The organism is Mycobacterium sp. (assembly GCF_032159765.1).
Taxonomy (GTDB): Bacteria; Actinomycetota; Actinomycetes; order Mycobacteriales; family Mycobacteriaceae; genus Mycobacterium.
Genome location: NZ_JAVHWM010000142.1, coordinates 1 through 56,520, shown reverse-complemented (window position 1 = coordinate 56,520; position 56,520 = coordinate 1). Strand labels below are relative to the sequence as shown.

Sequence of the window (56,520 nt, the reverse complement as noted above, 5' to 3'; positions counted from 1 at the left end):
CCGAGCTGTGCCCGGACGACCCGACGGTGCGCGTCTTCGCCGATGTGGTGGCGTTCCTCGGCGACACCACTGATGCCGCGGCCTCGCGGCGCGCCCGCCTCGATGATCTAGCTGGCAGCGAATTTACGAGCGACGCACTGATTTTCACGGGCACGGCCGCGGAACTAGCCGATCTTGTCGCCGAATGGCAGGGCGCCGGCGTGGCGGGGATTCGGCTGCGTCCGGCCACCATTCCGCATGATCTGCACTACATCACCACGGGCCTGGTACCCGAGCTGCAACGGCGGGGGCTGTTCCGGACGGCGTATGAGGCCGCGACGTTGCGGGGCCTGCTCGGGCTTGGCCGGCCTGACAACCGCTACGTCACCACATCGAACCAACGGGGCAGCCGATGACCCAGCCCAGCAAGCAGATTCATCTCGCTGCGCACTTTCCTGGTGTGAACAACACCACGGTGTGGAGTGATCCTGCCGCAGGCAGCCACATCGAGTTCAGCTCGTTCGTCCGCTTCGCGCAGACCGCGGAGCGCGGAAAGTTCGACTTTCTTTTCCTCGCAGAGGGATTGCGGCTGCGCGAGCAGGGCGGCCAGATCTACGATCTCGACGTCGTCGGGCGGCCCGACACCTTCACCGTTCTGGCAGCGCTGGCCGCGGTGACCGAGAGACTCGGCCTCACCGGAACCATCAATTCCACTTTCAACGAGCCGTACGAGGTCGCCCGCCAGTTCGCCAGCCTCGACCACCTGTCTGATGGCCGCGCGGCCTGGAACGTAGTGACGTCGTGGGATGCCTTCACAGGAGAGAACTTTCGCCGGGGCGGCTTCCTACCCGAGGATCAACGGTACGCACGCGCCGAGAGCTTCCTGCGCGCCACCCACACGCTGTTCGACTCCTGGCGCGACGGCCAGATCGTCGCCGACAAGTCCAGCGGTATCTTCCTCTCCGACGCCGATGCCGGTGCATTCGCGATCCGCGACGACCAATTCGACATCGCCGGCCGATTCAACGTGCCCCGCAGCCCGCAGGGCAGGCCCGTCATCTTCCAGGCAGGCGACTCCGATCAGGGCCGCGAGTTCGCCGCTGCCGCAGCCGATGCGATCTTCTCCAGGCACGGCACGCTGGCGGACGGCCAGGCGTTCTACACCGACGTGAAGGGCAGGCTCGCCAAGTACGGCAGGCGCCACGAGGACCTTCTGGTGCTTCCAGCTGCGACCTTCGTGCTCGGCGATACCGATGCGGAGGCTGCCGAGATCGCCCGCGACGTACGGCTCATGCAGGTGTCGCCGCAGACCGCGATCAAATTCCTCGAGCAGCTCTGGAATCGCGATCTCTCCGACCATGATCCCGACGGACCACTGCCTGACGTCGACCCGATCGTCGGAGAGAACACCGTCGCGAGGGGTCGGGCCAGCGTGCGCATGCACCGTGACCCGATTGCCGTCGCCAACCAGTGGCGCGCCAAGGCGACCGCCGAGAACCTGACCACCCGGGAGCTGATCGTCGAGGTCACCGGCCGGCAAACGTTCGTCGGCTCTGCGCGCACCGTTGCCGACAGCATCAACGAACTGGTCCAGGCTGACGCGAGCGATGGCTTCATCCTCGTCCCCCACATCACTCCGGGTGGGTTGGACCGTTTCGTCGATGACGTAGTGCCCCTGCTGCAGGAGCGCGGTGTCTTCCGGTCCGAGTACCAGGGCACCACATTGCGCGAAAACCTCGGCCTGTCAACCGTGTCCGCGCAATGACGGCCTCGAACGTCCCGCTGTCGATCCTGGACCTCTCGCCGATCAGCGAGGGCAGCACCGGCGCGACCGCGTTACGCAACTCGGTCGACCTCGCCCAGCGCGCGGAGCGCTGGGGGTATCGGCGTTTCTGGCTCGCCGAACATCACTTCGTCGCAGCGGCCAGTTCCCGTCCCGCGATTGTCGCCACCGAAATCGCCGCTGCGACATCGACAATCCACGTCGGCACCGGGGCAGTCCAACTGGGGCAGACCACCGCGGTCGAGGTCGTCGAAACCTTCGCAATCCTGGCGTCGTTTCACCCAGGCCGCATCGATCTCGGCGTGGGACGGTCCAGCACCCGTCGGCGCGACACGGGCCGGCCGCCTCCGCCACAAACCGCGCCGAGCTGGCGCAAGATCGACGGCGTCGTGATACCTCCGCCGTTCGATCCGTCGGCGCTGATGGAGAGTGCACGGATCAAAACCCAAGGGGCAGCACTCATCCAGCCGAATGCCGAGCCCCAGGCATTCGCTGACCAGGTCGCCGACATCGAGGCGATGCTGACCGGGTCATATCGCCCTGACGGGCACGAGCTGCACGTCGCCGCTGCTGAAGACGCAGGCTTGACACCGTGGATCTTTGGCAGCAGCAAGGGAGAAAGTGCGCGCGTGGCCGGTGAACGCGGCCTGCCATTCGTTGCGAGCTACCACATCACTCCCGGCACTGCGCTGGACGCGGTCGCGGTCTACCGCGACCACTTCCGCCCGTCGCGCCACCTCGAGCGACCGTACGTCGTCGTCTCAGCCGATGTGGTCGTCGCGGAAGACAACGAAACGGCGCAGCACCTGGCGTCGAGCTACGGGCACTGGGTGTACTCGATCCGCAGTGGGGCGGGCGCCATCCCCTATCCCGACCCCGACCGGTGCGCACCCCTGACCGACGAACAGCGTGCCCTGGTGGAAGACCGCACCGCGACGCAATTGGTGGGCGATCCAGAGAACGTTGCACAACGGCTGCACGACCTTCAGCGGTTCACGGACGCAGACGAACTCGTCATCACGTCAGTGGCGTACGCGCACCAGGACCGACTGCGCTCACACGAGTTGCTCGCCCAGCGTTGGGGTCTGAGTCCCGGCGAATGCTCTCCCAAGACCATGACACGTTCCGGCTCCGTCAACTTTGGCTGACGCCCGCGGGAAGCACACCGACTACTGAGGTTCGTTGTTGTTGGGCTGACCGTTCAACGCGACGTCGACGACGACGGGCTCGTCCTCGGCGGTCTGCGCGGGCGAGGGTTCGGGAACTTCGACGGGCGACGGCTCGGGAACCTCGGCCGGCCCAGGTTCGGGGATGTGGCCAGGGGACGGTTCAGGAGTGGCATCGGGCGCCGGGTCCGGAGGCGGCGCGGGCTCCGTTGCCACCGGCCAGGCGGCGCGCCACTCTTCCTCACTGATCGAGCCGAGGACCGCACTGTCGAGTTCCTCGGGGACGTCGGTACCGCGTCGTGTGGCCGCGATGGTTCTCTCCGCTATCTGCACCATGTCCATAAATTCCAAAACCTCACTACGCAAAGAGTTTTCGGCATCAAGCTCGGCCGCTACCGTCACCGTCGTCATCGCCGCGGGAATCAAGTCCGCGGGCAGCCCCGCATCGGTGACCCGGCCGATGACCTTCTGCGCCAGCGCCAGCGCCGGCTGACCTGTGGGCACGCCGTCGAGACACGACCCCCGGGATTTCACCGCCCGCTCCTGGGCCTTGCGCTCGTCCCATTCGGCGATCTGTTGCTCCAGCGAAATCTGTTGGCCCGCAATCACTCCGGGCACGCGGTTGCCGAGCTTGCGCAGCAGCGCGTCGGCGACGTCGTCGATCGTGAACGGGTGCTGCGGTGCGTCCTCGGCGATCCGGGCATGGAACAGCACCTGCAGCAACACGTCCCCGAGCTCGTCGCGCAGATCGTCGGCGTTGCCCCCGCGCACCGCGTCGAACAGCTCGTAGGTCTCCTCGAGAAGATAGCGGCGAAGCGAGTCGTGCGTCTGCTCGCTTTCCCACGGGCCGTCGGAGCGCAGCTTGTCCATCAGCGCGACCGCGTCGATCAACCGCTCACCGCGCTGTGCGGACGGTGCGGCGATCACGTTCTCACCGGCGGCCACTCTCTCGATGACGGCGGGGTGCTCCGGATCCGACGACAGCAAGACCGGCACGTCGGAACCGTCGAACACCGGCCGGGCCGATGGCAGCGACCACGGCACCTTCGGCGGTATCTCCTCGGTGTAGACGAGCTCGCCCACGAGCAGCTCGATCGCCTCGACCGGCACCATGGACGGGCGGCGAGGGTCGACCAGGATCACTGTCATCGCGCTACACCCCCTCGTCGCTGGCGCCGTTTAGCCCGCTGACCTTGGTTATATCAGCACTTCGTCCGGGGTTTCCAACGAGCGCGGCCACCAGATCGGCGACCATTTGCACCAAGTCGAGATCACGGATCCGTTCAGCGGCCACCCCGGTACCGGCCCGGGGGATCGGCACCTGGACCGCAGACGCCGTCGCCCGGTAGCGCGCCGACGGGTACAGCCGCTTCAGGCGCAGTTGCTGGGAGTCCGCCAGCACCAACGGCGCCAGCCGCAGCGTCGTACCCGCCGTGGTCACCTCGGTGACGCCGAACTCACGGCACAGCAAACGCAGCCGGGCCATGGCCACCAACCGCAAGGCGGGCTCGGGCAGCGGCCCATAGCGATCGATCAGTTCCTCGATCACGCCACGGACCCCGTCCTCGTCCGCCGCGGCGGCCAGCCGCCTGTAGGCCTCCAGGCGCAGCCTGTCGCTGGCGATGTAATCCGGGGGCAGGTTGGCGTCGACCGGCAGATCGATCCGGACCTCTTTCGGCTCCTCGGGAGTACTGACAGTGAGGCCATCGGCGGCCGCGCGGTACGCCTCGACCGCTTCCCCGACCAACCGCACGTACAGGTCGAAGCCGACGCCGGCGACGTGTCCGGACTGCTCGACACCGAGCACATTGCCCGCGCCGCGGATCTCGAGGTCCTTCATCGCGACGGCCATCCCCGCGCCGAGCTCGTTGTTCTGGGCGATCGTCGCGAGCCGGTCATACGCCGTCTCGGTGAGCGGCACCTCGGGCGGATAGAGGAAGTAGGCGTAGCCGCGTTCGCGGCTGCGGCCCACGCGCCCGCGGAGCTGGTGCAGTTGCGAGAGGCCGAAAGTGTCGGAGCGCTCAACGATCAGCGTGTTGGCGTTGGAGATGTCCAGCCCGGTCTCGACGATCGTGGTGCAGACGAGGATGTCGAACTCGCGGTTCCAGAAGCCCTCGACCGTGCGCTCCAGGAGTTCCTCGGGCATCTGCCCGTGAGCAACGACGACCCTCGCCTCGGGCACCAGCGCCTGCACGCGTGCCGCCGCCTGGTCGATGGAGGCGACCCGGTTGTGGATGTAGAACGCCTGCCCGTCGCGAAGCAGCTCGCGGCGCAGCGCGGCGGCGATCTGCTTGTCGTCGTGCGGGCCGACGTACGTCAGCACCGGGTAGCGCTCCTCGGGCGGCGTCAAGATCGTCGACATCTCGCGGATGCCGGCCAGGCTCATCTCCAGCGTGCGCGGGATCGGGGTGGCGCTCATCGTCAGGACGTCGACATGGGTGCGCAGGCTTTTGATGTGCTCCTTGTGTTCGACGCCGAACCGCTGCTCCTCGTCGACCACGACCAGACCGAGGTCCTTCCACCGCACGGCGGTCTGCAGCAGCCGGTGCGTGCCGATCACGATGTCGACCGTGCCGACGGCCATCCCTTCGAGCACCGCTTTCGACTCCGTCGTGCCGGTGAACCGGGACAGCGCCTTCACCCGCACCGGGAACCCGGCCATCCGCTCGCTGAACGTCTGCAGATGCTGGTCGGCCAGCAGCGTCGTCGGCACCAGGACAGCGACCTGCTTGCCGTCCTGGACCGCCTTGAACGCCGCCCGGACCGAGATCTCCGTCTTGCCGTATCCCACGTCACCGCAGATCACCCGGTCCATGGGGATCGGCTTCTGCATATCGGATTTGACCTCGGTGATCGCGGTGAGCTGGTCGACGGTCTCGGTGAAGCCGAACGCGTCCTCCATCTCGGCCTGCCAGGGGGTATCGGGACCGAACGCGAAGCCGGGCGAGGCCTGCCGCTTGGCGTACAGCGCCACCAGCTCCCGCGCGATGTCGGCGACGGCCCTGCGCGCCTTGGTCTTGGTGTTGGCCCAGTCGCTGCCCCCGAGCCGCGACAGGGCGGGCGATTCACCCCCGACGTAGCGCGACAGCTGGTCGAGCGAGTCCATCGGGACGTACAACTTGTCGGTCTGCTTGTCCGCGCCGCGCCTGGTCGACGCGTACTCGAGCACCAGATATTCGCGCCGAGCGCCGCCGACCGTGCGTTCCACCATCTCCACGAAGCGCCCGATGCCGTGCTGATCGTGCACCACAAGATCGCCCGCAGTCAGCGCCAGCGGATCGACCACGTAGCGGCGCTTGGCCGCCAGCCGCTTGCCGTCAGTCACCGCCACGCGGCTGCCGGTCAGGTCGGTCTCGGTGATGATGACGAGGTTGGTCCCGGGCAGCACGATGCCGTCGTGCAACGGGCCCTTGAGGACGCCGACGACGCCAGGTCCGGGCGCCTGCCCGGATTCCAGACAGACGGCCGCGACGTCGGCGTCTTTCAGCTGCTCGACGAGCCGGTGCGCGGTCCCGGTGCCGGGTGCAACGACGGCCGCGGTCCCCCCGGTGGTGACGTGTGCGCGCAGCATCGCGAAGATCTCGTCGATGTTGTGCTGCTGGCCCCGCGCCGACGGCGCCGCGCGCATGTCGAGCAGGTCGGCGTCCGGGCTGGCGAGCTGGCTCAGCGTCCACCACGGATGCTCGGCCTCGACGGCCGCCGCGCGCACGTCGCCGAGGTCGAGGAATCCGGCCACCCCGAAGGCTTGAAGATCAATCGGCGCGTCGCTTCCGAGCGCAGCCGTCGACCACGACGCCTCAAGGAATTCCTGACCGGTCTTGATCAGGTCGGCGGCGCGGGAGCGGACCTTCTCCGGGTCGCAGACCAGGACCGGCATGCCGGGCGGGAGATGCTCCGTCAGCAACGTGAGGTCGCGCCCGCCCAGTACGGGCATCAGCGCTTCCATTCCGTCGACCGGAATTCCGTCGGCGAGCTTGGCCAGCATCTCGCCGACGCTGCCGATCGAGCTGACCGGCGTGGGGGCGCTTGCCGCCAGCTCGGCGGCCCGCGCGCGGACCTGGTCGGTGAGCAGGAATTCGCGGCATGCCAGCGCAATGACCGTGTCGACCTCGATTTCGGGAATCGACCGCTGGTCGGCGACGGCGAACATCCGCATCTCGCTGACCTCGTCGCCCCAGAATTCGACCCGGACCGGGTGCTCGGCCGTCGGCGGAAAGACGTCGATGATTCCGCCACGCACGGCGAACTCGCCGCGCTTGCCGACCATGTCAACGCGGGTGTAGGCCAGTTCGACCAGCCTCGCGACCACGTCATCGAAATCGAGCTCGGCGCCCAGGGCGAACGTGACGGGCTCGATCTGGGCGAGGTCGGCGGCCATCGGCTGCAACAGCGAACGCACCGTCGTCACCACCACCTGAAGCGGCGGCCCCAGGCGAGCATCGTCAGGGAAGGCGAGCCGCCGCAGCACGGCCAGGCGGGCGCCGACGGTGTCGACGCCAGGCGACAGCCGCTCGTGCGGCAGGGTCTCCCAGTTCGGGAACAGCACCGCGGCGTCGCCGAACACCCCGCGCAGCTCGGCGGCCAGGTCGTCGGCCTCGCGGCCCGTCGCGGCCACCACCAGAAGCGGGCCGGCCTGCGCGAGTGCGGACGCGACGAACGGGCGCGCCCCGGACGGTCCGACCAGCGCGCGCTCAGGCGAACTAGCGGCGGCGCGCCGGGCGAGGTCGCCCAGTGTAGGGTCGCGCAGCGCCAGGTTGACGAGCCCCGCGACGGGGGTGTCGATCATGATCATTCCATTCTAAGGGGCAGCCGAAACCCTTGCGGCCGTGACCAATACCGCGAAACTGAAACGTGCGCGACGACTCTCGGCGTGTCGCCACCGAGGACTCAGACTCGCGGGGCCGTCACTCGTCGTGCAGCACCGGATCGTCCTCGAGGTGCATCAGCCCGTTCCAGCACAGGTTGACCAGATGAGCGGCCACTACTTCTTTCTTCGGCTCACGCACGTCGAGCCACCACTGCGCGGTCATCGACACCGAGCCGACGAGCGCCTGCGCGTACAGCGGGGCCATTTCCGGGTCCAGCCCTCGCCGGGAGAAGTCGCCGGCCAGGATCGACGACACCTGGTTGACGGCCTCGTTCAGCAATGTCGAGTAGGTGCCCGTCGTGATGCCGACCGGGGAGTCACGGGTGAGAATCCGGAAGCCGTCGGTGCGTTCGTCGACGTAGGACAGCAGCGCCAGCGCCACCCGCTCGATGCGCAACCGGGACCGGTTGTTGGTGGTTCTGGTCAGCGACGAGGTGATGCCGTCCAGCAGAGCGGACATCTCACGGTCCACCACCACCGCGTAGAGGCCTTCTTTGCCGCCGAAATGCTCGTAGACGACGGGTTTGGAGACATTCGCGCGCTGGGCGATCTCCTCGATGGAGGTGCCCTCGTAGCCGCGCTCGGCGAACAGCTTCCTGGCCACTTCGATCAGCTGGTGGCGCCGTTCGGCCCCGGTCATGCGCGCCCGCGGGGTGCGCACTTCCTTGTCTGGGGCTGCCACGCGCTCAGGCTACGCTGTCACACGGTATTTTCTTCCGTCGTGGTGTAATCGGCAGCACCTCTGATTTTGGTTCAGATAGTTCAGGTTCGAGTCCTGGCGACGGAGCAGGACGTGGCGCGAGTGTGCATGTCTGCTGGCGACACGCCGAGAAGAGACCCGATTCCGCGCACGCTCGCGGACCGGTGGGCGGGAGGCCCAGTGACAGGACAATCCGATACTGCCGTCATCGTGCTGGCGGCGGGCACCGGCACGCGCATGCGGTCGGACACCCCGAAGGTGCTGCACACGCTGGCCGGACGCAGCCTGCTCGCGCACGCCCTGCACTCGGTGGTCAAGCTCGCGCCGCTGCACCTCGTCGTCGTGCTCGGCCACGACCGCGACACGATCGCCCCGGCACTGGCCGAACTCGCTGATGAGGTAGGCCGGCCCACCGAGATCGCGCTGCAAACCCAGCAGCTCGGCACCGGTCACGCCGCCGCATGCGGCCTGGACGCGCTTCCCGCCGATTTCGACGGGATCGTCGTCATCACGTCCGGCGACATCCCGCTACTGGACGCCGACACGCTCGCCGACCTCGTCGCCACCCACCGCGCGAAACGGGCGGCGGTCACACTGCTCACCACGACGCTGGACAACCCGACGGGATACGGCCGCATCCTGCGCACCCAGGACGGTGAGGTCATCGGGATCGTCGAACAGGCCGACGCCACCGCTTCTCAGCGGCAGATCAGCGAGGTGAACGCCGGCGTCTACGCGTTTGACTTGGCCGCGCTGCGCTCTGCGCTGAGCCGGCTGAGCGAGAACAACGCCCAGCGCGAGCGATATCTCACCGACGTCGTGTCGATCGTCCGCCAGGATGGCCTGACCGTGCACGCCAAGCATGTCTACGACAGCGTTCTGGTGGCCGGGATCAACGACCGTGTGCAGCTCTCGGCCCTGGCCGCCGAGCTGAACCGCCGCATCGTCGCCGCACACCAGCTCGCGGGCGTCACCGTCGTCGACCCTGCCACGACGTGGATCGACGTCGACGTGACGATCGGGCGCGACACAGTGATCCGGCCCGGCACGCAGCTTCTGGGTCGCACCAGCATCGGCGGCAACTGCGTGATCGGCCCTGACACCACTCTCACCGACGTCACGGTAGGCAACGCTGCGTCCGTCGTGCGCACGCACGCCACATCCGCGGCGATCGGCGACGGCGCCGACGTCGGCCCGTACACGTACCTGCGGCCCGGCACGGTTCTGGGTGCCGACGGGAAGCTCGGCGCCTTCGTCGAGACCAAGAACGCGACGATCGGCACGGGCACCAAGGTGCCGCACCTGACCTACGTCGGCGACGCCGACATCGGCGATCACAGCAACATCGGCGCGTCGAGTGTGTTCGTGAACTACGACGGCCAGACCAAGCAGCGCACGAAGGTCGGCTCGCATGTGCGCACCGGCTCGGACACGATGTTCGTCGCGCCGGTGACCGTCGGCGACGGTGCCTACACCGGCGCAGGCACCGTGATCCGCGAGGACGTGCCGCCGGGTTCGCTGGCGGTGTCGGCGGGGCCGCAGCGCAACATCGACGGCTGGGTGGAGCGCAAACGGCCGGGCTCAGCCGCCGCGGAGGCCGCCCAGGCGGCCCGGGCCGCGCAGTCCGACGACGACGATGAGCAGGGCTGAACGTTGCCAGTAATTTGCTTACCGGCAACCCGGCAGCCAACGACGTGGTTCGCTACGTACCATTAGGCCGACAATCCCCGATCCACACCGGCGAGGCATCGTGAGCACCGACTGGACCGATAACCGCAAGAATCTGATGCTCTTCTCGGGGCGCGCACACCCCGAGCTCGCCGAACAGGTCGCCAAGGAACTCGACGTCCAGGTGACCGCGCAAACCGCTCGCGACTTCGCCAACGGCGAGATCTTCGTCCGGTTCGACGAGTCGGTACGCGGCTGCGACGCGTTCGTGCTGCAATCCCATCCCGCGCCGCTGAACAAGTGGCTGATGGAGCAGCTGATCATGATTGACGCGCTCAAGCGGGGCAGCGCGAAACGGATCACCGCGATCCTGCCGTTCTACCCCTACGCGCGCCAGGACAAAAAGCACCGGGGCCGCGAGCCGATCTCGGCCCGGCTGGTCGCCGACCTGCTGAAGACGGCGGGCGCGGACCGGATCGTCACCGTCGATTTGCACACCGACCAGATCCAGGGCTTCTTCGACGGGCCCGTGGACCATATGCGCGCCCAGAACTTGCTCATCGGCTACATCAAGGACAACTACTCGACCGACGACATGACCGTCGTCTCCCCAGATTCCGGGCGCGTGCGCATCGCCGAGAAGTGGGCCGACGCGCTCGACGGTGTGCCGCTGGCCTTCATCCACAAGACCCGCGACCCACGGATCCCCAACCAGGTGGTATCCAACCGGGTGGTCGGCGACGTCCATGGGCGGACCTGCGTGCTGATCGACGACATGATCGACACCGGCGGCACTATCGCCGGAGCGGTGAAACTGCTGCGCGACGACGGCGCGCGTGACGTGATCATCGCCGCGAGCCACGGCGTGCTGTCAGACCCCGCGGCGGAGCGGTTGGCCGCCTGCGGCGCCAAAGAGGTGATCGTCACCAACACGCTGCCGATCGGCGAGGACAAGCAGTTCCCGCAGCTGACGGTGCTCTCGATTGCGCCGCTGCTGGCCAGCACCATTCGCGCGGTATTCGAAAATGGCTCTGTGACAGGTCTTTTCGACGGAGATGCCTGAGTGTCAAAGGGAAGCGCTCCTGAAGTTGTCGGTCGGAGCCAAAGCTCCTCCAGCGTTATCTACCACAATCCGCGTTGCTCGAAGTCCAGGGATGCGCTGCAGTTGTTGCGCGACAACGGATTCGAGCCTCAAGTCGTCGAGTACCTTAAGACTCCGCCGACGCGCGGGCAGCTGGCTGACATGATCAGCGACGCCGGTATCGAGGTGCGCGCGGCGGTCCGCAAGGGCGAGGCCCCTTACAAGGAGCTCGGTTTGGCCGACGCCGACGACGACAGGTTACTCGACGCCATGGCCGACAACCCGATCCTGATCGAACGGCCTTTTGTGGTCACTGCCAAGGGAACTCGGCTGGCTCGCCCGGTCGAAGTGCTGCACGAGATCTTGTGAGTTACCGGAGGTTGGCAATCGCGCTGGCCTGCGTAGTCCTCGCAGGCTGCGCCTCCAAACCCACTGACTACCGGGCGGTCTGGTCATCGTCGTCGAGCACACCGACCACCACGCAAGCCGCGTCGTCGATGATGCCGTACCTGCAATACCTACAAGAAAAAGGCGTCGACGGCGCGCCGATGACCCAGCAGACCCTCACCGACCTCTCGGTGTCGATACCCCAGCCCGGCGGTTGGGCAGTGGTGACCGATCCGGATCAACCGACGGCGTTCGAGATTCTCCGCAAGACCGCGGTCTCTGCGTTCCAGCCGGTCGCCGTGCTCTTCGTCTACAAACTCACCGGAGGGGATTTCGACGTCAACGAGGCGCTGAAGAGGGGCTACGGCATGCCCGGGGCGAAGGTCGGTCAGTTCAAGGGAATGCCGTCGTCAGTGATTGAGGCGACCTATCCCGACGCCTCCGGTCAGAAGATCCACCGCTACAACCAGATCGTGTTTGCCACCGCGAAACCCCCCGGCAACCAGCGGTATTTGGTCCAGTTCTCCATCACCACCGGCGCCGCTCCCGAGCAGGAACAGGACCCGGACGTGCTGACGATCATCAAGGGCTTCACGGTCGCGGTCCGCTGAGTCGCCGATACAGCAAACCCGTTATGGTGACCCTCATGAAGGACTGGACTGCCGCCGATCTTCCCTCCTTCGCCGGGCGGACGGTAATCGTGACGGGTGCCAACAGCGGCCTCGGCCTGGTCACTGCCCGCGAACTCGCTCGCGCCGGAGCGCACGTGGTGCTCGCGGTGCGCAATACCGCCAAGGGCGACGACGCGGCGGCGGGCATCGCGGGCAGCGTCGAGGTACGCGAACTCGACTTGCAAGATCTCGGCTCCGTGCAGGAGTTCGCCGACGGGGTGACCGACGTCGACATCCTGGTCAACAACGCCGGCATCATGGCAGTGCCGTACGCGGTGACCAAGGACGGATTCGAAAGCCAAATCGGCACAAATCATCTCGGCCACTTCGCGCTGACGAACCTGCTGTTGCCGAAGGTGTCCGACCGGGTGGTCACGGTGTCATCAACATTCCACCGGATGGGCCGCATCAACCTCGGGGACCTGAACTGGCAGCACCGCCGCTACTGGTCGTGGCTGGCGTATGGCCAATCGAAGCTGGCGAACCTGCTGTTCACGTCCGAACTGCAGCACCGCCTCGACAATGTGGGCTCCTCGACGAGAGCGCTGGCCGCACACCCCGGATACTCGAACACGAACCTGCAGGGCCACTCAGCCAGCAGGCTGAGCCAGACGTTCATGGCTCTTGGCGACCGCCTCGTCGCGACCGACGCTGACTTCGGCGCTCGCCAGACGCTTTTCGCGGTGGCGCAGGATCTGCGGGGCAACACGTACATCGGCCCCCGGTATGGAATGTGGGGCCGCACCCAGCCTGTCGGCCGTAGCGTCCTGGCCCGTCAATCAGGCACGGCCGCGGCGCTATGGGACCTGTCCGAGGAGCTCACGGGCACCAAATTTCCGCTTTGAGTGCTCTATCGGTTAACCTGGCTCGTCACGGCGAGGGTGGCTGACAGCCACCGTTATCGACGGAGTCCGCGCGCATTGTGCGCAGGTTGTCCTCCTCCTCCCCCCGCTGTGGCAACACGTAGAAGTGCCTACAACGTAGAAGTGCCAGCAGAGGAGCGAACCGCATGGCGAGCAAGAACACCAACAATCTCACCGCTGAGGTGCGTACGGAGACGGGCAAGGGCGCGTCGCGGCGTGCCCGTCGTGACGGCAAAATCCCCGCGGTGCTCTACGGCCACGGGGCCGACCCGCAGCACCTGCTGCTCTCGGCGCACGACTTCGCCGCAGTGCTGAGGCACTCGGGAACGAACGCGGTGCTCACCCTCGATGTCGCCGGCAAGGAGCAGTTCGCGCTCACCAAGGCGCTGGAGATCCATCCCATCCGTCGCAACATCCAGCATGCCGATCTGCTCGTCGTGCGCCGCGGGGAGAAGGTCACGGTCGACGTGAGCGTCATCCTCGAAGGCGAGGCGGCGCCGGGCGCGCTGGTCACCCAGGACGCGAGCACCATCGAGATCGAGGCCGAGGCGCTGTCGATTCCCGAGCAGTTCATCCTGTCGATCGAGGGAGCCGAGGAAGGCACCCAGTTCCTGGCCCGCGACGTGCCGCTGCCCAGCGGTGTCACGCTGATCTCCGATCCCGAGATGCTGGTGGTCAACATCGTCACGCCGGCGGTCGAGGAAGAGCCCGAAACCGAGGCGGCCGAGGGCGAGGAAGGTGCCGAAGGCGAAGAAGGCGAGGGCGAGAACGCCGACGAATCGGCCGATTCGTCCGGCGACGAGTAGTCGGCGCGGACACAAGGAGAAATTGGAGTGGCCGAGCCGATACTGGTTGTCGGCCTCGGCAATCCGGGCCCGGTCTACGCCAAGAACCGGCACAACATCGGATTCATGGTCGCCGATGTACTGGCTGCCCGCGCAGGCTCAAACTTCAAGGCGCACAAGAAGTCCGGCGCTGACGTCGCGACCGGCCAGTTGGCTGGGCGGCCCGTGATCCTCGGCAAGCCACGCAGCTACATGAACGAGTCGGGGCGCCAGGTGGCCGCACTGGTGAAGTTCTATTCCGTGAGCCCTGCCGATCTGATCGTCGTCCACGACGAGCTCGACATCGACTTCGGCCGGATCCGGCTGAAGTTCGGGGGCGGAGTCGCCGGGCACAACGGCCTGCGTTCGGTCGCGTCGTCGTTGAGTACCAACGACTTTCACCGCGTTCGCATCGGGATCGGGAGGCCGCCGGGGCGCAAGGAGCCTGCTGCGTTCGTGCTGGAGAATTTCACCGCCGCCGAGCGCCAGGACGTGCCGGTGATCTGTGAGCAAGCTGCCGACGCCACCGAGCTTCTCCTGCAGGTGGGCCTCGAGGCCGCGCAGAACCAGGTGCACGCTTGGTGAAACAGCCGGTGGGCGCGCCTTAATCGGTGCGTCGAGTCAAGCTGGGGAGGATCACCTCGTCAACGAGGGCTTCTACCGTGCGGCGAGTGGGTGGTCGGTCAGGGATGATCGTCCGGAAGATGAGGTAGCCGGGGAGAAGGTCCCAGAGTTCATCGTTGATGGCGGCCACGTCGATCTCGCCGCGGCCGACTGCCTCCCGAAGGACGAGATCGATCAACGCCTTCCGCTGGTCGAGGAACTGGTGTTGCAGGGCGTCTTTGAGCGCCGCGTCGCGCGATACCTCGACGAGCACCGCGCGGATCGTGCCTGCGTGGCATTGGGCCTGCTGGCATATCGTGTATCCGATCTGCACCAGATCGCCCCGCAGGGAGCCGGTGTCCGGCACCACCGCGACTTGCCGAACGCCCTCGATGAACGCGGCCAGCACCAACTCGGCCTTCGACGGCCACCGCCGATACACGGTCGCCTTGCTGGCACGCGCGGTCGCAGCGACCGCGTCCAACGTCAACCTCTCGTACCCGTGCTCCTGCAACAGCTGCAGTGTCACGTCGAGTAACTCAGCCTCACGGGGCGACCACGGGCCGGGGTCCGGGGCATGGCCGGCGATCTGACTGCCGGCGTGCGGGTTGCCGTCCATAGTCCCGTACCGTACCGTACCGAAGTAGCGCTAGACTCTGAAACTTCACACAGAAAAGACGCATTAACCAGCGACCGTCACGCCGGCTATCGAAAGGCTCGCGGGTGCACCGGATTTCATTGGCCAGCCTGGTCAGGCGTCGTTGGATGGTGTTGGTCACGGCTCGCCGACCAGATCGTGCCATTCAACCCCAAACGCGTGGTCCTCGAGGTGTTCGGGCCGGCACGGTCGCGACGATCAACTACGTCGACATCGACGCTCAACCGCAGCGCGTCGACGACGCGGTCCTGCCATGGTCGTATGACAAGACCACCACCGATCCCGCGGTCTTCGTCAATGTTGTGGCACAAGGCAATAGCGATACGATCGGGTGCCGAATCACGATCGACAATGTGGTCAAAGACGAGAGATCGGTCGCCACGTTGAACGGCTACACCTACTGCCTGGACAAGTCGGGATGAGCGACCATCAGACCCCGCCCCAGTCGCTGAATCACCGAATCGCGCGCGGCATCACGTTTCTCGCAGTGCCGATCGTGTTGTTCTGGCTGGCACTTGCGGCAGTGTCGAACATCTTCGTACCGCAGCTGGAGAAGGTCGGCGAACAGCACAACGTGGCGCTGAGCTCGCCGGCCGCGCCGTCGCTGCAAGCCATGAAACACATCGGCCAGGTGTTCCACGAGTTCGATACCGACAGCGTCGCAATGATTGTGCTTGAAGGGGACCAGCCCCTCGGCGCGCAAGCACACCAGTACTACGACACACTGATCCAGCGAATTGCGCAGGATCACAAGCATGTTCAGCACATTACGGACTTCTGGGGTGATCCTCTCACCGCTGCTGGATCGCAGAGCTCCGACGGCAAGGCTGCCTACGTGCAGGTGTACCTGCACGGTAACCAGGGCGAGGCCCAGAGCCTGGAATCCGTGAACGCTGTCCGCGACATCGTCAACCACACGCCGCCGCCGCAAGGGCTCAAGGCGTACGTCGCAGGCCCCGCCCCTCAGATCGCCGACCAATTCCAGGTCGGCAGCGAGAGCACCGCTTTCGTGACCGGCCTCACGGTTCTGGTGATCGCCGTGATGCTGCTCATTGTCTATCGCTCGATCCTCACCATGATCCTCGTGCTCGTCACTGTGCTCGTCGAGATGGCCGCCGCCCGTGGAGTCGTGTCCTTCCTGGCCAACTCCGGGATCATCGGGCTCTCGACGTACTCGACGAACATTCTCACGTTGCTGGTGATCGCGGCCGGCACGGACTACGCGATCTTCTTCCTTGGCCGCTATCACGAAACCAGAAGCAACGACGAGGATCGTGAAAGCGCTTACTACGACACCTATCACGGCACAGCACACGTGGTTCTTGGGTCAGGCCTCACCGTTGCAGGCGCGGTGTACTGCCTGAGCTTCACCCGGCTGCCGTATTTCCAGAGCCTGGGCATCCCGGCGGCCATCGGCATCCTGGTCGCACTGGCGGCAGCACTCACGCTGGCGCCAGCCGTGCTCTTCCTGGGCAGCCGCTTCGGTCTGCTCGACCCCAAGCGCAAGACACGGACTCGCGGTTGGCGACGGATCGGCACCGCCATCGTGCGTTGGCCCGGACCCATCCTCGTCGCCTCACTCGCGGTGGCTCTGATCGGCCTGCTGGCCCTGCCCGGATACAAGACCAGCTACAACGACCGTCCCTACATGCCGGCCCATGCGCCGGCCAACGTCGGCTATACCGCCGCCGAGCGGCATTTCCCTACTGCCCGACTGAATCCCGAGTTGCTGATGGTCGAGACTGACCACGACATGCGCAATCCGACCGACATGATTCTGTTGGAACGAGTCGCCAGGGCGGTGTTCCATACGCCCGGAGTCGCGCTGGTGCAGTCGATCACCAGACCGCTGGGCACGCCCCTGGAACACTCCTCGATTCCGTTCCAGATCAGCACGCAGAGCCTCGGCCAGATCCAGAACCTGCCCTACCAGCAGGACCGCGCCGCGGACTTGCTCAAGCAAGTCGCCGAGATCGACAAGACGATCGGAATACTGCGCCAGCAGTATTCCCTGCAACAACAAAGCGCCGATGCCACGCACGAGCAGGTTCAAGCGTTCCACGAGACCGTCGCGGTGACCCAGGACCTGCGGGACAAGATCGCCAACTTCGACGACTTCTTCCGGCCGCTGCGTAATTACTTCTATTGGGAGCCACACTGTTTCGATATCCCGGTCTGCTGGGCACTGCGATCGACCTTCGACGCGCTCGACGGCATCGACGCGTTGACAGAGCAGTTGGGCAACGTCACGGCCAGTCTTGACAAGTTGGATGCCCTGCAGCCGAAGCTGCTGGCGCTGTTGCCGCAGCAGATCAAGACCCAGCAGGCCAACCGCGACCTGACGATGACGAACTACGCCACCCAGTCGGGGATCTACAACCAGACCGAGGCGGCGCTGGAGAACGCGACCGCGTTGGGCCGGGCCTTCGACGCGTCCAAGACCGACGACACGTTCTATCTTCCGCCCGAGGCGTTCAGCAACTCTGAGTTCCTGCGCGGGCTGAAACTGTTCTTGTCGCCGGACGGCAAGGCGGCACGGATGATCATCACCCATGACGGTGATCCCGCTACGCCGGAGGGTATCTCGCATATCGAGGCGATCAAGCACGCAGCGGTAGAAGCAGTGAAGGGCACCCCGTTGGCGGGCTCGCACATCTACCTTGGCGGCACCGCGGCGACCTACAAAGACATCCAAGACGGCGCCAAGTACGACCTGATGATCGCCGGCATCGCGGCGCTGAGCCTGATCCTTCTGATCATGATGCTGATCACCCGCAGCATCGTCGCCGCACTGGTGATCGTCGGCACCGTCGCGCTGTCCTTGGGCGCGTCGTTCGGCCTGTCAGTTCTGGTGTGGCAGTACATGTTCGGCATCCAGCTGTACTGGGTGGTGTTGGCGCTGGCCGTCATCCTGTTACTGGCCGTGGGTTCGGACTACAACCTGCTGCTGATCTCTCGATTCAAAGAGGAGATCGACGCCGGCTTGAAGACGGGCATCGTGCGGGCGATGGCCGGCACCGGCGGCGTGGTCACTGCGGCGGGCCTGGTGTTCGCCGCCACCATGTCGGCGTTCATCTTCAGCGACTTGCGGATTCTCGGCCAGATCGGCACCACGATCGGTCTCGGACTGGTCTTCGACACGCTGATCGTGCGCTCATTCATGACACCGTCCATCGCCACCTTGCTGGGGCGCTGGTTCTGGTGGCCGCAAATCGTGCGTCCGCGGCCGGCCAGCCAGATGCTGCGGCCCTATGGCACACGATCATCGGTCCGTGAACTTCTGGACCAGCAGGTCGTGACCTCGACAATCAAGTCGTAACACCGTCCCATAGGACAGCGCGGTCAGTCGGCGGTCCGGCGCGAGTACGCGCGCAGCGCCACCGGCGCGAACACGGCCGTCAACACCAGCGACCAGATGACCGTCGAGAGCACCGGGTGATGCAGCGGCAGCTGCGCGCTCGGCGGCGCGGGCGGCCCGTTGCCCCAGAGTTCGCGCATGGCCTGAGCCAGCGACGACACCGGGTTCCATTCGGCGATCACCCGAAGCCAGTGCGTCATTGGCTCGGTCGGCGCAAACGTGTTGGCCAGGAACGTAATCGGGAACAGCACCGTGAACATCACGCCGTTGACCGCCTCGACGGAGCGCATCAGCGACCCGATCAGAATGCCGAACCAGATGATGCCGAATCCGAATACCAGCACCAACAGGAACGCCAACGCCGCCTCGGCGACGCTGCCGCGGATGCGCCACCCGATGGCCAGCCCGGTCAGTGCCATCACCACGATGCCGAGCGAGGAATGGATGAGGCTGGCCACGCTGCGACCGATCAGCACCGACGAGCGCGCGATCGGCAGCGACCGGAACCGGTCGATGATGCCCTTCTCGATGTCGTTGGTGATTCCAGCCGCGACGACGAACGCCGAGAAGACAATGGTCTGCGCCTGGATCCCGGGCAGCAGGAACTCCCGGTAGGACGGGCCCCCCGTGTTGGTGATCGAGGCTCCGAACACGAACGCGAACAGCAGCACGAACATGATGGGCTGCGTGGTCACGTCGCTCAGCATCTCGGGCATGCGTTTGGTGTGGATCATGTTGCGCTTGACCATGATCCATGTCTGCTGCGCGAGATTCGTGGGATGAGTAGGCGGCCGGTCCGGTCGGGTGGGCGGCCGCTGAGTGCCCGCACGCGAGGAGGAAGACATGCCAATCTCGGTGGTCATGCCGACTCCTCCTCTGCGGCCTCGGGTTCGGCCCGATGACCGGTGAGTGACAGAAAAACGTCATCGAGGCTGGGCCGCGACAGACCGATGTCGTCGACGTCGATGCCGCTGTCACGCAGCCACGCCGCGACGCGGGTCATGGTGTCCAGGCCATCGGCCGCCGCGGTCAGCTGGCGCCGTCCGGCGTCGACGAACACCTCCGACCCGGTTCTGCGCAGCAGCGCAGTCGCGACCGGGAGATCGTCGGCGCGCGACACCGTCACCACCAGGCTGGCACTGCCCGCCCGCTGTTTCAGTTGCAGCGGTGTGCCTTCGGCGATGATTTGCCCCTTGTCCATCACCACGATCGCGTCGGCGAGCTGATCGGCCTCCTCCAGGTACTGCGTGGTGAGCAGCAGCGTGGTGCCGTCAGCCACCAGCTCACGCAGCACGTCCCACAGGTCGGTGCGGCTACCGGGGTCCAGACCGGTGGTGGGCTCGTCGAGGAACAGCACCGGCGGGCTGGCGAGCAGACTGACCGCAAGGTCGAGGCGCCTGCGCATCCCCCCGGAATAGGTCTTGACCGGACGGTCTGCGGCGTCGGCAATCGAAAACTGGTGCAGCAGTTGGTCACTCAGCCCGGCAAGGTCACGCCGGCGGATTCCGTAGAGCCCGCCGATCATCCGAATGTTCTCCCGGCCGGTCAACAGCTCGTCGACTGTAGCGACCTGACCCGTCAGTCCCATGTTGCGGCGCACCATGTCCGGCTGCTCGCGGACGTCGTAGCCGGCGACCGTGGCCGTGCCGCTGGTGGGCTCGGTCAGCGTGGTCATCATCCGCACCGTGGTGGTCTTGCCCGCGCCGTTGGGCCCCAGCAGTCCGAGCACACTGCCTTGCGGCACGGCAAAACTCACGCCGTCGACCGCGACCTCGGCGCCGAATTTCTTGACCAGATCGATTGCTTCGATGGCCGGATGCGAACCGGGCATACGCACGACGGTATCGGAGCCGGCCGACACCCGGCCATCCGTTTTCGGGCGGGCAGTCCTGCGCGAGGCGGGGCTAGCTGACCAGCGGGACGGAGTTCGCGCGGCGCAGCTTGCCCGACGGTGTCTTCGGGATCGTTCCCGGACCGAGGACAACGACGTTGCGCGGCCGGAGGTCGACTTCCCTGACGACCTCGTGTGCGACCTCGTGTTCGATGCGGCGAACCTCGGCCGGATCCTCCCAGGCGTTGGACTCGACTGCCACCGCGAATGTCTCGCGGGAATGCCCGGCGTCCAGCCGTACCGCGACAGCGCACCCGGGACGCACGCCTTGGACGCGGCCGGCGGCCCGTTCGATGTCGGTGGGATAGATGTTGCGCCCGGCCATGATGATGACGTCCTTGACGCGCCCGCACACCACGATGTGCCCGTTCTCCATCATGTAGCCGAGGTCACCGGTGTCATACCAGCCGTGCTCATCCTGGGCCGGGATGAAGCCGCCCATCGTGAGGTAACCCGGCGTCAGCGACTCACCGCGCAGCTCGATGACACCCACTCCGCGCGCGGGCATGACGTCACCGTGCTCGTCGATGATGCGGGCCTCGAGATCCTTGAGCAGCGGTCCGAGAGTGGCCAGCCTGCGAGTGTTGCCCTTAGTAGCAGGCACGGCGCGGCGCAGTGCGGCCAGCAGATCGGCGTCGACCTCGTCGACCACAAGACCGGCGTCGCACTCGGAGAACGACACCGCGAGCGTCGTCTCGGCCATGCCATACGCCGGCAGGATCGCCGAAGGCCGCAGGCCGAACGGCTTGCCCGCGTCGAGCAGGTCCTCGACGTCGGCCGGGTCGACGGGCTCCGCACCCGACAGCGCGAAGCGCAGCGTCGACAGGTCGAACTCGCCAGGCTTGGCCTGCCTGCGCAGCCGCTTGGCCAGCAGCGCGTAGGCGAAGTTCGGCGCGGCGGTCATCGTGCCCTTGTATTTGTCGATGAGCTTGGCCCACAGCAGCGTGTCGCGCAGGAAGTCCATCGGGGTGACCTTGACCAGCTCAGCACCGAAGTACATCGGGATGGTCAGGAAGCCGACCATGCCCATGTCGTGGACGCACGGCAGCCAGCTGACCATCACGTCACGGTCGATCTCGTACTGCGCGCCGATGAACATGGCCTCGGCGTTGGAGTAGATGTTGCGGTGAGTGATCTGGACGGCTTTAGGGGACCCCGTCGAGCCCGACGTCAGCTGCATCAGCGCCAGGTCGTCCTCGCCCACCTCGACCGGGTCTATCGGGTCCGCGGTCAGCAGGTCGGTGACGGTGATGACGTGGATGCCCTTCTCCTCGAGCACCGGGATGGCCACCATGAACGGCTCCGACACGATCACGGCCTTGGCCTCGATCATGCTGATGACCGTCATCGTGTCCTCGGCCCATACGGCCAGGTCGGTACGCGGAGTGGGCTGATGCAGCATGGTCAGGCTCGCGCCGCGCATCCACAACCCCTGCGCGGTGGGCGCGATCTCCACCGGCTGTCCGGCCAGCACGCCGACCGCGTCCCCGGGCCCGACACCTGCAGCGGCAAGCCCGCCGGCTATCTGGCGTGCCTTTTCGTGAACCTCACCCCAGGTGTGTCGGACCGGGTCGTGCGGCTCGCCGGTTACCATGCCCTTGGTCGTGGTCAGGGCGCTGCGGTACATCTTCTCGGTGAATCTGCTCACGGCAACCTCCTGGGTTCGGGAGCGCAACGTAGCTCCTCAGCGTGACGCCGCCGGTGCTGCGGCGCCGTCGCAACGGCCCGGACATTCATGCTGCGCCTGGTAGATAACGGTTTGAAGGAGGCGCGCGCACACAATTGGGCAGCGGTTCGATGACGATTCGGGGCTTCTCCCCAGCGTGCGGCCGCGTCGTTGCAGCTAGTTCCCATGGGAAAACCCTGGCGGTACGACTGTCGCCCACCCTGAACCCAGGTGGGCGACGAAGTTGCTTCTCGATCGCTGACGTACACCGCCGATGATCTTAAACTCCTCTTAGAGTAGGCGCCAAACACGGTGCCTGTTTTTGAGGTCTTCGTCACATTCCGTTCGCCGCTGGGACAACTCGAGCACCCGGCACGGGGCCACTGGCAACGCGCACCGTGCGGCACACCCCCGCTCCTGCCAGCAGCGTTCCTACGTCAATCGCCGCGGCTGCCGTCTCGCATAGGAACGCGCACGTCGGGCCGGAACCCGACACGATGCCAGCAAGCGCGCCGGCATCGGAACCCGCCCGCAAGGTCCGGCGCAGCGCGGGGTCGAGGCTGATGGCTGCCGACTGCAAGTCGTTGCCCAGCACGGACGCCAGCTCGTGGGGATCGCCGGCGGCCAGCGCCGCGAGAAGTGGCTCGGCATCGTCCAGCCGCGGTGGGTTGCCGACATCGCGCAACCTGTCGATCTCCGCGAACACCGCCGGCGCTGACAGGCCGCCGGCCGAGAATGCGAGCACCCAGTGAAAGGTGTTGCGGGCCAATACCGTCGCGAGTTCTTCCCCACGGCCAGTGCCCAGCGCCGTTCCGCCGTGCAATGCGAACGGCACGTCGCTGCCAAGCTGGGCGGCCAGCGCGTGCAGGTCGCGGCGCGGAACCCCGATCTCCCACAGGTGGTTGATGCCCACCAGCACCGCGGCGGCGTCGGCGCTCCCGCCGGCCATGCCACCGGCGACGGGAATCGACTTCTCGATCGAGATCTCCACGTCGGGTGAGCGCCCGACATGCTCGGCGATCACTTCTGCGGCCTGCCAGGCGATGTTGCGTTCGTCGGCGGGCAGGGTGTCTGCACCCTCGCCGGTGACCTCGACGGACAGCGCGTCGGCGTTGCGCACGGTCACTTCGTCGAGCAGCGACACGGCGTGGAACACCGTGGTCAGCTCGTGGTATCCGTCGTCGCGCTGATCGCCGACAGCCAGGTACAGATTGACCTTGCCGGGGACCCGCACGGTGACAGAACCGCTCGCCACCCATTCGGGTGCGGTGCTGCCATCGGACATCGGACGAGACTAGCGCCCGCGGGCCGCATCGGGCCGACGAGAGTGGCGAGATGCACCCCTCGGCCATCCCGCCACCCTGGGTCGGCGTTTACCCATCGTGGCGAGGCTGAAACCGGCGCTCTTAGGCTGACACTGTGCTGGCGCCTGGGCACATGTTTGAGGGATACGTGGTCGACGACGTACTCGGCCATGGGGGTTCTGCGACGGTGTACCGGGCACGTGCCGACGGCGACGGCAGGCCCGTCGCTTTGAAGGTGCTGAATCCTGATCGGCGCGGCGCCGACGAATTGGCCCGGTTGGAAAGGGAATTCGTTCTGGCCGCGCGGGTGCGCCACCCGCATGTGGTGGAGGTGTACCGGCGCGGCCCGGGATGGCTGACGATGCAGGTGGTCAACGGAGGCACGGCGACGACGCTCGAGAATCTCGACGAACGCCTGACCGCGGTGGCACAGGTCGCCGGCGCGCTGGACCACGCTCACCAGTGCGGAGTGGTGCACTGCGATGTCAAACCAACCAATATGCTTGTACACACCCAGTTTTCGCAGGGCGGTGCGGTTCTCATCGACTTCGGTGTCGCATACGCCGTGAGCGAGGACAACCTCAAACCTCGCGGGACCCTGTTCGGATCGCTGCCTTATCTTGCCCCGGAGATGCTGCACGGACGCGCCCCGTCAGCGGCCAGCGACGAGTACGCTCTCGCCTGCGCTGCCGTCGAATTAATCACGGGCCAAACACCTTTCGTCGCCAGCACTGCCGCAGCACTCATCGACGCCCAGCTTCATGAGCCGCCGCCGTATCTGTCGCGAACCTTCCGATGGCTGCCGCGTGGATTTGACGGGGTGATCGGCAAGGCCATGGCCAAGGACCCGGAATTGCGCTACCCGACGTGCAGCGAGTTCGCGACCGCGATCTCACGCGTTTTCAGGCGCTAGGCCATCGGGTGCTGCTGCCATTCGCCTGAACGCTGCAGGAGTCGCACGAAGTCGGCGATCGTCAGCGTCTCGCCGCGCCGTGCCGGGTCGATGCTGGCAGACAGCAGCCGCCGCGCCGACTCGTTGCCGGAGCCTGCCCAAGCCGCGAACGCATTGCGCACGGTCTTGCGCCGCTGGGCGAACGCGATGTCGATGAGCTCGAACACCCCTCGGCGGAATGTCTCGTCCGTCGGCCATGGCGGGTTCTTGTGCCTGTCGATCCGGACCAGCCCGGAGTACACCCGGGGCACCGGCCAGAACACCGTCGGCGGCACCATCCCGGCCCGGCGGACATCCCCGAAGAAGCGAACCTTGACGCTCGGAACGCCGTAGTCTCTGCCGCCCGGCCCGGCGATCAGGCGGTCCGCGACTTCGGCTTGCACCATCACCAGCACCAACTGAATCGAGGGGAACTCGGCGAGCACGTGCAACAACGCGGGGACGGCGATGTTGTACGGCAGGTTGGCGACCAGCGCGGTGGGCAGCCCGTCTTCGGAGTCGACGTCGGCGCGCCGCAGTGTGAGGATGTCGCGGTTCTGCACGACGAGCCGCTGGCCCTCGGTGCTCGAGTTCTCGCCGATCGTCTGCGGCAGCCGCTCGGCAAGGACGGGATCGACCTCCACGGCCGTCACCGCCGAGCCCCTGTCGAGCAGACCCAGCGTCAGCGACCCGAGGCCGGGACCCACTTCGAGCACATGGTCACCACGGCCCACCCCTGAGGCCGACGCGATCCGACGAACGGTGTTGCCGTCGTGTACGAAGTTCTGGCCCAACGATTTTCGCGGGCGAAGATCCAGTTCTTTCGCCAGCCGACGAATCTCGGAACGGCCGAGGAGCCGGACCGTCAGCGCGACCCCAGTCGGGCGCCGCATACGGGCCAGGCGCCCCACCCCTGACGTGATTGAGTCACGCTTGCGATGGCGATCTGCTCCTCGCGGGTGGCCAGGTCGGCGCGCGGGGCGTAGCGCAGGCCGCCGCTGCGTTCCCAGGTGTTCTGGTCGAACTGAACACCGCCGTAGAAGCCGTTGCCCGTGTTGATCGCCCAGTTTCCGCCTGCCTCGCACCGAGCCAGCGCATCCCAGGTTCCGCCGCTGGAGACGGGCGGCACCTCGGTACCGGGCTTCGCGCCGATCCGTACCACCGACGGACGCGCGGGCGTGATCACCTCGTTGGCGACGGGCAGGCGCCCGGTCTCCACACCGTTGACGAGCGACACCGCGAACGTCACGTTCTGGTCGCCAGGGGTGCCCGGGTCCTCGACCACCCGCCGGCTCATGTTCATCGTCGGGTCCGGGTTCGTCTGAGCGGGCGGAGGCAAGGGCATCCGCGCAGTCACGTTCTCGATCCGAACCCGCGTTACGACCACGGTCATCCCCTCGGTGACCGGGGTCTGCGGCGAAGGCACCACCTTGTCCGCTTGCTGCAGCGGCGTGCCCAAGGAGGCCAGCAGACCGGCCACCGTGGGCGCCGCGAGCCGACGCTCGGTCATCACACCACCGTCGTCAAGATGAACGTTCTTCGGGCTCACCACCGGCAGCGCCATGCCCTCCAGCGGCAGCCGGCTGGCCCGCGACGCGGCCGCGGGTGCCGAATCGGCCATCGACAGCTGTTGGAGTGCCTCGTCGACTGTCGCGGCGGTGGTCCACACCTGCCGGCTCTCGTTGCCGTCCATCGATACCTGCAGTGGGCGGCTGCGGCGCAGCACGATCGTGCCCGCCTCGCGTACCGGCTGATCGCCGCCCGGGGCGAGATCGTCGCGGTCGCCGACGCTGAAGCCGTTCTCCTGGACGACGTCGATCACCCGCGACTTCATCGTCGACACGGTCATGGTCGAACCGTCGACGTTGAGCGTGAGGGTCTTGTGCGCCGAAACCGCATAGCCCCCGGCGAACACGAGGGCCAGAAGAAGTGCGCCTACGAGCGTGCGTAGGAGCAGGGAGTTGTTTTGGTGCAATCTGGTTAAAGCATTCAAGCGGCGTCTATCCCGACCTGTCGACGTCAATTGGTAGGCGCTTCGGCCCTAAATCCGATCACAAGACGGTAACGAAGGCCCTAACCAGAGGCAAATCTAAAGTGGCACTTGAGGCCTGGGTCACATTTCACAGAGTGAGGCCGTATACCCGCTTCGCGTTTGCTGTGGTATCCGCGGCGAGCTGTTGGGCGGCCCGTCCGGTCAGCTCCGCCAGTGCCCGAACCGTGTACGGCAGGCAGTAGGGCTCGTTGGGAGCGCCGCGGAACGGGTGCGGCGTGAGAAACGGCGCGTCGGTCTCCACCAGCAGTTGGCCGGGCGGAATCAGCCGCGCGGCGTCCTGGAGCGCGGTCGCGTTCTTGAAGCTGACGGTGCCCGCCAGGCTGAGGAACCAGCCGGCGTCCAGGCAGGTGCGGGCCATCTCGGCATCCGAGGAGAAGCAGTGGAAGATCACGGTCTCCGGCGCACCCTCCGCCCGCAGCACGTCCAGCACCTCCCGGTCGGCGTCGCGGTTGTGGATCATCAGCGGCTTGCGTGTCCTCTTGGCCAGGTCGATGTGCCAGGCGAACGCGTCGGCCTGCACCGCGGGCGCCGCGCATCCGTCGAGCCGCCCCGGCCAATACATGTCCATTCCCGTTTCGCCGATAGCTACCACCCGCGGATCGGCCGCCAGCGACTCCAGTTCCACGCGCGCGGCGTCGGTGAGCGCATCGGCGCGCGTCGGGTGCAGTGCCACCGCCGCGTACACGCGGGGATCCATCTGGGCGGCCTGCACCACCCATCGCGCGGACGCCATGTCGTCGGCGATGGTGACGGCAGCCGCGACGCCGACGGCCTCGGCCCGGTCCAGGATGGCCTGCACGCTGGCCGCGTCATTGGCCCCGCACGCGTCCAAATGCGTGTGCGCGTCCACGAGGGGAGCGAGTGGCTCGGGAGCCGGGGGCGCCGGACGGTCGGTCGAACGGGGCACAGCCACACCATAAGGTTGACGTCGAAATGGCTGCTGATCCTTCCCCCGGCGCGGGCCCGCGCACCCCGGGGACCTTCTACGTCACGACGGCGATCGACTATCCGAACGGCGCGCCGCACATCGGCCATGCCTACGAGAAAGTCGCCACCGACGCGATCGCGCGGTTCAAGCGGCTCGACGGTTTCGACGTGCGCTTTCTGACCGGCACCGACGAGCACGGGCTGAAGATGCAAGAGGCGGCGGTGGCCGAGGGCCTGCCGACCGCGCAGCTGGCCCGGCGCAATTCCGACGTCTTCCAGCGGTTGTATGACCGCCTCGACATCTCCTACGACCGATTCATCCGCACCACCGACGCCGACCACCTCGAAGCCTCGAAGGTGATCTGGCAGCGAATGTACGACGCCGGCGACATCTACCTGGACAAGTACGCAGGTTGGTATTCGATTCGCGACGAGAGCTTCGTCAACGAGGACGAGACCAGGGTCGAACCCGAAGGGACGCGCGTCGCCGTCGATTCAGGCGCGCCGGTCACGTGGACCGAAGAAGAGACCTACTTCTTCCGGCTCTCGGCCTACACCGACAAACTGCTCGCCCACTACAAGGCGCACCCCGAGTTCATCGGCCCGGATGTGCGCCGCAACGAGGTGGTCAGCTTCGTCTCCGGTGGCCTGCGGGATTTTTCGATCTCCAGGACGACGTTCGACTGGGGCGTGCCGGTGCCCGATCACCCCGATCACGTCATGTACGTCTGGGTAGACGCGCTGACCAACTACCTCACCGGCGTCGGATTTCCGGACACGTCGTCGGAAAGGTTCCGCCGATTCTGGCCCGCGGATCTGCACATGATCGGCAAGGACATCATCCGGTTCCATGCGGTGTACTGGCCCGCGTTCCTGATGTCGGCCGGAATCGAGCTTCCCCGAAGGGTTTTCGCCCACGGCTTCCTGCTGAACCAAGGCGTCAAGATGAGTAAGTCCGTCGGCAACGTCGTCGATCCCACCGCACTGGTCGACGAATTCGGCGTCGACCAACTGCGCTACTTCCTCCTGCGTGAGGTTCCGTTCGGTCAGGACGGCAGCTACACCGAAGACGGGATCATCACGCGGATCAACGCCGACCTGGCCAACGAGTTCGGCAACCTCGCTCAGCGCTCTCTGTCGATGGTGGCCCGCAACCTCGACGGCGTGGTGCCGGAACCGACCGCTCTGAATGACGATGACCGCGACCTGCTGAGTCAGGCCGACGCCCTGCTGGACCGAGCGCGTGCGCATTTCGACGCCCAGGCGATGCACCTGGCGCTGGAAGCGATCTGGCTCGTGCTCGGCGCGGCCAACAGGTACTTCTCCGCCCAGGAGCCGTGGGTGCTGCGCAAGTCGGAGAACCCGGCCGACCAGGCTCGCTTCCGTACTGTGCTCTACACGACGCTGGAGGTGGTGCGCATCGCCGCGCTGCTCTCTCAGCCGGTGATGCCCGAGGCGTCGGCCAGACTGCTCGACCTGCTCGGTCAGCCCGCCGACCAGCGCTCGTTCACAGCGATCGGCATTAGGCTCGCACCGGGTGTATCGCTGCCGGCACCGACCGGTGTGTTCCCGCGCTACGAGACGAAGTGAGTTCCTTTGGCAAAGACGGCATTCGCTTGCGCCGCATTGTGTCTCGCCGGCATGGGAGCAATGCTCGGATGCGCCGCGGCCGCCCCGGCTGACCCACCCGGTCTATCCCCGTTCGTCGGCAGCTGGGTCGGAAAGCGAGAGAGCGTCGACATCGATACCCACGGCCATGGCCGGTTCCACTACGCGGACATGACGGCGTGCAAGAGCTGTTCGATGGCCGACATGCCCTACGCCGACATGGACTTCGCGTTGACATCTGTGTCAGGTGATACGGCGACGGGAAGCGTCACCGCCGATACACACGACCGCACCGGCAAGCCCGTGGTCATGGTGCTGAAGCCCGCATCAGCCGATGGCGCACCACAGACCATCAGCTGGACCGTGGGCGGCCTGGATGAGGGGCTCTTCTGCCCGGCATCCGACGGCCGCTGGTGTGGCTACTGAACGGGAGTAACGACTTGTCGGACACGCGCCGTGTCAAACTTGGCGCGGTGAAAATTTCGCATTGGAAATCGCTATTGCTGGCGTCCTTCGCGGCCGCCGCGATGGCGCTGCCGGTCGCTGGCTGTACTAGTGATGGCCAATCCGCAGCTCACCAGTCCGGCAGCCAAACATCGTCTTCAAGGCAGGACGGCTGCCGTTTTGCTACAGCAGCCGAAATCGCGGAGGCCAGCGGAATCGCGGTAGACGAGAGCACCGATAACAGTGTGGTCGGCATGGAGCACCCTGGCTGCATCTACACAGATGCGCCGGTGAACGCGGACTATCAAGTGGCTGTCAGCGTCGATCTGTACGGCAGCGACTTCGACGCACAGATTTCGAGGGTCAGAGCGGATCCCCAGGGTGTTGGTCAAGACGTGCCGGGATTGGGCCAACGGGCGATTTATGGAACCGTCCCAGGGCAGTCGGGTGGTTGGCTCTACGTCAAAGCAGACTCCGCGCACGGCTTCAGCGTCGCGCTCGCCCGAGACAACGACCAACGAGAACGGTCAGTCGCCGTGGCGAAGGTGATTTTGCCTCGAATTCAAAGCAGTTAGCGAGCGAGCCTTCACAGGTCGAGGCGAGCGATTGCGACAGCTAACGTAACGACATAGCGGATGTCCGCGTGTGTGGATTTTCGACGGAATCCACGATCGTGACTGCGCGACTGACTTACCGTTTCAAGACGTCCGATTCACTTGTGGGGGCATCAATGGCCGACGCAGAGAGCACTCTTTACCGCAGGCTGGGTGGCTACGACATCATCGCCAAGGTGGTCGATGACATGTTCACAACCCTGCGGGGGGATCCGGCCTTCGTTCGGTTCGGCGCAGGTCGCAGTATCGACTCACACAACCGGGCCCGACAGCTCTTGGTCGACCAGATCTGCCAGCTCAGCGGCGGCCCATGTATCTACATCGGCCGTGACATGAAGACATCTCATGCGGGCCTCAATATTTCGGAAGCGGAGTGGGTTGCGAACATGCAGCATGCAACTTCCGCCCTGGTGAAAAACGATGTGCCTGAGTCCGAGCGTGCTGAGTTCTTGAGTCTTTTCGAGCGTTATCGAGGCGACATAGTGGAGGCACCGTCGACGAAAGCGCTCTGATTCTTACCTGAGGTGCCGTCCACAGGACCGCAAGGGCAGCAGATTAGCTCATGTTGAGCCGGGCGCGGACTGGTCCGAGGTCGGCATCGACCAGATTCGCGACGGTGTAAACACGCGGTCGCAAACGTTCCACGCCGACCCGGGCGGGCGGGGCGCGCTTCCTGCAACGCGCCGCGACCGGCCGCTCGCGTCGGGACCGGCTAGCCCCGGGCGTAGCTACTAACAACCAGAAGTATCAGCAGAATGGTGCCGGCACCACTGGAAGCCGGCGACGTCGTACTGGCTCACGGCCTTGTCGGGGTTTCCCCTGTTCGGATTTAATTCGCTTCCGGCGTAATGCTGCTCCGCGTTGGCGAAGCCACTGGTGCTGAAGCCTGGTGGCTTCAAGGCGGGGTTGTCACTGGCTTCCTTGCCCGGTTGTCCGGTGGTGCCGTCGTGTGGGTTATCGGCGAGTGCAACGCTGGCGGGTGACAGCGCAAGGAACGCGATGACCAAGCAAGGCGGAATGATTGAGCGATTCATGACATACCTCCGATCTTGCAGATGCCACTTATTACACGCGGGACTGCGCCGATCGGTTCAAGTTGGCGGGCAGATTTTGCGATTGGCCTCCACACGCGATCCGACGCAGCCGGGGACGCGCATGCCAAGTTCCAAGCCACCGCATGGACACTCTCCGATCTGGCGTGGTGGTCGGATTCGTCTAGCAAGACAAGTCACGCTCCGAACTGTCTGGTCACTCGGACAAGCCTCGCTCCGTGTGACATGGCGCACACTCATCCCATGCGCTGTCACGCTGACGCCGTCGCCGGTGTCTTGAGGGCATGACCGAGATGAAGACCGATACCCACGTCACCGAACCCATCAGCGTCGTCGTTGTCGGCGGTGGATACGCCGGCACCCTCGCGGCGAACCATCTGCAGACCCGGCAGGGCCTCACCGTCACGCTCGTCAACCCGCGGCCCTCGTTCGTCGAGCGGATCCGGCTTCACCAAATGGTGGCCGACACCGGCTCGGCGACCGTCGACTACGCAGACCTCCTGCATCCGGATGTGCACTTGGTGATCGATGCCGCCGCCGAGATCGACACCGCGAACCGCCGCGTGCGGCTGGCATCCGGAAGCGGCCTGCGCTACGACTACCTGATCTACGCGGTCGGTAGCTACGGCGCTGTGCCCACAGTGCCCGGAGCAACCGAATTTGCCTACCAGATAGCCGATTTCGAACACGCACAGCTTCTCCACAAGCGGATCGCCAACCTGCATCCCAGCGCCCCTGTGTGTGTCGTGGGCGGCGGACTGACGGGGATCGAGGCAGCCGCCGAGATCGCCGAGAGCCGGCCCGAGGGCCAAGTGACGCTGATCTGCAGCCCGGTGCTGGGCCCGTCGCTCAGCGCGCCGGGGCGACGCTCGGTGGCACGCCAGCTGAGCCGGCTCGGCGTCCGTGTCGTGGAAGGGGCCGCCGTCACGGAGGTCCGCGACGACGGCGTCGTCCTGGAGGACGGCCTTGAGCTGCCCAGCGCCGTCACCATCTGCACCGCCGGGTTCACGGTGCCCGACCTGGCTGCCCGCAGCGGGCTGGCCACCGACTCGCTGGGCAGGCTGCTCACCGACGAGACGCTCACCAGCGTCGACGACCACAGGGTCGTCGCCGCAGGGGACGCCGCCGCACCGTCCGGCCAACCGCTGCGGATGAGCTGCCAGGCCGCCGGGCCGCTTGGCGCGCAGGCCGCCAACACCGTGCTCAGCCGGATCGCCGGCGACGACCCCGCGGTGATCAACCAGGCGTTCACCGGGCAATGCATCAGCCTGGGCCGCAAGAAGGCGATCTTCCAGGTCTCGCATACCGACGACACACCGCGAAAGCTGTTCATCGCGGGTCGTGCGGCCGCGACGCTGAAGGAACTCGTCTGCAAGGGCACCGTCTGGATCATCGCCAGGGAGGGTCGCAAGCCGGGCTCATATCTGTGGCTCAAGGGCGGCAACCGGCCTGTCAACGATCCGGTGCCCAGCACATGACCGAGTCCAACCATGCTGAGCGGTTCACCCATCTGAGACCGTTGCTGTTCACGATTGCCTACGAGATCCTCGGCAGCGCAACGGAATCCGACGATGTCTTGCAGGACAGCTACCTGCGCTGGGCAGAGGTCGACCTGTCCACGGTGAACGACACCAAGGCCTACCTCGCCCGGCTGGTCACTCGGCAAGCCCTCAACGCCTTGCGGGCCCAGTCCCGCAGGCGTGAGGACTACATCGGTCCGTGGCTGCCCGAGCCTTTACTGCTCGAGCACGACGATGCGTCCAGCGACGTCGTACTCGCCGAATCCGTGTCGATGGCGATGCTCGTGGTGCTCGAAACGCTGACTCCCGACGAGCGTGCCGTCTTCGTCCTGCGGGAGGTGTTCGGATTCGATTACGACGAAATCGCTTCGACGGTAGGCAAATCCGCGCCTGCCGTACGGCAGATCGCTCACCGGGCCCGCGAGCACGTGCACGCCCGGCGCAAGCGGTTCGAGCCGCTGGACCCGCAGCAGACCGCGCAGATCGTCGACGAGTTCCTGACGGCGTCGACGACGGGCGACTTGGACAAACTCATCTCGATGATGGCCCCGGACGTCACCTGGACCGCCGACAGCGGCGGCAAAGCGAGCGCGGCGCGCAGGCCGGTGGTCGGCGCCGACAAGGTGGCCCGCGCGGTGATGGGGCTGATGAAGCTCGGCAGCCGCCTGCCCGACGTCCGCATCGAGCAGACCGTCTGCAACAGCGCGCCCGCATTCGTCGTCTACAGCGGCGAGCACCTGGAGGGCATCTTCAGCGTCGAGGTCGTCGACGGAAAGATCACGCACTTCTACGCGATCCGCAACCCCGACAAGCTCGCGGCGGCGGCGGTACGGCGCGAGATCAGCCGGTGACTCTGCCAAGCTGAGGCATGCGGATCGAACGGCTCGGGCAACTGGGTGACGCCTCCGCGGTGCTGCTGGCTCTCGCGTCCGCTGGTCCGGCCAATCCGGCCGCGCTGGTCGGTGATTGGTTCTCCTCGCGCGCCGTCATCGCCCCGCGGGTGACCGCGGTGCCCGTTCGTCCGCACGAGGTCTTCGCGACGTCGGCCGCGGCCGGTGACGTCGTCGGCGGCGGTTGGATCGGCTACCTGTCCTATCCGGACCCCGGCGCCGACGGCCGGGCTGGACGCATCCCGGAGGCGGCGGGCGGCTGGACCGAGTCGGTGCTGCGCCAGGACCGAGACGGAATCTGGTGGTACGAAACGCTTTCCGATACGCCGATGCCGTCCTGGCTGGCGCGCGCGCTGACGCGCCGCCCACGGTGCACCGGCTGGCGGATCGACTGGGACTCCGCTGACCGCGGCGCGCACCGCGTTGGCGTTGCGGCCTGTCTCGACGCGATCGCTGCCGGCGAGGTCTACCAAGCGTGCGTCTGCACGCAATTCACGGGCAGGATGGACGGCTCGCCACTGGAGTTCTTCGCCGACGCGGTGGCCAAGACGGCACCCGCGCGGGCGGCGTTCGTCGCGGGTGAGTGGGGCGCGGTGGCGTCGTTGTCGCCAGAGCTGTTCGTGCGCCGGCGCGGGCAGTCGGTGACGTCGAGCCCCATCAAAGGCACTGCGCCGTGGTACACGTCCCCGTCCGACCTCTTCCATTCCGTCAAGGACGTCGCCGAGAACATCATGATCGTCGACCTCGTCCGCAACGATCTGGGCCGGGTGGCTGCCGTTGGCTCCGTCACGACGCCCGAACTGCTGGCGGTGCGCCCGGCGCCGGGTGTGTGGCATCTGGTGTCGACGGTGTCGGCCCGGGTTCCCGTCGACGTGCCGATGTCGTCGCTGCTCGACGCGACCTTCCCGCCGGCATCGGTCACCGGCACACCGAAAATCCGCGCCCGCCAACTGCTTTCACAATGGGAGCCGCATCGACGCGGAATATATTGTGGCACAGTAGGTTTGGCGTCGCCGGTGGCCGGCACAGAACTGAACGTGGCGATCCGGACGGTGGAGTTCGACGCCCATGGTGGAGCGGTGCTCGGTGTCGGTGGCGGCATCACCGCGGATTCCGATCCGGACAACGAATGGAGCGAGTGCCTGCACAAAGCGGCCCCGATCATCGGCGCCGGTCAGCTGTCCCTGGATCGCAACACCGCGTCGTAGAGCTCGCGCCGCGGCGGCGCGCCCGGGTGAGAAGCGACCACCTGCGCGCAGGCATCCTTCACCCGCATCCCGTCGCCGACCAGCGTGTTGACCTCGGCGACCAATGCGGCCACGTCGGCTTGCGGCGTCGCACCGGCCAATACGACGGTGATTTCGCCGAGAACGCCATCGGCGGCCCATTCGGCCAATTCGGCGATCGAACCGCGGACGACTTCCTCGTGCACCTTCGTCAGCTCGCGGCACACCGCCGCCCGCCGCGACGGCCCCAGCACCTCGACCGCATCAGCAAGGCACGCCCCCAGACGGCGCGGCGACTCGAAGAACACACAGGTCCGTCGCTCGGTCGCAAGGGTGGCGAACCATTCCCGGCGCGCCGAGCGCTTACGCGGCGCGAAGCCTTCGAAGCAGAATCGCTCGGACGGCAGCCCGGACAGTGCCAGCGCCGTCGTCACCGCGGACGGGCCAGGCAGGCAGGTGACCGGAAGGCCCTCCGCGATGCAGGCCGCCACCAGGCGGTAACCGGGGTCACTGACAAGCGGCATGCCGGCGTCGGTGACCGCCAGGACGGTCGCACCGGCTTTCATCTCGGCGATCAGGGCCGGAACCCGGGCGGCCTCGTTCTGGTCGAACAGGCTCACGATCTTGCCGCCGACGCGCACACCGAGCGCGGTCGCCAGCGTTCGCACGCGGCGGGTGTCCTCAGCAGCGACGATGTCGGCGCTAGCCAGTGCAGACACCAAACGGGCCGACGCGTCGGACGGCTGGCCCAGCGGCGTCGCGCCCAGCAGTAGGCGGCCCCCTCCCATGGGGACAGCCTACGATCGCCGATGTGACCGCCACCGACGTCGAGGCACGCGATGAGGAGCGTGCGACGCCGATGCTCAGCCCGGGGCCCGTAACGCCCGTCGCCGACTTCGGGCCGACGGACAGGCTGGCGGGTTGGGCAATGACGGCGGTCATCACTGCGCTGGCCGCGTTGACCCGGTTCGTCACCGTCTGGCGGCCAACCGACGCGGGGACGCCGATCTTCGACGAGAAGCACTACGCGCCACAGGCGTACCAGATGTTGTTCAACAACGGCCTGGAGGACAACCCCGGCTACGGGCTGGTGGTGCATCCGCCCCTCGGCAAGTACTTGATGGCGATCGGCGAATGGATTTTCGGATACAACGGCATGGGCTGGCGGTTCAGCGGGGCCGTGTGCGGCGTGATCGTGGTCCTGCTTGTCGCGCGGATCGTGCGCCGGTTGACCCGCTCAACGCTGGCCGGTGGCATAGCGGGGCTGTTGATCATCGCCGACGGGGTGAGCTTCGTAACGGCGCGCACGGCGCTGCTCGACGGCTTCCTGACGCTGTTCGTCGTGGCGGCGTTCGGCGCGCTCATCGTCGACCGCGACCAAGTGCGCGCACGCATGCACGTCGCGTTCCTCGAGGGCAGGATCGACGAAACACCTTGGGGCCCAAGGCTTGGCGTGCGGTGGTGGCGACTCGGCGCGGGCGTTCTGCTCGGATTGGCGTTCGCCACCAAATGGTCCGGGCTGTACTTCATGGTGTTCTTCGCCGCGATGTCGCTGGCGTTCGACGTGGCTGCGCGAAGGGAATACCGCGTGCAGCGGCCGTGGCTGGGAGTGCTTCGGCGCGACGTCGGGCCGACCGTGTACGTGACGGCCGTCATCCCGTTCGCGGTGTACATGCTGTCCTACGCCCCGTGGTTCGCGTCGGAGACCGGCGTCGACCGTTACGAGGTGGGCCGGTCGATCGGCCCCGGCGGGGTGATGCCGGATGCATTGCGCTCGTTTTGGCACTACACCTACGGCGTCTACAAGTTCCACGCGGGGCTGACCAACGCCGCCGGGAACTATCACCCCTGGGAGTCGAAGCCGTGGACGTGGCCCATGTCGCTGCGTCCAGTGCTGTATGCGATTGACCAGAACAACGTTCCGGGCTGCGGCGAGCAGTCATGCGTCAAGGCAGTGATGCTCGTCGGCACGCCGGCGATGTGGTGGATCGCGGTGCCTGTGCTCGGCTGGGCGCTGTGGCGCGCGGTCATCAAGCGCGATTGGCGCTACGGGGCGGTGCTGGTCGGATATTGCGCGGGATGGCTGCCGTGGTTCGCCGACATCGGCAGGCAGATGTACTTCTTCTACGCGGCGCCGATGGCACCGTTCCTCGTGATGGCCATCGCGCTGATTCTCTGCGACATCCTCTACAAGCCCGATCAGTCGAGAGAGCGGCGAACGCTCGGGCTGCTGGTGACCAGCTTCTATGTGGCGCTGGTGATCGCGAACTTCGCATGGCTGTTCCCGGTGCTCACCGGAATGCCCATCTCCCAAGGCACCTGGGACATGGAGATCTGGCTGCCCAGCTGGCGCTAAGCCGCGGTTGCTGCGCGAAATGGAATTCCATGTAGTGATTTGGGCTTATCCACAGCAGTGGCTTCCGTCTCGCGGATGAAGCGGTATTCCCGGCGAAGATTGGGTGCGTGGGGGAAGTAATCCTGGGGTCCGAGGCAGTGCGCGAAGGTGTTCTGACGCCCGGCGAATTGCGATGCAGATACCGCCCGATCTATCCGGACGTGCACGTCCCCCGTGCTGTTGCCCCGACGCTGCATGATCGGACCAACGGTGCGTGGTTGTGGTCGCGACGGCGGGGAGTCATCACAGGCAGGGCGGCCGCGGCCCTTCACGGCTCGCGGTGGATCGACGACCTCGCACCGATCGAGTTGATCTGGAGCAACAACCACCCACCGTCGGGCGTCATCACGCGGAACGAAAGAATCGGCGACGACGAGATCATGAGCGTCGACGGCATGCATGTGACGATCCCTGCGCGAACGGCCTTTGATCTCGGAAGGTTCCTGCGCCGCGACCAGGCGGTCGCCCATCTCGACGCTCTCGCGAACGCGAGAATCATCCGGCCGGCGGATGTTCTAACCCTCGCAGAACGTTATGCGGGTGCACGTGGAGCGAAGAAGTGCAGGACCGCGGTTGAGTTGATGGACGCGGGCGCACAATCACCGAAGGAAACATGGCTTCGGCTGTTGGTCATCGATGCCGGATACCCCAGGCCCAGAACGCAGATACCGGTGCTCGACGACGACGGCTTCGCTTTCGCCTATCTCGATCTGGGCTGGGATGACGTCATGATTGCTCTCGAATATGACGGCGAGCACCACCGCACAGATCCGATGCAGTACCGCAAAGACATTCGGCGCATCGAGGCGATTCAGCGCCAGGGATGGATCGTCATTCGCGTAATCGCCGGAGATCGGGCGGAGGACATCCTCGAACGCCTCAGATCCGCCTGGCTCAGCCGTGGCGACGCCTACATCCCACCATCACGACGGTCAGCCTGACGTACTTCGCCACCGCGAAACAGAAGCCAGCGTTGTAAAACCCGCCGTTTCGCTACATGGAATTCCATTTCGCGGAAGAAAGGCGCAAGAAGGGGAAGCTAGAGCGGGTCGCGGGCGGCCGGGCAGGACATGCATCGCGGGCCCCCGCGTCCGGAGCCCAGCTCACATGCGGAGATCCGCAGAACCTCGATGCCGAAATCCTCCAGCCGCGAGTTGGTTTCGGTGTTTCGCTCATAGGCGACGACGACTCCGGGCGCGAGCGCCAGCGTGTTGTTGCCGTCGTCCCACTGCTCGCGTTCCGCGGTAACGGGGTCCAGCCCTGTGTCGATGACCCGCAGCCGGTCGATTCCCATCGCCGCAGCCGCGGCTTCGACGAACGGGCGCTCGTCAGCGATCGTCACGCCGCCTTCAGCCCGCGTAATCGTGAACGCCGACAGCGTGTCAACGACGTTGGGATACATCAGCACCGCGTCGACGTCGACCATCGTGCACACGGTATCCAGATGCATCTGCGCGCGCTCCTGTGCGATCGGCACCGCCAGCACTGTGTGCGCCAGACCATCATCGAAGAGACTGCGCGCCAACGCTTCTGCTCCCGCCGGCGTGGTCCGCTCACCCACCCCGACCGCGATCACACCCGGGGAGAGCAGCAGCACGTCACCACCCTCCACCGGCGCCGTGTGCGACTCGTACGCCCGCCGAACCCCGGTGAACCGCGGGTGATGCGCGTAGATGATGTCGGTCAGCGACGTCTCGCGCACCCGGGCGGGCATCGCCAGCGATGTGATCACGATCCGTGGGCCGATCCACACCGACGAGTCGCGGGTGAACATCAGGTTGGGCAGCGGATCGATGACGAAGTCCGCGCCGTGATGCATCCGCCGCACCAGCGACTCCCCCACCGCTGCCGACGACGGCAACTCCGTGAACGTCATCCCCGCGACCAGCACATGCGCCAGCGCCGGTGGCGAGAGTCCCCGGAGATAAGACGAAAGCTCCTGCGCCAGCGGATGTCCCAGCCGCCGGGCATCCACCGCCGCCGCAATCCCGTGCATCCGCGCGGCGCCACTGCCCAGCGCCTCGGTCAACAGGTCGCCTAGCAGCATCACGTCGACGCCTCGGGACCGCAGCAACTCGGCGAACGCGTCGTGCTCTTCCTGTGCGCGTGCCACCCACGGCAGCCCGTCGAAGAGCAGCGCATCGTTGTTGCGGGGAGTCAGCCGCTGCAACTCCGGGCCCGGCCGGTGAAGGATCACCGCACGCAACGTCCCGACCTCGGAGTTCGAACCCAAGACGTACCCGGCCACGGCTAGCACCGTAACGCGAGAATGCCGGCCAGACGCGATGCTCGGCCTCCACGATCCCTATCGGTCCGTGCCGTCCCGGCGGCGGTCGACAACATCAGAAGCCGCGGGGCACATCGCAAGTAGTGCGACGTGTCCTGTGCGTGGTGCGCTAACCGGATACCCAGCGCGAAAGAAGCCGACCATCCTGCGCGACCGGAATGTGCTCGTCATGTTCAGTACTCCTCTACAAGGTGATGTTCTTCGACCCAACTGTCGCTCGTCGGCGCGTCATGAACCATCGGGCGAGCGGCCCGATCAACAGATGAAATGCGCCTCCTCCAATCGGGGGATAACACAACGCTGACCCTCAACTATGGTTGAGGTGGTGGACGACCATGAGCTCACTCCCGGCGACCTTGCCCATCGCAGCGGAGTCGCGGTCTCGGCCCTGCACTTCTACGAGCGTGAGGGCCTGATCGTCAGCAGGCGAACGTCGGGCAATCAGCGTCGCTACTCACGCGACACACTCCGGCGGGTGGCATTCATCCGGATGTCGCAGCGCCTGGGCATCCCACTGGCCAGGGTGCGGGCCGCCCTCGCCACCCTGCCCCAAGACCGGGTGTCGACGAGCAAGGACTGGGCCAGACTCTCGGCCGGCTGGCGCCGCGATCTCGACGACCGGATAACCCACCTGCAGCGGCTCCGCGACAACCTCGCCGAATGCATTGGCTGCGGCTGCCTGAGCCTGAAGAGTTGCGCGTTGACCAACCCCGGCGACGTGCTCGCCCAGTATGGCCCCGGCGCAGTCCGCCTCTGACCCCGATCGAACATTCGTGCGATAAACTGGCCGGGTGACATTCGCGGTTCAGGGTGCTCTGTTCGACCACGCCGACCGCCGCACACTCACCGACGGCGCGTGGGTCGAGGTCTGCTCGGGCTGGCTGCCCGACGGCGATGCGCTGTGCGACGAGCTGCTCGCGACGACGCCGTGGCGGGCCGAGCGGCGCCCCATGTACGACCGTGTGGTCGACGTGCCACGGCTGCTCAGCTTCCATGACCTGATCGCCGGGCCCGCTCCGCATCCAAAAATCGACGAGCTGCGCCAGCGCCTCAACGCCACGTACGGCGACGAACTCGGCGAGCCGTTCACCACCGCCGGCTTGTGCCTCTATCGCGACGGCGACGACAGCGTTGCCTGGCACGGCGACAAGATCGGCCGCGGCAGCACCGAGGACACGATGGTCGCAATCGTCAGCCTTGGCGCCACCCGCACGCTCGCACTGCGCCCACGAGGCGGCGGAGCATCGCTCCGACTGCCGCTGGCACACGGCGATCTGCTCGTGATGGGCGGTTCGTGCCAGCGGACGTGGGAGCACTCGGTACCCAAGACCACCAAACCCTGCGGGCCGAGGATCAGCATCCAGTTCCGGCCACGCGGCGTTCGCTGAGCGGTCAGCCGCGAACGGCGGCGACCGCGTCGGTCAACAACTGTTGCGCGCGTTGCACATTCACCGGCGGCACGGGCTGGTTGGGCAACGGCAGAGGATTCGCGGTCACGACGACGAGGTAATCGCCGAGATACGCGACGTACGTGTACAACTCGCCCGATGCAGTCGCCGTCTGCAGTTGACGGTGCTTGCCCAGAGTCGGCACGCCGTCGATGTGCGGCGCGTCGACGACCACGACGACACCGCGCATGTCCTTGCCGCCGAACGTGACGTGCTTGCACTTGTCGACGGCCTCGGGGTCCAGACGCACGGGCTCCGACGTCTCGACCGCCATCGCGATGAACCGGTTCCCCTCGCCCTCCGCGGTCAGCGTGGCGATGTTTCCTTTCAAGCCGGCAGGAAGCGTCCACGCGTACTTCGCGCAATCGGCCGGATCCCATACAAGGTCTTGCTGAAATTGGATGGGCGCCAACAGCTTTGGATCAACGGCTGTCTTTCCTATGGTGTGCACCACGTACGGGGGAGCAAATGTCGACTTCACCGACAGGACTTTGTCGATGTCGAGCGACGCCTTCGGCGGCGTTGACGAACTCGACGTTGCCGACGAACCGCCGCCCGAGCACGCACTCATCAGTACAACGGCCACGACGTTCGTGAGAGCGAGCAGCATCCTGGGCGACCGCATCGGGCCAAATGTACCGAACAGGACCGATTCAGCGGCGCAACGTCGCCACGGTTTTGGTCAACATTGTCTGTGCCAGATCATCTGGCAGCGCGGACGGCTGGGCGCCCGGGTCGGTGACGACCGTGACGAACGCGACGTACTCGCCCAGATATGCCGTCACCGTCGTGGCGCGCAAGTCAGTCTCGGTTCCCCCTTCCACGACCGTGCGGATCGCGGTGATCATGCCGAAGGTGGACACGCCGTCGACGGCGGGGGCGAAGGAGTCGACGATCGCAGACGTGCGCCCGGACTCCATCGACCAGTGACTGCAGGCCGCCACGGCACCTGGGTCAGGTTCCGCGCCCGACGCAGAGGCGGCCACGATCACGTAGACGATGCCGCCGTCACCTGAACCCGAAAACCCCTGTGGCGGGGACGAGCCGCCTACCGCCGGGTCCGCGAGAGCCCCGCACTCCGGCGGTTGCGACGACCACCCCGGCTTCAGGCCCCAGAACGTGGCTGGGGACGCCTCACCACGGGTCTCGGTGACCTCGAAGCCCGGCGGGAACGCGCCACGCACGCGGCGGATGTTGTCCTGGTTGACGTTGATCGCCTGGCCAGGGCGAGGTGTCGACGACGCGCTGGGCGAGTGCGTCGGCGCCGAGCAGGCCGTGACGGCCACCGCCGCCGCCAGGGTGAACCAGCGCGGACTCACGCCCGTTGATATCACAGATGCGATTCCCGATTCGGGAACGAAATTCGGCCGCGCGGCGATGTACACCGTGAGTAGGCTGGGAATTAGGTAAAAGAAGGAGGCGGGGCTATGCGCTCGCCATTGACGCTCGTCGCAGCAGCGGTCGCCGTAGGCGGTGCTGTCCTCGCGCCGGCGGGGTTAGCCTCAGCAGACGATTCCGCGCAGAACACCATCAACTACTGGCAGAACCAGGGTTACAAGGTCAACATCGACCGCGTCGGCAGTGCGCCGATCCAAGACTGCGTCGTCACGGGTGTCCGCAACCCGAACACGATCACGCGGCTGGTCCGGGTGAACGGCAACGGACCCGGCCGCAGCTACCTGGTCCCGGTCATCGTCAGCCAGACCGTCAACGTCTCGCTCAACTGCACCAAGTAACTCTCAGACGCGAGACCACGCCGACGCAGCCTCGATCTGCGGCTGTGTGGGGCGCACTCCTGTGTACCGCTCGAACTGTTCGGCCGCTTGCAGCGCGATCACCTCGGCGCCCGTGATCACTCGCTTGCCCGCCTCGCGCGCGGCCACGACGAGCGGTGTCTCCGCCGGAACGGCTACCACGTCGAACACGACATCAGCTGCGTCGATCACGGCACGGTCGAAGGCCATGTCGCCACTCTCCGGGCGCCCGGCCATGCCGACAGGCGTCGCATTGACGATCACCGAGGCGCGTATTGAGCCGACGTCGGCCTGCCAGCCATAACCGAGCCGACCCGCCAACTCTTCGCCGGATCGCGAATTGCGGGCAACCACCGTGCCGTCACGAAAGCCGTTGTCGCGGAACGCAGCACCCACAGCTCGGGCCATGCCGCCGCTGCCGAGCACAATTACCCGCGCCGACGAATCCAGATCCTCGATGAGCGAGCGCACCGCGACGTAGTCGGTGTTCGACGCCGTGAGGTGTCCGTCGTCGTTGACGATCGTGTTCACCGCGTCGATCGCGCGGGCCGACTCCTCGATCTCGTCGACGAGTGCCATCACGTCCTGTTTGAAGGGCATCGACACCGAGCAGCCACGGATGCCCAACGCGCGCACACCGCCGATCGCCGCGCGGATGTCTGTGGTGGTGAACGCTTTGTAGATGAAGTCAAGGCCGAGCTGCTCATAGAGGTAGTTGTGGAACCGGGTGCCGATGTTGCTGGGTATACCCGACAGCGAGATGCACAGCCTGGTGTCCTTGTTTAGGGCGGGCTTCATTCGAACGCCTGGATGAGTTGTCGAGCGACGGCCTGAATCTCGTTGAGGTGCTTGATCTTTACCGGCAGATTCGCGGGATCGGGCACGTCGACGGTCGCGGTGACGACTCCGGGTTCGTCGCGTACCCAGTGCGCGTCGAGGCGGTCCAGCAACGCCCGCGCTGGCAGGTTGTCGGCCAGCACCTGTGCGTGGAACCGCTCGATGCCGTCGACCCGGGCCGCAACCGCCAGGGCGGCGAACAGCAGCGTACCGATCCCGCGGCCCTGGTACGCGTCGGCCACGGTGAACGCGATCTCGGCCACCACCGGGTTCTCCGGGTCGCGCACAAAACGTCCGTCGGCGATCACGGGGCCGTCCTCCCCGTCGGTGATGATCCAGACGAAATGGTCGACGTAGTCGACCTCGAACAGGTACGTCAGCACTGTCGCCGTGGGGGTGCGCACCGAAAGGAAGCGGCGGTAGAGCGTCTCGGCCGAGAACATCACCCGCCCGTGAGCCACGCGCTGGGTGTCGCCGGGCAGCACCGGGCGCAGCATCAGTTGGGTGCCGTCGCGGGCCTCGACCGGGATCGGCTTGACGAACGCGGCCAGCCGCTGCCGGGCCGTCTGCACCAATTGCGTTGCGATGCCCGGAATCTCAAGCAGGCACTCGAACGCCGGCTCGAATCCCAGGTAGCCGGCAACGTCGTCGGTCGCGACCACGGTCGCGGTGCGGGGCTTGTTTCGCAGCAGAGCGATCTCACCGATCAGGCCTTCGGACAGAAACGCGACGAGGGTGCGGCCGTCGGCGTCGGTGTGCCGCACCTCGACCTCGCCGGACGCGATGATGAAGAACGACACCGCAGCTTCGCCCTGGCGCATGAGGACCTCGCCGTGCGGTACGCGCATCGGCGTCAGTTCGGCGGCCAAGGCCGTCAGTTCCTCAGCGGGAATCCCGGCGAATACGGGAAGCGCGCCGAGTTCGGTTGCGGCGGTCATCGAGTCGTCTCTCGCGGAATCCAGCGTGCCCGGTAGTGCCGACCATATTTGTCAAAAATTTGCTTGTCGAGTATTAGCACTCGCAACGGCAGAGTGCTAATCTAGTCACCGCACAGTTCAACGGGCTGCCCGCCAGGGTGGCGGGCTTCCAGCGTGACGTAGGAGGTGACTACTGTGCTTCGTTTTGATCCTTTTAGTGACATCGATGCTCTCACCCGCAGCCTTCTGACCGGCCAGACCGGGTCCGTGCGGAGTCCTCGGTTCATGCCGATGGATCTTTACAAGGTCGATGACCACTACGTGCTCACGGCTGATCTGCCGGGCGTCGACCCCGGCTCGGTCGATGTCAACGTCGACAACGGCACAATGACCGTGACTGCGCACCGGACTGCACAGCCGGCCGAGAACGCCGTGCAGTGGTTGAGCAACGAACGGTTCTTCGGTACGTATCGGCGCCAGCTGTCTCTTGGCGAGGGCATCGACGCGTCGGCGATCTCGGCGACCTACGAAAACGGTGTCCTGTCCGTCACGATTCCGGTAGCCGAGCGCGCAAAACCGCGGCGCATCACGGTCACGAGCTCCGGCTCAGCCCAGTCAATTGACGCAACCACATCGGCCGAGCCGATAGCGCAGACCGCCGTCGACTCGTCGTAGCCGCCGAGCGCAGAACCCGCAGTCGGGCAATCCGGCTGCGGGTTCGTTTTTCCGGCCGCACCGCGGGCCTGGGACACTCGCCTCATGCCCGCGTCGGAGTCTGGTGATGGTGTGCGGATAGACGATCTCCCGGTGATCGACACTGACGTGTTGGTGGTGGGCGCTGGCCCGACGGGTTTGATGGCCGCGGTGGTGCTGAACCGGCGCGGGCTGGCTGCGGTGGTCGTCGACCGCAAGGCAGGTCCCACCCGGGAATCGCGCGCCTTGGCAGTACAGGCACGCACCATGGAGATCTACGACCAGCTGGGACTGGCAGACAAGGTGTTGGCGGGCGCGTTCCCGGCGACCCGCTTGCAGATCGGGGCAGAGACCGCCACCGCCGGAACCAACGACATTTCGCGTCTCCAGAAAGGTGCCACCCGGTTTCCCGGTGTCCAGATCTTCGAACAGAGCCGCAACGAGCAACTGCTGGCCGACACTCTGGTCGCCGTCGGCGGTGACATCCGGTGGCGCCATCGGCTGATCGATCTGATCGACAACACCGATCGGCCGGACGGCCGGGTCGAGGCGCTGATCGAAAGCGAGGACGGCACGCTCTCGAGAGTGCGGGCGCGGTGGTGCATCGGGGCCGACGGCGCGTCGTCGGCGGTACGCCGGCAACTCAACCTGCCCTTCGAGGGCAAGACCGATGAGGCGACGTTCTGGGTCGCCGATGTTCGTGACGTCCAAGGTGTGCCGGAGAACGCCGTCAACCTGCGATTCGGCAAGTCGACGTTCGCGGTGGTCTTCCCGCTCGGACCGCACGGTCACATCAGGTTGGTCGCGTTGGCGGCGCAAGAAACGATCGCCCAGGAGGAGGCGCTGGCGAGCGCGGACACCGAATTCGGTCTGACCCACGGGGCCGTCGAGTGGTTCTCGGCGTATCGGGTCCATCACCGCATCGCCTCCAAATTCCGGGTGGGATCGATCTTCTTGGCCGGCGATGCCGCACACGTCCACTCCCCGGTCGGGGGGCAAGGCATGAACACCGGCCTGCAAGACGCCCACAACCTGGCCATGCTGCTCGCCGACGTAGCCCACGGCAGGGTGAGTGAGCGGGCATTGGATCGCTATGAACGCGAGCGGCGGCGGGTGGCACTCATCCTCGTCAATGTGACCGACCGCGCGTTCGGAGTCATCGGCCGTCGGGGCCGGATGACGGCGTTGTTCCGCAACCGGTACGGCCGCATCGCCGCCAAGGTGGTACCCCGCCTTTTCAAGTCCCGATTCGGCGCCCGCATCGGCGGCTACCTGGGGCAATACCGCATTCGTTATCACTATGTCGGCGCCGGGCATCTTCCAGCGTGGGCCGACGACCCTGCAGTCGGTCGGCGTCTGGCGCCGGTGGAGGCAAATCAGGAGGCACTGAAAACGATGACGTGGCAGCTACATACCTACGGTGCGGGTGCCGCGGTTCGTCCCGACGTGCCGGCCTGGGTGGAGGGACCGCACGCGTTCGGCGCCGACCCGCACCGCCGGCTGCGGTCGGATCGGCTTTATCTGGTCCGACCCGACCAGTTCGTGGCCGCGTCGATACCCCTGCAGGGCGACACAGCAGACGGCGCTGCGCTGAAATCAGCGATGGCCGCACACCGGCTGGTGACGGACTAGCGGATGAGCGCTCGCGCGAAGAGCAGACCGGCTAGGTTCGAGACGTGCTCGTCGGCAAAGTTGCAACGACTATCGCCCTCATCGGGGCCCTCGCGTGCGTGGCGCAGGCGCAAGCCCACGCGGATCCACCGGTGCTACATGGCACATACCGGCTGGACTTCGACGGTGCAAGCCGCACGATCAACGGCGTGGCGAGTCCCGCGGCAAACACGTCGGCGACTTATACGTTCAACTCGTCGTGTGCCGAAGAGGGGTGCACCGCCAGCGCAGTCCTACTCAACGCCACCGACAAGGAAGCCGTCTCGGCGCATAATCCGGACCTGACCCTTGAGTTCGTCGACGGAGCGTGGAAGCTGTCGCTTCCATACGACTCTCAATGCGAGGAAGTTGGTGAGCGCAATCAGCTCCTGACTTGGTCGCTGACGCCCCAGGGTTCGGACGTGTTGACCGGCTATCGCATCGTGGCGACGCCCGGCCAAGCATGTAAGGGAGACGACGTCGGACCCCTCAGCCAGCCCATGACCGCCACGCGGGTCGGAACCACCGCGCCCGGCGTCCTGCCGATGCCGTGCCCAGCGCCCTGTGGGGCCGGCACGATACCGCCCGTGCGAGGATTTCCGCCAGGAGGGTAAGCATGAACGCAAAGCAGCGCGAAAAGATGTCAGACGGTGCGGGATTCGTCGCAGCATTGGACCAGAGCGGCGGAAGCACGCCGAAGGCGCTTGCGCTGTACGGCATCGAAAAAGACGAGTACTCCAGCGACGAGCAGATGTTCGACCTGGTGCACGAGATGCGGACCCGCATCATCACCAGCCCCAGCTTCGACGGCAGCAGAATCCTCGCGGCGATCCTGTTCGAGGACACGATGGACCGCCAGATCGAGGGCCGCCCGTCCGCCGACTACCTGTGGAACGTCAAGCAGGTCGTGCCGATCCTCAAGGTGGACAAGGGCCTCGCCGACGAAGCCGACGGCGCGAAGGTGATGAAGCCCATCCCCGGGCTGGACGACCTCCTGTCCCGCGCCGTCGACAACGGCATCTTCGGAACCAAGATGCGCTCGTTCATCGCGCTGCCGGGCAAGGGCCTCGACGCGGTGGTCGAGCAGCAGTTCGAGGTCGGGCGACAGATCATCGCCGCAGGGCTCGTCCCCATCATCGAGCCGGAGGTCGACATCGACAGCCCGCAGAAGGGCGAGGCCGAAGAGCAGCTGAAGGACGCACTGCTGGACGCCGTGAACACGCTCGATGACGGCCAGCAAGTCATGCTGAAGCTGACGATCCCGTCGACTGACAACCTGTACGCGGAACTCATCGAGCATCCGAAGGTGATGCGAGTGCTCGCGCTGTCGGGCGGCTACACGCGCGACGACGCGTGTGCCCGGCTCGCCCGCAACCACGGCATGATCGCGAGCTTCTCCCGCGCACTCACCGAAGGGCTCACCGCACAACAGAGCGCCCAAGAGTTCGACGCGGTGCTCGACAAGGCGATCGCCGAGATCGCCGCCGCCTCCGGAACCTGATCACCTCCGTCGCGAGGTACCCGCCTCTTCCGCGAGCCGTCCGCGTCAGCCATCGCCTTATTCCCCGAGACCGCGAGGTCCGTAGAACTGCCCACCGACGACGTTCGGGTCGGTGGCCGCGCGCAAGGTCTCACCGGATCGCCATGAACGAGTCCGCGAGATTCCCCGAATTTGCCGTCAGCGCTGAAACATTGGGCTGGTCCCGACGGCATTTACAAGTCGTCGAACCCCTCCGTCGTCACCAGCAAGCGAGGGCGATCACGGTTGACGACATAGATCTTGCCGCCGAGCACTTTCTCGCGATGGTTGAGGTGTTGCCGGCCCGGTTGGCAGACTTTGGCGTGTTCCGCAGCAACGAGGAGCAGGAGCGGCACCTCGAGCACGCCGTAAATCTGTTCCTCCGCGGGGTCCTCGCACACGACTGAACAGGTGGTGCACGTGGGTCTGCCCGGCCTCGTCTTTATCCACGGTGGCGCGCATGCCGCCGACTGCTGGGATCTCACCGTCGACGAACTCGCGCGGCAGGAACCCGAACTGCCGGTACTCGCCGTCGACCTCCTAGGCCGTGGCGCGCGACCGGCCGACCTTTCGCAGGTCACCGTCGCCGACTGGGTGGAGTCGGTGGTTGCCGACGTCGAATGCGCGAGGCTGAAAGACGTAGTGGTGGTGGGCCATTCGATGGCAGGGCTGGTTGTGCCGGGTGTCATGGCAGCCCTGGGTCATCCGCGGGTTCGTGAGGCGGTCTTCGTCGCGGCTTTCGTTCCACCGCAGGGGTCAACTGTCGCCCGGTCTCTCGGCGGCCCGCTCTCGCTCTTCGCACGAGCCGGGCCGAAGTTCAACAGATCGTTCCCGATGCCCAGTGTCCTAGCACGGTTTGGGTTCTGGAACGGCATGACGGTCGCGCAGCAGCGGTTCGCAAACGCGCGGCTGTATTCGGAATCCGTTGGCGTCCTCATCGAGCCCGCCGACCGCAGCTCCATGCCGGACGAGGTGCCAAGAACCTGGGTCCTCACGCTGCGAGACAGGGCGTTGTCGCCGCGCCGCCAGCGCAGCTACATCCAAGACCTCGGCGGCGTCGAGACCGTGATCTGCATCGACACCTGTCACGACGTCATGTACAGCGAGCCAGCGCGATTGGCCCAAATCCTGCTTGAGCGGTGCAGGTTGCGCGCCTCTGCTGTGGATTAGTCCGGTGTGATCCAGGCCACATCCGCGAGTGACCACGGACCCTACGGTTCCGTCACCGTAGGTTTGCGATGGTTACGCTTGCGTACGTTTTCCTCGATCCCGCACACTTCGAGCGATTGACCACGCGTTCAAAAGGGAAAACCAGTGGGCCACTACATCGCCAACCTTCGCGACATCGAATTCAACCTGTTCGAGGTGCTCGGCTTAAACAGCGTTCTCGGGTCGGGTGAGTACACGGAACTCGACGCCGAGACCGCTCGCACGATGCTCGACGAGGTCGCCCGGCTTGCGGAGGGACCGGTCGCCGAGTCGTTTGCCGCAGCTGACCGCAACCCGCCCGTTTTCGACCCCGAGCACCACACCATCAGCGTGTCGCCCGAAATTGAAAAGACAGTCCATGCGGTCAAGGAGGCCGAGTGGTGGCGGCTCGGCATCGCCGAGGAGATCGGCGGCGTTCCCGCGCCGTCGCCGCTGACGTGGGCGATCAACGAAATGCTGTTGTGCGCCAACCCAGGCGTGGGCTTCTTCTGGGCTCTCGGACCGGCCATGGCCAATGCGCTTGCCGTGGAGGGCAACGACGAGCAACGCCGTTGGGCGGCAGAGGGTGTGGAGCGAGGATGGGCGGCCACCATGGTGCTCACGGAGCCCGACGCCGGCTCGGACGTCGGCGCCGGCCGCACCAAAGCCATCGCCCAGCCCGACGGCACATGGCACATCGAGGGCGTGAAGCGGTTCATCTCCGGCGGCGACGTCGGCGACACCTCGCCGAACATCTTCCACCTCGTTTTGGCGCGGCCGGAGGGCTCAGGCCCCGGCACGAAGGGCCTGAGCCTGTTCTATGTGCCCGAATTCCTTTTCGACCCAGAGACTTTCGAGCTCGGTCCGCGCAACGGGGTATTCGCCACCGGGCTGGAACACAAGATGGGCATCAAGTCGTCGCCCACGTGCGAGCTGACGTTCGGCGCCCACGGCGTGCCTGCCGTCGGTTATCTGGTCGGCGACGTGCACAAGGGCATCGCGCAGATGTTCACCGTGATCGAGCACGCGCGCATGACGATCGGCGTCAAAGCCGCGGGCACGTTGTCGACCGGTTATCTCAACGCGCTGGATTACGCCAAGGAGCGCGTGCAGGGGTCGGACCTTACCCAGATGACCGACAAGACGGCTCCGCGGGTCACGATCATGCACCATCCCGATGTGCGCCGGAGCCTGATCACGCAGAAGGCTTATGCGGAGGGACTGCGGGCGCTCTACCTCTACGCCGCTGCACACCAGGACGACGCTGTGGCGCAACAGGTTTCAGGCGCGGATCCAGAGATGGCACAACGCGTCGACGACCTGCTGCTTCCGGTCGTAAAGGGCGTCGGCTCCGAGCGCGCCTACGAGGTCCTGACCGAGTCGCTGCAGACGCTGGGCGGCAGTGGCTTCCTTCAGGACTACCCGATCGAGCAGTACATCCGCGACGCGAAGATCGACTCGCTCTACGAGGGCACCACGGCGATTCAGGCCATGGACTTCTTCTTCCGCAAGATCGTCCGGGACCGCGGTGGGGCGCTGGCGCATGTGCAGGCTCAGATCACACAGTTCATCGACGCCTTGGGTGAGCCCTTCAAGCATGAGGCCGAGCTGCTGAGCACCGCGCTCGATGACGTGCAGGCCATGGTGACCACCCTCACCGGGTACCTGATGGCGTCGACCGACAAGCCCACGGAGATGTACAAGATCGGGCTCGTCTCCGTGCGATTCCTTCTTGCGGTGGGTGATCTGATCATCGGCTGGCGACTCCTCGACCAGGCGAGCGTCGCGCACGCGGCGCTGGGCGCGTCGCCTGATCAGAAAGACAAGGCCTTCTACGAGGGCAAGATCGCCACGGCGAGGTTCTTCGCCAAGAACATGCTGCCCGGCCTCACCTCCCTGCGCGGGATCGTCGAGTCCGTCGACGACGACGTCATGGAGCTTCCCGAAAACGCGTTCTGACGCGCACGCCGCGGGTCTACGCTTCGCGAGTCTGAAGCCACTGCGGCGACACGCCGACGAGGTTCGCAGAGATTTCAGATTCGCGGGTCTGAAGCCGCGGACTGCAGAAAGCTGAGGCCATGATGGGCGGCATCTTCGATCAGGCGTCGATGGTCGCGACGATTTTGCGGGTGCGCGACGTCGCCGCGTCGGTCCAGTGGTATCGCGAAAAGCTGGGCCTGGAGCCGATGCACGTCGGAAGCGACGGACCCGACCACCCGATCGCTGCGTACACAATCGCCGGGTCCGTCGTGTCGTTGTGGCAGTTGCCGCCGGGCCAGGCGCGCGCAACCGAGGACAACGACCGCAACACCTACGTGGTGGTCGTCATGAACGGCGGTCTCGAACCGGCTCGGCGTGCGCTGATCGAGCGGGGCGTCGACATCGGCGAGATCCGCCGCAGCGAGAACAACGAGTTCGTCTGGTGCCACGACCTCGACGGCAACCGCTGGGAGCTCAGCCGGCCGTTACCATCGCGCGGGTGAGCAGCACACCGCAGGAGCGTCTTCGCGACCTGAAGTTGCTACGACGTGTCCGGGACCGGATGGACCGGGAGTACGCACAGCCACTGGACGTCGAGGCGCTAGCGCGCGGCGTGAACATGTCGGCCGGCCATCTGTCCCGCCAGTTCAAGGCGGCCTATGGCGAGTCGCCGTACTCGTATCTGATGACCCGGCGCATCGAGCGTGCGATGGCGCTTCTGCGGCGCGGCGACATGTCGGTCACCGACGTGTGCTTCGCGGTCGGCTGTTCGTCGCTGGGCACGTTCAGCACACGATTCACCGAGCTGGTCGGCATGCCGCCCAGCGCGTATCGGGAACGTACGGAGCACGTGACGGAGGGGATCCCGTCATGCGTCGAGAAGCAGGTGACCAGGCCGATCAGGAATCGAGAAGCGCCGACCGCTGGGCTCCAACTAGCGTGAAACACATGGACATCACCATTCATTCGAGTTTCCTCCCGCACGACGACCCCGAGGCATCCCTGGCGTTCTACCGCGACGTCCTCGGCTTCGAGGTTCGCCTTGATGTCGGCGGCGGCACGATGCGCTGGATCACGATCGGGCCGCCGAACCAACCGGACACGTCGGTTGTGCTGTTCCCGCCGGCCGCCACACCCGGCATCACCGACGACGAGCGCCGCGTCATCGCCGAGATGATGGCCAAGGGAACCTTCGGCACACTTCTTCTGGCTACCAAGGACCTCGACGGCACTTTCGCGCAGGTCCAGGCCCGCGACGTCGAGGTCGTCCAGGAGCCGACCGAGCAGCCGTACGGCGTGCGTGACTGCGCGCTGCGCGATCCGGCGGGGAACATGGTCCGCATCCAGGAGCTGCGCTGATGAGCGATGCCAGCAGCAAGATCGACGAACGGATCAAAGAGCTCGGCGACTGGCGGGGTGACACGCTCGCGCGCATCCGCAAGCTCATCACGCAGGCCGTCCCTGACGTCGTCGAGGAGTGGAAGTGGCGCGGGGTGCCGGTGTGGTACCGCGACGGAATGCTCTGCACCGGCGAGACGTACAAGGACTACGTCAAGGTGACGTTCGCCAAAGGCGCCTCGCTGGACGACCCGTCCGGCCTCTTCAACTCCAGCCTTGGCGGAAACACCCGGCGCGCCATCGACTTTCACGAACACGACAAGATCGACGAGAAGGCGTTCAAGGCGCTCGTGCGCGCTGCGGCTGATCGGAACTCGTCCTAGCTCAGCAATATCAATCTGATTGACATATATCAGCCGGGTTGATACGAATGAGCAATGTCTGATCCCAAGCCGCCACGCTGGCTCAAGCCGATGAACAAGGTCATGACGGCCGTGCAAAAGCTCGGCATCGTCCCAGGACCGGTCCGTGTACTCACGGTGCCTGGCCGGAAATCCGGAAAACCGCGCACCACGCCGGTAACTCCCTTCACGTTCGAAGACGGCATCTACGTCGCGACTGGATACCCGCGGGCGGACTGGGTGCTCAACGCCCGCGCGGCGGGTGTCGGCACGCTCATCCGCGGACGCAAGTCGGAGCCCGTCGCATTTGTCGAGTTGACTGCAGACGAGGCAAGGCCGGTGCTGCGGGCACTCCCGACGGAAGTCCCCGCCGGCGTCGGGTTCTACAAGCGCGCAGGGATGGTCGAGCAAGGAACGCCGGACGAGTTCGAGGCGCTGGCCGGCCGGTGCCCGGTCTTCAGGCTCGACGCCGTCACGTAGCCCCCCACCGTCGAACGTCCACGCTTGGGCAGCTGTCCTTCTCAGCGGGATCACAGTGGCGATCCCCCACCCTTGGGGTGCGCGTGATCGAGCGAGATCACCTGACACACACCAAGGAGATTCCACGATGATCGATCGGACGTTCGCCGCTGCCTGCGCTACTGCGTTAGCACTGATGGGTATTGGTGGCGGCGTGGCAATCGCGACACCAACGCCGAGCCCTCCACCCCCGTCGCCGACAGCCCCCGCACCGCCCGGCGCCCCGGATAACGGCAATGGGGACTGTCCGGACAACCCTGAGCCCGGCGACACTCCGGACCCCGCGGGGCAGGACACTCCCGAGCCGGGCGACTCCCCGGATCAGTGTCCCGACGTGCCTGAACCAGGAGATACTCCAGACGGCCCCGGGCAGTGACGACCCGATGAGATCGACCGCGCCGGCGGGTAGCGTGCCCGCATGAGGGTCCTTATTGTCGAAGACGAAGCGAGGTTGTCGGCGACGCTGTCAATGGGCCTGAAAGCAGAGGGCTTCGTCGTGGTAGCGGTCGGCACGGGCGTCGAGGGGCTGCATCTGGCCACGGAGGAGCAATTCGATGTCGTGGTGCTCGACATCATGCTTCCCGGACTCAGCGGGTACGAAGTGGTGCGTCGGATGCGGGCGAAGGAGGTGTGGACGCCCGTGCTGATGCTGACCGCCAAGGACGGTGAGTACGACCAGACCGATGCATTCGACCTCGGCGCCGACGACTACCTGACGAAACCCTTTTCATTCCGGGTGCTGGTGGCTCGGCTTCGAGCGCTGGTCCGGCGGGGCGCACCTGAGCGGCCTGTGGTCCTCACCGCGGGGACACTCTCGCTTGATCCGAGCCGCCATGTGGTGCAACGTGATTCGACTAGAATTGAGCTGACCCCACGCGAATACGGGGTGCTCGAGTACCTGATGCGCAACAGGGACACGGTGGTGACCAAAGCAGACATCCTGCGCAATGTTTGGGACGCCCATCACGACGGACCCGACAACGTCGTCGAAGTCTACGTGGGCTACTTGCGCCGAAAGATCGATGTTCCGTTTGGCACCAACACAATTGAGACCATCCGGGGTGTCGGCTATCGGTTGATGTGCTGAGGTATGGTCACAACAATCGCTGTCCCGCCGCCCGGCCGGTCGCCGATAGTGACCCTTCCATCGTGGGCGGCAACAACATCTGCGACGATCGCCAGCCCCAGACCAGATCCCCCGCCAGCACGTGCTCGATCCTCATCCAGGCGCACAAATCGACCGAATACTTTTTTCCGTTCTGCCGGTGGGATGCCTGGTCCATCGTCGGCGATCGTCAGAACTGCGGCTCCGCCGGAACTCTCAACCCTGATCGCGATCAGCGATCTCGCGTGTCGCACGGCGTTATCCAACAAATTCCGGATGACGCGAGAAACGGCGACCGGGTCACCCACGAGCTGCGTTGGTGAAATGTCTGTCTGGACAACGAATTCGGTCTCGCGGCGAAGCCGCGTCACTTCGTCCTCGGCGAGACGATCGATGTGCATCTCGTCCCTGCGCAACACCAAGTCTCTCTCATCTGCACGTGCCAGAAGGAGAAGGTCCTCGATCAGCACGCGCATCCGTTGCGCTTCGGGCAGCAGTTTGTCGGTGACCAATTCCATGTCGAGCAATTCAGGATGGACTTCCGCCACCTCGAGCCCGGAAATGATGGTGGCCAGGGGACTTCGCAGCTCGTGAGACGCATCGCCGACAAATTGCTGTTGTGCACGGTGGCCTGCTTCTATGCGACCTAGCATCTCGTTCATCGTCACAGCCAATGCCGAGATCTCGTCACGGTTGGTCGGGACCGGCACCCGCTCGGCGAGATCCGAGGTAGAAATGTCTGCGACCCTGCTCCGTATCGCGTCAACCGACCGCAACGAGCGTCGGACGAGCCAGTAGCTCGCCGCGGCTGCGACTGTGACGACGACGGGCGCGGCTCCGGCGAGGAGAAGTGCCACTGTCCGCGCCGTGGCTTCGGCCGGTTCGCTGGCACCGCCGACGATCACCGTGTAGGTCCCAGTAGGTGCGCTCGTCGTAATCCCGCTCACGCGCATGTCGTCGGTGGGCACGGCATCGTCGGGCATACCGCGGCGCATGGTCGTCCCGAATTCAGCAATCGGGATCAACGGGTGATCCGGCGCATTCGACGAGCGTTGCACTACAACACCATTGGGAGCAATCACTTGCACGGCCGCCACGCGCTGATCGGTGGCATACAGCGCGCCGTCGAGATCACTAGGCGGATCCGATCCGAGCGCAGCCACGATGTCTCGGACTCGGCCGACGGCGGTGTCGTCGACAGCGGCCAACAAAGACTGATACAGGATCGCGACCAGACCCAGCCCGGCGGCTGCCAGGGCGACGAGAACCACCACGCCCGACACGACGGCAGAGCGAGCTGAGATTCCCCAAGCACTCGGCCTCAGGCGAGCGAGGACCGCAGCCACCGGCCTCGCCGTCGGAACGTCCATCCGCACAGTGTGATCGCAGACCTCCCAGCGGTCGAGCAGGCGGTTACGGGAATACCCGTTCCCTCAGCGTTACCTCAGCGATCCGGTTTTACCGCAAACCGAATGCCCAGATAGCCGCGCTTTCTCAGTGGATTCTCAGCGACGGCGCTCTACGGTCACGCCACGTCGTTATTAGGGTCGCCTTGCCTTAACCGGCCGGGCCGTGCTGCGGAAGGTGTCGCGTTGACTTCAGCCAGCGGGCAAGAGGTGTCGTCGGTATCGGTACAACTGATCGGGCCGGTGCTGCGGGCACTCCCGACGGAAGTCCCCGCCGGCGTCGGGTTCTATAAGCGCGCAGGGATGGTCGAGCAAGGAACGCCCGATGAATTCGAGGCGCTGGCTGGCC

At 66.0% G+C, this 56,520-nt stretch carries 56 protein-coding genes, 1 tRNA gene and 2 pseudogenes (1 of these 59 only partly in view); 40 read left to right on the top strand and 19 right to left on the bottom strand.

Translation table 11 applies throughout. From position 1 onward, the window contains the following. The 3 genes in view from QOH60_RS17000 to QOH60_RS16990 are tightly spaced (each overlapping or abutting the next) and all read left to right on the top strand, a layout consistent with a single transcriptional unit that may run on beyond the window. On the top strand, positions 1-395 hold the end of the coding sequence (locus tag QOH60_RS17000; protein ID WP_526422439.1) for an LLM class flavin-dependent oxidoreductase. The gene continues 787 nt to the left of window position 1, outside the view; only the last 395 of its 1,182 coding nucleotides appear in the window; its start codon lies off the left edge, out of view; the stop codon is at positions 393-395. Next, on the top strand, positions 392-1,744 hold the full coding sequence (locus QOH60_RS16995; RefSeq protein ID WP_526422425.1) for an NtaA/DmoA family FMN-dependent monooxygenase: 1,353 nt from the start codon (positions 392-394) through the stop codon (positions 1,742-1,744). The genes QOH60_RS17000 and QOH60_RS16995 overlap by 4 nt, the downstream gene beginning before the upstream one ends. Next, on the top strand, positions 1,741-2,910 hold the full coding sequence (locus tag QOH60_RS16990) for an LLM class flavin-dependent oxidoreductase (protein WP_526422424.1): 1,170 nt from the start codon (positions 1,741-1,743) through the stop codon (positions 2,908-2,910). The genes QOH60_RS16995 and QOH60_RS16990 overlap by 4 nt, the downstream gene beginning before the upstream one ends. A gap of 21 nt (positions 2,911-2,931) precedes the next feature. On the opposite strand, the gene QOH60_RS16985 is transcribed toward QOH60_RS16990, so the two are convergent. The 3 genes from QOH60_RS16985 to QOH60_RS16975 form a co-directional block, all read right to left on the bottom strand. Further along, positions 2,932-4,077 carry a nucleoside triphosphate pyrophosphohydrolase gene (locus tag QOH60_RS16985; RefSeq protein ID WP_526422422.1) on the bottom strand — a complete coding sequence of 382 codons (1,146 nt, stop codon included), beginning with the start codon at positions 4,075-4,077 and terminating at the stop codon, positions 2,932-2,934. A gap of 4 nt (positions 4,078-4,081) precedes the next feature. Next, complete coding sequence (mfd, locus tag QOH60_RS16980; RefSeq protein ID WP_526422420.1) at positions 4,082-7,714, bottom strand: transcription-repair coupling factor; 3,633 nt, start codon at positions 7,712-7,714, stop codon at positions 4,082-4,084. A 118-nt stretch (positions 7,715-7,832) separates the two neighbouring features. Then, complete coding sequence (locus QOH60_RS16975) at positions 7,833-8,435, bottom strand: TetR/AcrR family transcriptional regulator (protein ID WP_526422437.1); 603 nt, start codon at positions 8,433-8,435, stop codon at positions 7,833-7,835. Between the two features lie 75 nt (positions 8,436-8,510). Here QOH60_RS16975 and QOH60_RS16970 point away from each other — a divergent pair. The 8 genes from QOH60_RS16970 (at position 8,511) to pth (ending at position 14,574) form a co-directional block, all read left to right on the top strand. Next, a tRNA-Gln gene (locus QOH60_RS16970) sits at positions 8,511-8,582 on the top strand. 93 nt (positions 8,583-8,675) lie between these two features. Further along, positions 8,676-10,145 (top strand): bifunctional UDP-N-acetylglucosamine diphosphorylase/glucosamine-1-phosphate N-acetyltransferase GlmU, encoded by a 1,470-nt coding sequence (gene glmU, locus QOH60_RS16965; protein ID WP_526422417.1) that lies wholly within the window; start codon positions 8,676-8,678, stop codon positions 10,143-10,145. A 100-nt stretch (positions 10,146-10,245) separates the two neighbouring features. Next, a complete protein-coding gene (locus tag QOH60_RS16960) occupies positions 10,246-11,226 on the top strand; it encodes a ribose-phosphate diphosphokinase (protein ID WP_526422415.1) in 981 nt (326 codons plus the stop codon). After that, positions 11,227-11,613 (top strand): arsenate reductase (glutaredoxin), encoded by a 387-nt coding sequence (gene arsC, locus QOH60_RS16955; protein ID WP_526422413.1) that lies wholly within the window; start codon positions 11,227-11,229, stop codon positions 11,611-11,613. Beyond that, complete coding sequence (locus QOH60_RS16950) at positions 11,610-12,242, top strand: LpqN/LpqT family lipoprotein (protein WP_526422411.1); 633 nt, start codon at positions 11,610-11,612, stop codon at positions 12,240-12,242. The genes arsC and QOH60_RS16950 overlap by 4 nt, the downstream gene beginning before the upstream one ends. Before the next feature lie 35 nt (positions 12,243-12,277). After that, positions 12,278-13,147, top strand: a complete 870-nt coding sequence (locus QOH60_RS16945; protein ID WP_526422409.1) for an oxidoreductase — start codon at positions 12,278-12,280, stop codon at positions 13,145-13,147. Positions 13,148-13,311: 164 nt separating this feature from the next. After that, positions 13,312-13,971, top strand: a complete 660-nt coding sequence (locus QOH60_RS16940) for a 50S ribosomal protein L25/general stress protein Ctc (RefSeq protein WP_526422407.1) — start codon at positions 13,312-13,314, stop codon at positions 13,969-13,971. A 27-nt stretch (positions 13,972-13,998) separates the two neighbouring features. After that, the gene (gene pth / locus QOH60_RS16935; protein ID WP_526422405.1) at positions 13,999-14,574 is read left to right on the top strand and encodes an aminoacyl-tRNA hydrolase; all 576 of its coding nucleotides are present in this window, start codon (positions 13,999-14,001) and stop codon (positions 14,572-14,574) included. A 19-nt stretch (positions 14,575-14,593) separates the two neighbouring features. On the opposite strand, the gene QOH60_RS16930 is transcribed toward pth, so the two are convergent. Beyond that, positions 14,594-15,211, bottom strand: coding sequence for a TetR/AcrR family transcriptional regulator (locus tag QOH60_RS16930; RefSeq protein ID WP_526422403.1), 618 nt, complete (start codon positions 15,209-15,211; stop codon positions 14,594-14,596). Between the two features lie 165 nt (positions 15,212-15,376). Between QOH60_RS16930 and QOH60_RS16925 the strand changes: the two are divergent. Together QOH60_RS16925 and QOH60_RS16920 are read left to right on the top strand one after the other, a co-directional pair. Then, positions 15,377-15,672 (top strand): annotated as a pseudogene (locus QOH60_RS16925) (MmpS family transport accessory protein); the annotation flags it as partial. Continuing rightward, positions 15,669-18,569, top strand: coding sequence for an MMPL/RND family transporter (locus QOH60_RS16920; RefSeq protein ID WP_526422401.1), 2,901 nt, complete (start codon positions 15,669-15,671; stop codon positions 18,567-18,569). The pseudogene QOH60_RS16925 and the gene QOH60_RS16920, both read left to right, overlap by 4 nt. A 23-nt stretch (positions 18,570-18,592) precedes the next feature. Here the strand turns inward: QOH60_RS16920 and QOH60_RS16915 are convergent, their stop codons facing one another. From QOH60_RS16915 to QOH60_RS16900, 4 genes are all read right to left on the bottom strand, one after another. Next, complete coding sequence (locus QOH60_RS16915; RefSeq protein ID WP_526422435.1) at positions 18,593-19,453, bottom strand: ABC transporter permease; 861 nt, start codon at positions 19,451-19,453, stop codon at positions 18,593-18,595. Positions 19,454-19,467: 14 nt separating this feature from the next. After that, positions 19,468-20,439 carry an efflux ABC transporter ATPase subunit, DrrA-related gene (locus QOH60_RS16910; RefSeq protein WP_526422399.1) on the bottom strand — a complete coding sequence of 324 codons (972 nt, stop codon included), beginning with the start codon at positions 20,437-20,439 and terminating at the stop codon, positions 19,468-19,470. Positions 20,440-20,512: 73 nt separating this feature from the next. Next, positions 20,513-22,147 (bottom strand): fatty acyl-AMP ligase, encoded by a 1,635-nt coding sequence (locus QOH60_RS16905; RefSeq protein ID WP_526422397.1) that lies wholly within the window; start codon positions 22,145-22,147, stop codon positions 20,513-20,515. Positions 22,148-22,499: 352 nt separating this feature from the next. Beyond that, positions 22,500-23,450, bottom strand: a complete 951-nt coding sequence (locus QOH60_RS16900; RefSeq protein ID WP_526422395.1) for a 4-(cytidine 5'-diphospho)-2-C-methyl-D-erythritol kinase — start codon at positions 23,448-23,450, stop codon at positions 22,500-22,502. Positions 23,451-23,602: 152 nt separating this feature from the next. On the opposite strand from QOH60_RS16900, the gene QOH60_RS16895 reads away from it, so the two are divergent. Then, positions 23,603-24,382, top strand: a complete 780-nt coding sequence (locus QOH60_RS16895) for a serine/threonine-protein kinase (RefSeq protein WP_526422393.1) — start codon at positions 23,603-23,605, stop codon at positions 24,380-24,382. Here QOH60_RS16895 and rsmA read toward each other — a convergent pair. The 3 genes from rsmA to QOH60_RS16880 all read right to left on the bottom strand — a co-directional run bounded on the left by rsmA (position 24,379) and on the right by QOH60_RS16880 (position 27,360). Beyond that, entirely contained in the window at positions 24,379-25,293 is a 915-nt protein-coding gene (gene rsmA, locus QOH60_RS16890; RefSeq protein ID WP_526422391.1) for a 16S rRNA (adenine(1518)-N(6)/adenine(1519)-N(6))-dimethyltransferase RsmA, read from the bottom strand. The two genes, QOH60_RS16895 and rsmA, sit on opposite strands and share 4 nt — an antisense overlap. Further along, complete coding sequence (locus QOH60_RS16885; protein ID WP_526422389.1) at positions 25,266-26,393, bottom strand: transglycosylase family protein; 1,128 nt, start codon at positions 26,391-26,393, stop codon at positions 25,266-25,268. Before QOH60_RS16885 ends, rsmA begins: the two co-directional genes overlap by 28 nt. A gap of 127 nt (positions 26,394-26,520) precedes the next feature. Beyond that, complete coding sequence (locus tag QOH60_RS16880; protein WP_526422387.1) at positions 26,521-27,360, bottom strand: TatD family hydrolase; 840 nt, start codon at positions 27,358-27,360, stop codon at positions 26,521-26,523. 26 nt (positions 27,361-27,386) lie between these two features. On the opposite strand from QOH60_RS16880, the gene metG reads away from it, so the two are divergent. The 4 genes from metG (at position 27,387) to QOH60_RS16860 (ending at position 30,558) form a co-directional block, all read left to right on the top strand. After that, a complete protein-coding gene (gene metG, locus QOH60_RS16875; protein WP_526422385.1) occupies positions 27,387-28,970 on the top strand; it encodes a methionine--tRNA ligase in 1,584 nt (527 codons plus the stop codon). Positions 28,971-29,021: 51 nt separating this feature from the next. After that, the gene (locus QOH60_RS16870; RefSeq protein ID WP_526422383.1) at positions 29,022-29,414 is read left to right on the top strand and encodes a hypothetical protein; all 393 of its coding nucleotides are present in this window, start codon (positions 29,022-29,024) and stop codon (positions 29,412-29,414) included. 47 nt (positions 29,415-29,461) lie between these two features. Next, a complete protein-coding gene (locus QOH60_RS16865; RefSeq protein ID WP_526422381.1) occupies positions 29,462-30,007 on the top strand; it encodes a hypothetical protein in 546 nt (181 codons plus the stop codon). A 155-nt stretch (positions 30,008-30,162) separates the two neighbouring features. Beyond that, positions 30,163-30,558: a group I truncated hemoglobin gene (locus QOH60_RS16860; protein ID WP_526422379.1), complete on the top strand. Its 396-nt coding sequence runs from the start codon at positions 30,163-30,165 to the stop codon at positions 30,556-30,558. A gap of 219 nt (positions 30,559-30,777) precedes the next feature. On the opposite strand, the gene QOH60_RS16855 is transcribed toward QOH60_RS16860, so the two are convergent. After that, complete coding sequence (locus tag QOH60_RS16855; protein ID WP_526422377.1) at positions 30,778-31,080, bottom strand: hypothetical protein; 303 nt, start codon at positions 31,078-31,080, stop codon at positions 30,778-30,780. Between the two features lie 302 nt (positions 31,081-31,382). Here QOH60_RS16855 and QOH60_RS16850 point away from each other — a divergent pair, with 302 nt between their 5' ends. The 3 genes from QOH60_RS16850 to QOH60_RS16840 are packed head-to-tail and all read left to right on the top strand — an operon-like array spanning position 31,383 to position 34,716. Continuing rightward, a complete protein-coding gene (locus tag QOH60_RS16850) occupies positions 31,383-32,576 on the top strand; it encodes an NAD(P)/FAD-dependent oxidoreductase (RefSeq protein WP_526422375.1) in 1,194 nt (397 codons plus the stop codon). Next, a complete protein-coding gene (locus QOH60_RS16845; protein WP_526422373.1) occupies positions 32,573-33,469 on the top strand; it encodes an RNA polymerase sigma-70 factor in 897 nt (298 codons plus the stop codon). Before QOH60_RS16850 ends, QOH60_RS16845 begins: the two co-directional genes overlap by 4 nt. A 17-nt stretch (positions 33,470-33,486) precedes the next feature. Then, on the top strand, positions 33,487-34,716 hold the full coding sequence (locus QOH60_RS16840) for an aminodeoxychorismate synthase component I (protein ID WP_526422371.1): 1,230 nt from the start codon (positions 33,487-33,489) through the stop codon (positions 34,714-34,716). Here the strand turns inward: QOH60_RS16840 and rsmI are convergent. After that, positions 34,683-35,522 (bottom strand): 16S rRNA (cytidine(1402)-2'-O)-methyltransferase, encoded by an 840-nt coding sequence (gene rsmI / locus QOH60_RS16835; protein WP_526422369.1) that lies wholly within the window; start codon positions 35,520-35,522, stop codon positions 34,683-34,685. The two genes, QOH60_RS16840 and rsmI, sit on opposite strands and share 34 nt — an antisense overlap. A gap of 71 nt (positions 35,523-35,593) precedes the next feature. Here rsmI and QOH60_RS16830 point away from each other — a divergent pair, with 71 nt between their 5' ends. Next, the gene (locus tag QOH60_RS16830; protein ID WP_526422433.1) at positions 35,594-37,090 is read left to right on the top strand and encodes a dolichyl-phosphate-mannose--protein mannosyltransferase; all 1,497 of its coding nucleotides are present in this window, start codon (positions 35,594-35,596) and stop codon (positions 37,088-37,090) included. Positions 37,091-37,197: 107 nt separating this feature from the next. After that, complete coding sequence (locus QOH60_RS16825; protein WP_526422367.1) at positions 37,198-38,070, top strand: type IV toxin-antitoxin system AbiEi family antitoxin; 873 nt, start codon at positions 37,198-37,200, stop codon at positions 38,068-38,070. 98 nt (positions 38,071-38,168) lie between these two features. Here the strand turns inward: QOH60_RS16825 and arcA are convergent, their stop codons facing one another. After that, positions 38,169-39,377, bottom strand: a complete 1,209-nt coding sequence (gene arcA / locus QOH60_RS16820) for an arginine deiminase (protein WP_526422365.1) — start codon at positions 39,375-39,377, stop codon at positions 38,169-38,171. Between the two features lie 352 nt (positions 39,378-39,729). Between arcA and soxR the strand changes: the two genes are divergently transcribed. Together soxR and QOH60_RS16810 are read left to right on the top strand one after the other, a co-directional pair. Further along, positions 39,730-40,173, top strand: coding sequence for a redox-sensitive transcriptional activator SoxR (gene soxR / locus QOH60_RS16815; RefSeq protein WP_526422363.1), 444 nt, complete (start codon positions 39,730-39,732; stop codon positions 40,171-40,173). Between the two features lie 34 nt (positions 40,174-40,207). After that, complete coding sequence (locus QOH60_RS16810; RefSeq protein ID WP_526422361.1) at positions 40,208-40,804, top strand: alpha-ketoglutarate-dependent dioxygenase AlkB; 597 nt, start codon at positions 40,208-40,210, stop codon at positions 40,802-40,804. A 4-nt stretch (positions 40,805-40,808) separates the two neighbouring features. Here the strand turns inward: QOH60_RS16810 and QOH60_RS16805 are convergent, their stop codons facing one another. After that, positions 40,809-41,489 carry a DUF5642 family protein gene (locus tag QOH60_RS16805; protein ID WP_526422359.1) on the bottom strand — a complete coding sequence of 227 codons (681 nt, stop codon included), beginning with the start codon at positions 41,487-41,489 and terminating at the stop codon, positions 40,809-40,811. 28 nt (positions 41,490-41,517) lie between these two features. Then, positions 41,518-42,249, bottom strand: coding sequence for a DUF5642 family protein (locus QOH60_RS16800; protein ID WP_526422357.1), 732 nt, complete (start codon positions 42,247-42,249; stop codon positions 41,518-41,520). 42 nt (positions 42,250-42,291) lie between these two features. Between QOH60_RS16800 and QOH60_RS16795 the strand changes: the two genes are divergently transcribed. Further along, entirely contained in the window at positions 42,292-42,600 is a 309-nt protein-coding gene (locus QOH60_RS16795) for a hypothetical protein (protein WP_526422355.1), read from the top strand. 3 nt (positions 42,601-42,603) lie between these two features. On the opposite strand, the gene QOH60_RS16790 is transcribed toward QOH60_RS16795, so the two are convergent. Together QOH60_RS16790 and pat are read right to left on the bottom strand one after the other, a co-directional pair. Beyond that, positions 42,604-43,416, bottom strand: coding sequence for a shikimate 5-dehydrogenase (locus QOH60_RS16790; RefSeq protein ID WP_526422353.1), 813 nt, complete (start codon positions 43,414-43,416; stop codon positions 42,604-42,606). Next, positions 43,413-44,393, bottom strand: coding sequence for an acetyltransferase Pat (gene pat, locus QOH60_RS16785; RefSeq protein WP_526422351.1), 981 nt, complete (start codon positions 44,391-44,393; stop codon positions 43,413-43,415). Before pat ends, QOH60_RS16790 begins: the two co-directional genes overlap by 4 nt. Positions 44,394-44,567: 174 nt before the next feature. Here pat and QOH60_RS16780 point away from each other — a divergent pair, with 174 nt between their 5' ends. From QOH60_RS16780 to QOH60_RS16720, 13 genes are all read left to right on the top strand, one after another. Further along, the gene (locus QOH60_RS16780) at positions 44,568-45,047 is read left to right on the top strand and encodes an Hsp20/alpha crystallin family protein (RefSeq protein WP_526422349.1); all 480 of its coding nucleotides are present in this window, start codon (positions 44,568-44,570) and stop codon (positions 45,045-45,047) included. Between the two features lie 84 nt (positions 45,048-45,131). After that, complete coding sequence (locus tag QOH60_RS16775; RefSeq protein WP_526422347.1) at positions 45,132-46,697, top strand: FAD-dependent oxidoreductase; 1,566 nt, start codon at positions 45,132-45,134, stop codon at positions 46,695-46,697. Between the two features lie 44 nt (positions 46,698-46,741). Beyond that, on the top strand, positions 46,742-47,329 hold the full coding sequence (locus QOH60_RS16770) for an Rv2253/PknI dimerization domain-containing protein (protein WP_526422345.1): 588 nt from the start codon (positions 46,742-46,744) through the stop codon (positions 47,327-47,329). A gap of 2 nt (positions 47,330-47,331) precedes the next feature. After that, positions 47,332-48,216, top strand: a complete 885-nt coding sequence (locus QOH60_RS16765; RefSeq protein WP_526422343.1) for a fructose bisphosphate aldolase — start codon at positions 47,332-47,334, stop codon at positions 48,214-48,216. 143 nt (positions 48,217-48,359) lie between these two features. Next, on the top strand, positions 48,360-48,641 hold the full coding sequence (locus QOH60_RS16760; protein ID WP_526422341.1) for a TetR/AcrR family transcriptional regulator C-terminal domain-containing protein: 282 nt from the start codon (positions 48,360-48,362) through the stop codon (positions 48,639-48,641). A 13-nt stretch (positions 48,642-48,654) separates the two neighbouring features. Further along, positions 48,655-49,404 (top strand): alpha/beta fold hydrolase, encoded by a 750-nt coding sequence (locus tag QOH60_RS16755; RefSeq protein ID WP_526422339.1) that lies wholly within the window; start codon positions 48,655-48,657, stop codon positions 49,402-49,404. Positions 49,405-49,548: 144 nt separating this feature from the next. Beyond that, a complete protein-coding gene (locus tag QOH60_RS16750) occupies positions 49,549-51,381 on the top strand; it encodes an acyl-CoA dehydrogenase C-terminal domain-containing protein (RefSeq protein ID WP_526422337.1) in 1,833 nt (610 codons plus the stop codon). A 119-nt stretch (positions 51,382-51,500) separates the two neighbouring features. Continuing rightward, on the top strand, positions 51,501-51,905 hold the full coding sequence (locus QOH60_RS16745) for a VOC family protein (RefSeq protein WP_526422335.1): 405 nt from the start codon (positions 51,501-51,503) through the stop codon (positions 51,903-51,905). Between the two features lie 59 nt (positions 51,906-51,964). Then, on the top strand, positions 51,965-52,345 hold the full coding sequence (locus tag QOH60_RS16740) for a helix-turn-helix transcriptional regulator (protein WP_526422431.1): 381 nt from the start codon (positions 51,965-51,967) through the stop codon (positions 52,343-52,345). A gap of 5 nt (positions 52,346-52,350) precedes the next feature. Next, complete coding sequence (locus tag QOH60_RS16735) at positions 52,351-52,761, top strand: VOC family protein (protein WP_526422333.1); 411 nt, start codon at positions 52,351-52,353, stop codon at positions 52,759-52,761. Further along, the gene (locus QOH60_RS16730) at positions 52,761-53,123 is read left to right on the top strand and encodes a DUF1801 domain-containing protein (protein WP_526422331.1); all 363 of its coding nucleotides are present in this window, start codon (positions 52,761-52,763) and stop codon (positions 53,121-53,123) included. Before QOH60_RS16735 ends, QOH60_RS16730 begins: the two co-directional genes overlap by 1 nt. 54 nt (positions 53,124-53,177) lie before the next feature. After that, positions 53,178-53,621 carry a nitroreductase family deazaflavin-dependent oxidoreductase gene (locus tag QOH60_RS16725; protein ID WP_526422329.1) on the top strand — a complete coding sequence of 148 codons (444 nt, stop codon included), beginning with the start codon at positions 53,178-53,180 and terminating at the stop codon, positions 53,619-53,621. 457 nt (positions 53,622-54,078) lie between these two features. Next, positions 54,079-54,747 carry a response regulator transcription factor gene (locus QOH60_RS16720; protein WP_526422327.1) on the top strand — a complete coding sequence of 223 codons (669 nt, stop codon included), beginning with the start codon at positions 54,079-54,081 and terminating at the stop codon, positions 54,745-54,747. Here QOH60_RS16720 and QOH60_RS16715 read toward each other — a convergent pair. Continuing rightward, the gene (locus QOH60_RS16715; protein ID WP_526422325.1) at positions 54,729-56,135 is read right to left on the bottom strand and encodes a sensor histidine kinase; all 1,407 of its coding nucleotides are present in this window, start codon (positions 56,133-56,135) and stop codon (positions 54,729-54,731) included. The genes QOH60_RS16720 and QOH60_RS16715 overlap by 19 nt on opposite strands. A 264-nt stretch (positions 56,136-56,399) precedes the next feature. Between QOH60_RS16715 and QOH60_RS16710 the strand changes: the two are divergent. Continuing rightward, positions 56,400-56,520, top strand: a pseudogene (locus QOH60_RS16710) (deazaflavin-dependent nitroreductase); the annotation flags it as partial.

Excerpts from the sequence above, each read along its gene's own strand:
- QOH60_RS16910 (WP_526422399.1), bottom strand. The coding sequence starts at position 20,439 with ATGCCCGGTTCGCATCCGGCCATCGAAGCAATCGATCTGGTCAAGAAA.
- QOH60_RS16745 (WP_526422335.1), top strand. The coding sequence starts at position 51,501 with ATGATGGGCGGCATCTTCGATCAGGCGTCGATGGTCGCGACGATTTTG.
- QOH60_RS16900 (WP_526422395.1), bottom strand. The coding sequence starts at position 23,450 with ATGTCCGATGGCAGCACCGCACCCGAATGGGTGGCGAGCGGTTCTGTC.
- QOH60_RS16845 (WP_526422373.1), top strand. The coding sequence starts at position 32,573 with ATGACCGAGTCCAACCATGCTGAGCGGTTCACCCATCTGAGACCGTTG.
- QOH60_RS16930 (WP_526422403.1), bottom strand. The coding sequence starts at position 15,211 with ATGGACGGCAACCCGCACGCCGGCAGTCAGATCGCCGGCCATGCCCCG.
- QOH60_RS16730 (WP_526422331.1), top strand. The coding sequence starts at position 52,761 with ATGAGCGATGCCAGCAGCAAGATCGACGAACGGATCAAAGAGCTCGGC.
- pat (WP_526422351.1), bottom strand. The coding sequence starts at position 44,393 with ATGACCGCCGCAACCGAACTCGGCGCGCTTCCCGTATTCGCCGGGATT.
- QOH60_RS16895 (WP_526422393.1), top strand. The coding sequence starts at position 23,603 with ATGTTTGAGGGATACGTGGTCGACGACGTACTCGGCCATGGGGGTTCT.
- QOH60_RS16990 (WP_526422424.1), top strand. The coding sequence starts at position 1,741 with ATGACGGCCTCGAACGTCCCGCTGTCGATCCTGGACCTCTCGCCGATC.
- mfd (WP_526422420.1), bottom strand. The coding sequence starts at position 7,714 with ATGATCGACACCCCCGTCGCGGGGCTCGTCAACCTGGCGCTGCGCGAC.
- QOH60_RS16715 (WP_526422325.1), bottom strand. The coding sequence starts at position 56,135 with ATGGACGTTCCGACGGCGAGGCCGGTGGCTGCGGTCCTCGCTCGCCTG.
- QOH60_RS16850 (WP_526422375.1), top strand. The coding sequence starts at position 31,383 with ATGACCGAGATGAAGACCGATACCCACGTCACCGAACCCATCAGCGTC.
- rsmI (WP_526422369.1), bottom strand. The coding sequence starts at position 35,522 with ATGGGAGGGGGCCGCCTACTGCTGGGCGCGACGCCGCTGGGCCAGCCG.
- QOH60_RS16840 (WP_526422371.1), top strand. The coding sequence starts at position 33,487 with ATGCGGATCGAACGGCTCGGGCAACTGGGTGACGCCTCCGCGGTGCTG.
- QOH60_RS16795 (WP_526422355.1), top strand. The coding sequence starts at position 42,292 with ATGCGCTCGCCATTGACGCTCGTCGCAGCAGCGGTCGCCGTAGGCGGT.
- QOH60_RS16760 (WP_526422341.1), top strand. The coding sequence starts at position 48,360 with ATGAACGAGTCCGCGAGATTCCCCGAATTTGCCGTCAGCGCTGAAACA.
- QOH60_RS16790 (WP_526422353.1), bottom strand. The coding sequence starts at position 43,416 with ATGAAGCCCGCCCTAAACAAGGACACCAGGCTGTGCATCTCGCTGTCG.
- QOH60_RS16940 (WP_526422407.1), top strand. The coding sequence starts at position 13,312 with ATGGCGAGCAAGAACACCAACAATCTCACCGCTGAGGTGCGTACGGAG.
- QOH60_RS16920 (WP_526422401.1), top strand. The coding sequence starts at position 15,669 with ATGAGCGACCATCAGACCCCGCCCCAGTCGCTGAATCACCGAATCGCG.
- QOH60_RS16720 (WP_526422327.1), top strand. The coding sequence starts at position 54,079 with ATGAGGGTCCTTATTGTCGAAGACGAAGCGAGGTTGTCGGCGACGCTG.
- QOH60_RS16830 (WP_526422433.1), top strand. The coding sequence starts at position 35,594 with ATGCTCAGCCCGGGGCCCGTAACGCCCGTCGCCGACTTCGGGCCGACG.
- QOH60_RS16860 (WP_526422379.1), top strand. The coding sequence starts at position 30,163 with ATGGCCGACGCAGAGAGCACTCTTTACCGCAGGCTGGGTGGCTACGAC.
- soxR (WP_526422363.1), top strand. The coding sequence starts at position 39,730 with ATGGTTGAGGTGGTGGACGACCATGAGCTCACTCCCGGCGACCTTGCC.
- QOH60_RS16740 (WP_526422431.1), top strand. The coding sequence starts at position 51,965 with ATGGACCGGGAGTACGCACAGCCACTGGACGTCGAGGCGCTAGCGCGC.
- QOH60_RS16945 (WP_526422409.1), top strand. The coding sequence starts at position 12,278 with ATGAAGGACTGGACTGCCGCCGATCTTCCCTCCTTCGCCGGGCGGACG.
- QOH60_RS16765 (WP_526422343.1), top strand. The coding sequence starts at position 47,332 with ATGAACGCAAAGCAGCGCGAAAAGATGTCAGACGGTGCGGGATTCGTC.
- QOH60_RS16995 (WP_526422425.1), top strand. The coding sequence starts at position 392 with ATGACCCAGCCCAGCAAGCAGATTCATCTCGCTGCGCACTTTCCTGGT.
- QOH60_RS16855 (WP_526422377.1), bottom strand. The coding sequence starts at position 31,080 with ATGAATCGCTCAATCATTCCGCCTTGCTTGGTCATCGCGTTCCTTGCG.
- QOH60_RS16735 (WP_526422333.1), top strand. The coding sequence starts at position 52,351 with ATGGACATCACCATTCATTCGAGTTTCCTCCCGCACGACGACCCCGAG.
- QOH60_RS16775 (WP_526422347.1), top strand. The coding sequence starts at position 45,132 with ATGCCCGCGTCGGAGTCTGGTGATGGTGTGCGGATAGACGATCTCCCG.
- metG (WP_526422385.1), top strand. The coding sequence starts at position 27,387 with ATGGCTGCTGATCCTTCCCCCGGCGCGGGCCCGCGCACCCCGGGGACC.
- QOH60_RS16805 (WP_526422359.1), bottom strand. The coding sequence starts at position 41,489 with ATGCGGTCGCCCAGGATGCTGCTCGCTCTCACGAACGTCGTGGCCGTT.
- rsmA (WP_526422391.1), bottom strand. The coding sequence starts at position 25,293 with ATGCGGCGCCCGACTGGGGTCGCGCTGACGGTCCGGCTCCTCGGCCGT.
- QOH60_RS16725 (WP_526422329.1), top strand. The coding sequence starts at position 53,178 with ATGTCTGATCCCAAGCCGCCACGCTGGCTCAAGCCGATGAACAAGGTC.
- QOH60_RS16985 (WP_526422422.1), bottom strand. The coding sequence starts at position 4,077 with ATGACAGTGATCCTGGTCGACCCTCGCCGCCCGTCCATGGTGCCGGTC.
- QOH60_RS16975 (WP_526422437.1), bottom strand. The coding sequence starts at position 8,435 with ATGACCGGGGCCGAACGGCGCCACCAGCTGATCGAAGTGGCCAGGAAG.
- QOH60_RS16870 (WP_526422383.1), top strand. The coding sequence starts at position 29,022 with ATGGGAGCAATGCTCGGATGCGCCGCGGCCGCCCCGGCTGACCCACCC.
- QOH60_RS16915 (WP_526422435.1), bottom strand. The coding sequence starts at position 19,453 with ATGTCTTCCTCCTCGCGTGCGGGCACTCAGCGGCCGCCCACCCGACCG.